The following is a 41,667-nucleotide window of genomic DNA, read 5'->3' as shown; positions in this document are numbered from 1 at the left end:
AGGCCGGAAACTGGGAGAGTGCCGCATGGCGCATCTCCTTGAGCTTGACGTTGTAATAGGGAGTGAGGCCATCAAAGCCTGTGACGTCATGCCCCTCTTGCAGCAGGCGCCTCGCCAGATGAAAACCGATAAAGCCGGCAGTCCCTGTAATGAAGTAGCGCATTCCCACCTTTTCTCGGCTCCCTGCCGACGGCAAAGAGCCGATTCCGTATCAAGTGACCCCACTTACAAGATAAAAAGAGGCCGAGTCGATAGGCCTTTCAACGAGAAGGCCACAGCCCCGTCTCTACCGTCGGCGGCCTGTCCGCTGCTGCCTTGCCGGATGAGGGCCAGACCATCGATATCGTCTGTCGGTCAGCCGCAACTCCCGGCCGTTATGCTGCATTGCAACATGGTGGCTTGCATGTTATGGCCGGCCGGTCGTCTGCAAGCAGGTCAGGATCGATGAGAGATATAATTTATTGGATTCTCTGCGCGTTTCTGACTGTTGCCATCGCGATCGTGTTGTTACGCTATGTCACGAACTTCTGGCTTCTGTCCTTCGTCTACAGCTTTCAACTTCACCTCGGCGTCGTGTTCGTCGCTGCCAGTCTCGTCGTTCTGGCTATCAACAGGCAGATTTACGGCTTTATCCTTCTGCTTGCCTCGATTCTTCTCATCGCTCACGGCGTCATCATGCTGCGCGAGTTCTCGCAGGGCGACAGAGGCACCGACAGGCCGCCGCTTTTTCGTCTGATGTCGTTCAACATCGCGATCGACAACTGGAAAAACTCGACTGAAATCACCGACATGGTGATCGCGTCGAATGCCGACGTCGTCAATCTGCTCGAAGCCAAGCCGCTGACGTTTCACCTGCAGCAATTGTTCAAGGCCTATCCCTACCATATCGGCTGCGATACCGGGAAGGATACATGCGATACGCTGGTGCTGTCCAAACACCCGTTCGTCAGCCGGCAGGTCGCGAGCATGGGCAGTCTTCGAAAAAACAGGCTGATCGTAGCAAGCGTCGACTTCGGCGGCGAAACTATCAATCTGGTTTCGGCGCACCTGACCAAACCATATTTCGACGATTTCCAGATGGCTGAATTGGAAGATCTCGGCAAAGCGCTTGGCTCGATCGACGGGCCTCTGGTGCTGTCAGGTGATTTCAACTCCTCGGCGATCGCCCCGAGCATCCAAGCTTTCCTGCGCGAGCAGAAGCTGAAAACGATCACGCCAGAACCGGCAACATGGCCGATCGGCGCCGGCGCGCTCGGGATCGCCATCGACCACATATTTGTGCGCGCGCCGCTTCATCTGACATCGCTGAAACGTCTCGACGACAATCTCGGCTCGAACCATTCGGGCTTGATCGCCGACTTCGTTCTCGACAAGGACGGCGAAACTTCAACGGCAAAATGACTTTACCTGTGGGCTACAGATCAGAATCTGGTTCGGCCGCCTTTTTTGTCGATCATTTGAAACCTCTTGCCGTCGGTCTTCACGTTGACGCAATCGGTCTTCTTGCTGGGGAACAGGACGCACACCTGGCCATTGGTTATCTTGTAGCCATTCTTATTGCCGTCGCGATATTCGTAGCCGTTCTTGCTTTCTTTCAGTTCGGACGTACCGGGCAGGTGCTGGCGAATTTCCGACTCGCTTGCGGTTCGCATGCTTGCCGTTTCGGCAAACGCCATTCCCGGCACCATAATTGCAAGAAATCCGGCGAGGACGGGCAAGGTACGCATCAGGGGGATATCTCCGGTCATGTCTGTCGGTACATCCATTCTACGAGAACCCCAAGAGGAAATTCAAGAGCCACGATGGTCGCGCCGGAAAGGCCCGACCATCGCTCCGGCTGCGATTTTACGTTCTTCCAAACTCATCGACGATACGAATGATGTCGTCCTCGCCGAGGTAGGAGCCCGTCTGAACTTCGATGAGCTCGAGAAGAATCTTTCCGGGGTTGGCGAGGCGGTGGACTTCGCCCAGCGGAATGTAGACGCTTTCGTTCTCGCGCAGCATACGCACGTTCTCGCCGACCGTCACCTCAGCCGTTCCCTTGACGACGATCCAGTGTTCGGAGCGATGGTGGTGTTTTTGCAGCGAAAGCTTCTTGCCCGGCGTGACGAAGATGCGCTTCACCTGGAAGCGATCGCCGTTGAAGATGGAGGTATAGCCGCCCCACGGGCGATAGGATGTCGGATGGGTTTCGGCGAATTTCGCAGTAGTGGAGGACGAGGCCAGCATTTTAACCAATTGTCCAACATTCTGGCTGTCTTTAAGCGGCCCGACATAGACGGCGTCCTCGCTGGCGATGACGGCGACATCCTCCATACCCTGGACGGCAAGATGCACGCCATGGGTCATAACGAGCGAGTTGCGGGTATTGACGACGGTGGTGTTTGCAGCGGCGACATTGCCGTTGTTGTCGCGTGCGCCTGATTTCCAGACGGCATCCCAGCTTCCCATGTCTGACCATTTGAACGGCGAGGGGACGACGGCGGCCTTGGAGGTCTTTTCCATGATCGCGTAGTCGATGGAGATATCGGGGCTCTTGGCGAAATGGTCGGCGTCGAGGCGGGTGAAATCAAGGTCGCGGCTTGCCTTCGAAACGGCTTTGCTGGCCGCCTTCAGCACATCGGGTGCATATTCCTGCAGTTCGGCGATGAGTTCCGTCACCGGGAACATGAAGATGCCCGAGTTCCAGCAGAAGCCGCCGTCGGCGAGCATCTGCTCGGCCTTCTCGAGTGCCGGCTTTTCGATAAAGCGCTTGACCTTGTGCGCACCGTTTTTGAGCGCGTCGCCGATCTCGATATAGCCGTAGCCTGTCGCCGGCTCCGTCGGGTTGATGCCGAAAGTGACGAGGCTGCCTTCGGCGGCGGCATCGCGGGCGATGCGGATGCAATCGAAATAGCTCTCATCGGCAAGGATCTCGTGATCCGAGGCGAGCATCTGGATGATGGTGCCCTTGCCGAACAGCTCGCCAGCGAGCGTTGCAGCGGCGGCCACTGCCGCGGCAGTGTTGCGGGCGACCGGTTCGAGCAGCACGGCAGCGAGAGGGACGGCGAGCGCGCGGGCCTGCTCGGCGACCAGGAAGCGGAATTCCTCATTGGTGACGACGATCGGGGCTTCATAGAGCTCCGGATTGGAAACGCGTTCGAGGGTTTCCTGAAACAGCGTCTTGTCGCCGACGAACTGGATGAATTGTTTCGGTGCGGTGGCACGGGAAAGCGGCCAGAGCCGCGTGCCTTTGCCGCCGGCCATGATCACGGGAACGATTTTCTGCGTCATAGGCGGGTTCCTTGAAAAAGCGTGTTCGTCGCATGTTTAGCGGGCTTCTGCCCAGTCTCGTATACGTGTTAGCCCGGCGGTCAGAAGATCCAGGGCTGCTGTCTCGCTCCTGGCTTCCACGTAACAGCGCATTTCCGGCGCATTGCCGGACGGGCGGAAATGGATGATCCTACCGTCTTTCAGTGTCACGCGAAGTCCGTCGATGTCAGACTTCGTCGCCACTTCGCCGATCGGCTGCAGGAAGGCCGAAAGATTTTCATCGGTGGCACGCAGATACTGCATCAGCGCCGCGCTTGTCTCGACCGGAAAATTCTCCAGGCGGTCGGCGGCGGCAAATGGCAGATGATAGGAGGCGGCAACGGCCGAAAGCGGCTGCTTGCGGGTGGCGGCGAGCGATAGGATCGCGAGCATCGGGATAAAACAATCGCGTGTCGGCAAGGCACGCACGTTCCGGCCGTTGATATCAAAGGCGGTTGCAGTCAGCAGCCCGCCATTGGCTTCAAAGCCCATGACATGATCCTTGCCAGCCGCCACGGCCTCTACCATGCCTGAAATGACGAAGGGTGAGCCGACGCGGGTGCGCCGGACGGCGAAAGAGCCCGCGGCCTCGATGCCCGAATTGGAGGTAACCGGTGTCACCACCGTGCCGGCACCGAGGAAATTGGCTGCCACAAGGCCGAGAAGGTCACCGCGCAACGGCGTGCCGGTTTCGTCTGCGACCAGCGGGCGGTCGCCGTCGCCATCGGTAGAGACGATCGCATCGAACTTGTGCTCGGACACCCAGCGCTTCATCAGCGTGATCGTCTCGTCGGAAACGGCTTCGGTGTCGACGGGAATGAAACTCTCGGAACGTCCGAGAGCGGTGATCTCGGCGCCGTAATGGGCGAGAACATCAACCAACAGGTCGCGGGCGACGCTGCTGTGCTGGTAGACACCGATCTTCATGCCGGACAGCGCGCCTTGCGGAAGCAGGGCTGTATTGCGTTCGAAAAAGAGCTGACGGCAGATCGCTTCATGCTCCTCCGTCTCGGCTGGCGCCTGCGTCACCGCTTCACCGGTTCGCTCGATCTCGACCGCCAATGCGGTGACAGCAGCCTCGTCCGATTTGTCGATCTCACCATCCGGGCGATAGAATTTGATGCCGTTGCGGTCCGCCGGAATATGCGAGCCCGTAACCATCAGGCAGGCGGCGTTGCTCTCGAGGCCATAGAGGGCAAGGGCGGGTGTGGGGACGGTGCCGCAGTCGAATGTCCGGAAGCCGAGCGCGGCAAGCGCACCGGCACAATTCCCCGAGATTTCAGGGCTTGAATCGCGAAAATCGCGGCCGATCAGAATGACGTCGCCGGCCCGCGCCTTGCCGGTCTGCAGCAGATATTTGCCGAACGCGGTGGCGTAGAGGGCGGAGGCGCGTCCCTTGAGGTCGACTGAAAGTCCGCGAAGGCCGCTGGTGCCGAATTTCATGGGAAGACATGGCTCCGATTTCACGATCAAAGTTCTACTCAGGCCGCCTGCCGGCGTAAATACCAAAGCCATCATATAGTTAAATACGGACGACGGTGCCTCGGATAGTCTCTTGCAATCTTCTCTCACCGAATTCTGGAGGTGTAGACCCATTGCCGCGCCGGCAGGCATTGCAGCGTAGATCGATTTTGTTAGAACCGTGTGTCCGTTGTTTCGTCATATGCGAAGGATTTTCCTAGATGAGCGATACATCCGTCAGTCTCGAGGAGAGCTGGAAAGCCGCGCTGGAGGGGGAGTTTTCAAGCCCCTACATGCAACAGCTCAAATCCTTCCTCGTCGCGCAGAAGCAGGTCGGCAAGCGGATTTTCCCCAAGGGCAGCGAATATTTCCGCGCCCTCGATCTGACGCCGATCTCCAACGTCAAGGCCGTCATCCTCGGCCAGGACCCGTATCATGGACTCGGGCAAGCCCATGGACTGTGTTTCAGTGTCCGTCCGGGCGTGCGCATACCGCCCTCCCTGGTCAATATCTACAAGGAGATGGAGACGGATCTTGGCATAGCGCCGGCACGTCACGGTTTTCTCGAACATTGGGCAAAGCAGGGCGTACTCCTGCTAAACAGCGTGCTGACCGTTGAGGAAGGGCAGGCGGCTGCTCATCAGGGCAAGGGGTGGGAACGCTTCACCGACGCCGTCATCCGCAAGGTCAACGATGAATGCGAATCCGTGGTCTTCATGCTGTGGGGTTCCTATGCCCAACGCAAGGCCGCCTTTGTCGATACGACGCGGCATCTCGTGCTCCGGGCGCCGCATCCCTCGCCGCTTTCGGCCCATAACGGGTTTTTTGGCTGCGGGCATTTTTCGAAGGCGAATGCCTTCCTGCAGTCGCGCGGACGTGCGCCGATCGACTGGCAATTGCCGGCCGATCCCCATGTGGCGTAGGTGTGAACGGACTTTGGCGTTCGTTCACTAAAAGAAGACAATGCGTTTTGGTCTATGGGTCTGTTCTACGGGAGTTTCAGCGCGCATCTTAGCCTCATCGAAAGCCCGCAACGGCGGGCATGAAAGGGGTTTGACATGCTCGATCAGATCAAGGGTCTGCACCACGTCACGTCGATGGCGCAGGATGCCCGCACCAACAACCAGTTTTTCACCAGTGCGCTCGGCCTGCGACGCGTCAAGAAGACGGTGAATTTCGACGCGCCCGATGTCTATCACCTTTATTATGGTGACGAGACCGGTGCGCCCGGCACAGTCATGACCTATTTTCCGTTCCCAAAGATGGCGCAGGGCCGTCCCGGTACCGGCGAAGTTGGCACGACGGTGTTTTCCGTTCCGCAGGGCTCGCTCGGCTTCTGGAGCGATCGCTTTGCCGCGCTTGGTGTCGGCGGCCTGAAGGCCGAGGAAAGTTTCGGCGAAAAACGGCTGAACTTCTCCGGCCCGGATGGCGATGGCTTCGCGCTCGTCGAGGTAAAGGACGCCCGCCAGGCCTGGACACATGGCGGCATCAGCGAAGACCATGCCATTTACGGCTTCCACTCCGTCGCCATGCGGCTGAGGGACGAAGGCGCCACGGCCGAACTCTTGAAGTTCATGGGTTACGAGGTCGCCGAGGAAAGGGACGGCGTCAAGCGGCTGATCAAGCCCTCCGGCAATGGCGCGCATCTCATCGATCTCGAGACCATGCCGAACATTGCCCGCGCCCTTCCGGGTGCCGGCTCCGTCCACCATGTCGCCTTCGCCGTCGAAAACCGCGAGAAGCAACTCGAAGTGCGCAAGGCGCTGATGGACACCGGTTATCAGGTCACGCCGGTGATCGACCGCGATTATTTCTGGGCGATCTATTTCCGCACGCCGGGCGGCGTGCTGTTCGAGGTCGCGACCAATGAGCCCGGCTTCGACCGCGACGAGGATACGGCCCATCTTGGCGAAGCCCTGAAACTGCCGCAACAGCACGCCCATCTTCGCGCGCTGCTCGAGCAGCATCTGCAGCCGCTCGAAGTGTGAGGAGAGGCGATATGACCGAAACCGGATATGTGCACCGGCTGTATGCCGGTGCACCTGATAAACCCGTCTTGCTGGTGCTGCACGGCACCGGCGGCGACGAGAACCAGTTCTTCGACTTCGGCCGGCGCCTGCTGCCTGAAGCGACGATTCTCTCGCCGCGCGGCGATGTTTCCGAACATGGCGCGGCGCGCTTCTTTCGCCGCACCGGGGAGGGGGTCTACGACATGCCCGATCTCTCACGCGCGACGGAGAAGATGGCCGCCTACGTTAAGGCATTCGCTGACGAGTACCAGGCTTCCCATATTCTCGGCCTGGGTTTTTCGAACGGCGCAAATATTCTTGCCAATGTCCTGATCGAGAAGGGTATCTTCGATGCCGCGGTTCTGATGCACCCGCTCATTCCGTTTCAACCCGAAGCCCAGTCGACACTGGCGGGAAGAAAGGTGCTGATGACGGCCGGGCAACGGGATCCTATCGCGCCCGTCTCCATGACCGAGGCGCTGTCCGAACATCTGAAAAACCGAGGGGCGGAGATCAGGGTGGTCTGGCATCCCGGCGGTCACGAGATTGCGCCGCTCGAGATCAATGCGGTCCGCGATTTTCTCGGCGGTTATTGACGGCGTGCACCATCGGTCGGCGGGAGACTGGTTTGCGGGACCGGCGAATGCCGGTCCCGCATCTTTGCTGAAACAAGGATCCTATCGTCGTGATCGATAGGACATTAGGGGCGAGGAGGATATTTGCCCCTGATTGCCTTCATGTAGAAATTTCCCGGTGATTCCGCCATCGTCAACCCGACGACGACGCCCTTGGGAACGCCTTCATATTCTCGCCTCTGACCGTTGGTCAGATAGACCCGTAGATGCCGGCTGTCTTCGTCGTAGGTGATCGCCTCGATAAGTTTCGAATCAACCGCAGTTTCCACTTTGCACCCCGCAATTTTGGATCTGAGATTCCTGATCAAGAAATGTCATTCACACTCGCAACGCGCCATCATTATGCTGCGCCGCGGGGGCGTCAAGCATCATCTTCTTTAACGTTCATTTTTTCCTGATGGCTATCGTTATGGTTGATTTTTACAGCTTTTTCGAAGGTGTGGCCTGTGGAAATCCGATAGCTGTGGCTCCTCCATTTGGGGAATATTAGCCGATAACGTCGCGAGAAACGCAATAATCGCCGGTTTAACGCCGGATTAACCATCATATCGCAAATTATAGCGCAATATTAACCGCGGCACCCTCCAAAGTATGAATGATTACATCCGCAAGGCGGGGCGTGACCTCGCCGCTGCAACGGCCAATATCGGCGTTGCCGAGTCGCGGGCGCTGCGCGCTGAGGTGAAGACCACGCAGGAGACTCTTGCGCTTTCAATCGGGAGCTACAAGGATGGACAATCCTCCTTGCTTGATGTGCTGGATGCGCAGCGTTCGGTCGCGACCAGTCAGGCGAAACTGGCGCAGGCGGTGCAGCAAATGGCGAAGGACTATGTCGCTCTGAATGCGGCAATTGGTTCGGGTTACAACTTCAATGGAGCCGCGATCAGGCCAAATTCTTATGAACACTGAGCCTCATGCCGTTGCAGCGATGGATAAGAGATGGATTGTTTCGGACAACCCGCCATTCGGTCGGGTCTCATAAATGGGTTCCATGTTTAACTATCTAGCGCCATGGCGACAACAGATAGCGATACTGGCTGGCAACCGTAAAGGACGCGCTCGGCTGACGTTTGCCGAAGGCGAATTCGCTGCGGTCTACGCGATGAGCGATGTTCACGGATGTTATAAAGAACTCGTCGAGGCACATCGCCGCATCGAGGAGGATGCCGCGCGCATTCCGGGGCCGAAGCTCATCGTCATGCTCGGCGATTATGTCGATCGCGGGCCGGATTCGAGCGCGGTGCTGGAATTCCTGAGCAGGACCCCGCCGCCGGGGTTTCAACGTTTCGTCCTGTGCGGCAATCATGACGCGGAGCTGGTGAATCTCTATCGCAAACCGGCGCGCATTCTTGAATGGCTTGGCTTTGCCGGAACGGAGACGCTGCACTCATACGGTATCGATATCGAGCATCTGCTGCAGTCGGCGGCTGGAAGCGAAACAATCGCCCGAGTCATTCGCAACATGATACCCGAGCGGCATATCCAATTTCTGGAATCGCTGCCGGTCATGCTGCGGATGGGAAGGATCCTCTTCGTTCATGCGGGCATCAGGCCGGGCATCGACCTCAAGAGGCAGAAAGACAGCGACCTCATGTGGATCCGTCAGCCCTTCCTGGATGAAGGGCCGCAGCTTCCTGTCCTCGTGATCCACGGCCATACCCCGGCGCGAATCCCGACATTCGGTCCGCAACGCATCGGTATCGACACTGCGGTTTCGGCGACGGGCCGGCTGACTGTGCTGACAATAAAGGGGACACGGGTCGGAATTCTTTAAATCGGTGAGTATGATGTCGTCCGAAACGCTTACACTTTTCGGCGTCATGCTCAAAACCAAACGCCGCGGATTATGCTCCGCGGCGTCAGGACGATCAGATGTTCAGGAGGCTATCTCAGGCGCCGGTCGTTTCCTGATAAAGGTTGGTGCCGATGCCGGTATAGGTAAAGCCGTGTTTGCGGACTTCGTCGCTGCGGTAGATATTGCGCAGATCGACCAGGATCGGAGCGCGCATCGATTGCTTGAGGCGACTGAAATCGAGCGCGCGGAACTGGTTCCATTCGGTGACGATGACAAGCGCATCCGCACCGGCGGCCGCTTCATAGGGGCCGCTCGCATATTCGATGTTGTCGATTACTTTGCGGGCGTTCTCCATGCCCTCGGGATCGTAGCCGACCACTTGCGCGCCGGCGTCCTGCAGGGTCTGGATGACTGCGATCGCCGGGCTGTCGCGCATATCGTCGGTGTTCGGCTTGAAGGTCAGGCCGAGGATCGCGATCTTCTTGCCGCGAATGTCTCCGCCGACGGCCGAAATGACTTTGCGTCCCATCGCCCGCTTGCGGTTGTCGTTGATCGAGATCGTCGTCTCGATGAGACGCATCGGCGCGTCGTAATCCTGCGCCGTCTTGGCAAGTGCAAGCGTATCCTTGGGGAAGCACGAACCGCCGTAACCTGGGCCGGCATGCAGGAACTTGGAGCCGATACGGCCGTCGAGACCGATTCCGCGCGAAACGTCCTGGACGTTTGCGTCGACCCGTTCGCAGAGATCGGCAATCTCGTTGATGAAGGTGATCTTCATCGCGAGGAAGGCATTGGCCGCATATTTGATCAGTTCGGAGGTGCGGCGGGTGGTGAAGACCAAGGGGGCCTGGTTGAGATAGAGCGGGCGGTAGACCTCGGTCATGGTTTCGCGCGCCCGGTCGTCGTTCAGGCCGACGACGATACGGTCGGGACGCTTGAAGTCTTCGATCGCCGCACCTTCACGCAGGAATTCCGGATTGGAAACGACAGCGACATCCGCCGCGGGATTGGTTTCGCGCATGATGCGCTCGACCTCGTCTCCCGTGCCGACCGGCACCGTCGACTTGGTGACGATAACGGTGAAGCCTTCCACATAGGTGGCAATCTCGCGTGCAGCGGCGTAGACATAGGAAAGGTCTGCGTGGCCGTCGCCGCGCCTGGACGGCGTGCCGACTGCGATGAACACAACATCGGCGCTGCGGACGCTTTCGCCGACATCAGTCGAAAACGACAGCCGGCCGGTGCTGGTATTTTCGGCGACCAATTGCTCGAGACCCGGCTCGTAGATCGGAATGCGGCCTTCGCGAAGGGCTTCGATCTTACTCAGATCCTTGTCGACGCAGATGACGTCGTGGCCGAAATCCGCAAAGCAAACGCCTGAAACGAGGCCGACATAGCCTGATCCAATCATCGTGATGCGCATATTTCCCTCAAATCATTAGAGTAGAACGTCATGCTGCGTCGCAGCATGACGTTCGTCATAGTTAATCTGGACGAAAAGACAATACCGAAGATCGCCTGAAACCCACATCGAAAATCGAACTCCGGGCACCGCAGCTTGCCGCGCGCTGCCCCGTCGATAGCCAAAACATAGGTTTGTGTGGGCGATATGACAAGTCGAGCGGCTCGTCAGAGCAGGCTCGACTTCAATCCGGAAACAGGATCAATCAGTCTGTGCCGCTGCCTCGGCTGTTATAGCCGGAACCAGACGTAGGGGTCTGTTCCCGATTGAATCTTGTCCCAGCGCAGATCGGTATCGCGCCAGTTCTTGATGCTGCTTTTCCTATTGTCGAGGACGAGATCGCCCTTGTCGGTTCTGACGACGAGGACCGCATGTCCTTCACCGGAGGGCGTATATGCCGTCGCGATCCGCAAAGCGCGCGACGACCAGCCCATCGCAATCAGCCGGCTGCGTTTGGTCAAAGCGAAATCTTCGCAGTCGCCACTGCGCACATTCACCTTCCAGACGTCGCCATTCAGTTCGTTGCGGGAGTCGTTCCGGCCGATCATCGTACGATTGACGGCGGTGTTGACGTCCTTCAGTTGCAGCATTTGCTTGTCCGTCATCGCAACGACCGCCAAACCATTGTTGTCGCGGCATTCGGTCGGGTTCTGGGCGCAGAACAGCACCTGGGCGAAAGGCGGAATGATCTTGCCTTTTTCAGAGATATAACTGACCGCCGAACTACCGGTCAGGCCGCGGGCAAAACCTGCGGGACCGGCGGCAAATGCCGAGCATGCATTGCCTGCTGTAAAGGCCAGTGCCAGAAGCGTAACGACTGTTTTCTTCATCTCTTAAATCCCCGTTCAGGGCAACCGATTGAGATCAGGCTTGCCTTTTTTCTCGGTCAATGGCATGGCGATCTGATGATCTGCCAAGTATTGGGCGCAGAATATCTGTCCCGTTTCTGCTGCTTGGAAGGAGCATAGCCGGGCCTTGTCTCGATTGGCTTAAACCTTTCGCGACAATTTTAAACGATGTGGAATTCTGTTACACTTTAGCACGCAAGCGCTTGATGTTCAACTTATGTTAGTACGAGTAAATTAATCTCTTCGGTTGCAATCACTTTGGTCGCCGCCTACTCTGGTAAACGAATTCACATGTTCTCCAACCTCATCAATAAGCGGGTCTTGCGAGAGGTTTTGCTTTTTGCCTTCATCGGCCTCGTTATATTGACTCTCATACCGTTCGGGAGCGTCACGCCCTTTCCCTTCGCCTTCGCCGCGATCGGGATGTTTGCCCTCGCCATCATTTCGGGACTCCTGTTCGGAGAGCCGAGACAAAGCAGATGGGTTTTCAGTATCGCTTTGTTTCTACTCGTCGTACTGGCGGGCTGGACGTTCATCCAAACCATCGAGCTGCCCTCCAATTGGTTGGCGAATCCCGCCTGGAATGCCGCGCGTGACCTGGCAGGTGCGCAGTCCGCGGCGATCTCGGTCGGACCGGCCGATACGCTCGCGTCGATCCTCTGGGTCGCCCTGCCTTTCGTCACATTTCTGACCGGGCTGCTCTTATGCGATACCGACCAGCGCGCGCGGAAAGTGCTGACAGGGCTCGGGCTTACGGCGGGCATCATCGCTGTTTTCGGCCTGCTGCAGTTTTTGCTGTTTCCCAACATCCTGATTGTCGTGGAGAAACGCGCCTACCTCGACAGCCTGACTGCGGTCTTCGTCAACCGCAATACCGCCGCGACCTTCCTCGGGCTTGGAACGCTGCTGATGCTGACCCTGGTCAGGGATATTACCCGAGCCTATTCGAACTATCCGCCCGGCGAGCCGGGCAGAAACGCGCTTCTCTTGAGATCGTGGATCTATATCCTACTCTTATGCGCATGCTTCACCGCACTGATGCTGAGCCGCTCGCGTGCCGGGATATTTGCCACCTTTGTTGCCGCTCTCATCTATTTTCCATGGCTTGTCATCAATTGGAACGGCTCGAGGCGTCATCTGAGACCGGCGCCAAGATGGCGTTCGTTGCTGAAGCTCCTCTCGGCGATTGGTTTCGTCGTGCTGCTGCTGACGGTGTTTGCGGGCCAGGCGATTTTGCGCGCTCAAGAGCGGCGACTCGAGGATGACGATCGGTTTTGCATTCTGCCGGGCATATGGCGTGCCATCTCGGATCATTGGTTGACGGGAACGGGGCTCGGAACCTTCCGGACCGTGTTTTCCGCCTACCGCGATCCGGCTTGCGGAATTTTCGGGGTCTTCGACCGTGCGCATAATTTCTATCTCGAAGGATTTCTGGGCCTCGGAATATTGTTCCCGATTGCGACAGTCCTTGCCCTTTCGGTGCTTGCCAGAGTGTTCCGGCACGGGCTCGTCCAACGACGGCGTCTCAGGCACTATGTTCTTCTTGGCTTGGCGGCGACCGTTTTGGTCGCCCTTCATGCGGCGGTCGATTTTTCGCTGCAGATACCGGGTTTTGCGGTGTTTTACTCCGCCTTCCTGAGTGCGGTTGTCGCGATATGCCTCGGACGTAGCAATGGAAACGCGGACATGGCATATGAGCGGCCGTTAACCACGTAAAGTTTAAATGGATGGATTTTAATAAGATTTTCGGAAAAGATCGATTGTGCAGGTGCGAACGGTTGACTCTGAAACCCAAGAAATTTTATAGCGGGTGCAGCCTTCGGATTGTTGCGACGCAAGAAAAGTCGGACCGAAGTCGTTTTTCGCTTCCTAAGGGGCTCGGCGTTGCCAGCCTGCCACAGTTAGGGGAATGTTAATCGGCTTTAAGTGTTATTGATCGGGGATTGTCTTGTATTTTGTCAGATCGCGGGGCAGTAGCTTCAGGGGCGTAAACGCAGGGTATTCTATGGGTTGTTCTCGTATCGGTAGTACACGCGTCGCCATTGTTGTAGCGCTTACGACTATATTGGCAAGCTGCACCTCGTTGCCAAGATCCGGTCCCGATCACAAAGACGTTGATCGAGATGCAGCGGTGAAAGTGACAACGAAGGAACGTCGGGTCGGTATCGACTACGCCCTGGTTGATCTCAGCAAGAACGTCCTGTCGTATTTTACCGCTCCCCAGCCGACCTCGTTCAAAGGTTTTGGTGGTGGTCGAGGCGGGGCGCCCGAAATTCCGCTCGGTTACGGCGATGTCGTTTCGGTTGCCATCTTCGAAGCTCAGTCCGGCGGTCTCTTCATTCCGTCCGATGCAGGTAGCCGACCCGGCAATTACATCTCGCTGCCAGAGCAGACCATCGATAGAAACGGAACGATCACAATTCCCTATGCGGGTCGGGTTCCGGCTGCCGGTCGCCTGAAGGAGACCGTAGAGCAGGACGTTGAGGATCGCCTGGCGAGCCGCGCGATTGAACCGCAGGTGGTTATTACGACAACGACAAGCCGCTCCAGTCAGGTTGCTGTGCTCGGTGATGTCAACAATCCCCAGCGCGTCGAGATCAGCCCGGCCGGTGAGCGTGTTCTCGATATCATTTCCGCCGCGGGCGGTTTGACGACCAACAATATCGAAACGAATGTGACGCTGCAGCGCCGCGGCAAGACGGCAACCGTCGCCTACACTACGCTGTTGAAGAACCCGGCCGAAAATATCTATGTTGCGCCGGATGATACGATCTCGATCGATCATGAGCGCCGCACCTATCTTGCGCTCGGTGCCGCAGGCGTCAGCGGTCGGTTCGATTTCGAAGAGTCCAACCTGACCCTTGGAGAGGCAATCGCCAAGGCGGGCGGCCTACGCGACGACCGCGCCGACCCGGCTCAGGTCCTGCTCTATCGTCTTGTCCCGAAGAAAACGGTTCAAGCGATGCATGTGGACACGACGAGATTTGCTGGTGAAATGGTTCCGGTGATCATTCGTGCGAATATGCGCGACCCGGCAACCCTGTTTGCTGTTCAGCAATTCAAGATGGAAGACAAGGATATTATCTATATTTCCAATTCGGACTCTGTCGAACTGGTCAAGTTCCTTGACATCGTGAACTCGGTATCATCCACTGTTTCCGGAGTGGCCGACGATGCGAACGATACCAGTAACGCGGTACAGGATCTTGGAAATTGATTGAAATAGGCGGGCTGTCATCGATCGCGAATGATCAATGACGGCGGCCTATATAGCGGATTTGATGAAGGGCGTGGTTATGGCAAGGTCTGGTGTTTATCGTAAGCTTGCATATAGCGGAATTGTCGTCGCGATGTTTGCCGGCATGAATTCAAGCGCTTTTGCGGCAGCTTGCTTGGGTCCGGCAAATCTGACTTCCGTCGATGTCAGCGGATTTACGGCTAGCCCGGCCGTTCTGCTCGACATGTCCGATCCGTTGGTTTTGTCATCGCGTGTTCGCGCGCTGGTTGGAAGCAGCAATGATGCGCTGTCGCCAGTGATCGAGCAGGCCAAGAAGGCCAGTGCCGCACAGATGGCGGCTATCGGCTCCGGTCTCGGACGGGCCGCAAACAGCTGCCAGGTGACGGATCCGCAATTCAAACTGGCGATCGAAAAGGCTGTTGCCGAGGCGGCGAGTGCCGATCCGAACCTGGCGCCGCTGCTTGCAGCCTTTGCAAAGGTCCTTGCCGAAGGCGGGACCGCGGCGCTCGGCCCGGGTGCAAGTGCCGCCGCCGCCGCATCCGGCATCGGCAATGACGGGCAAGTTGGACAAACCGGGCCTGGAGCGGACGATGGTACGCCGTTCGACGGCGCTGCGACAACAGCGGGTACGCTGAAGGTTTCGAATGCCGGCGCAGATGATTCATCGTCGACTTCAACGACGACGATCCTCAGCACCGGAGCGGGAGGGCAGTCGTCTACCGATACGACGGAGTCGACGAGTCAGAGTGTCCCGGTCATATAATAGCTGGAATTGCCCTTAGATCTTAGCGCTTGACGCATTTGTTGGAGATCGAAATTGCTATCGCCAGATAAACTTACACCGCGTATTGACCCCTCCCGCGATACCGGAAATGATGCTGATTTCATCGATTTCGACAAGCTCATCGCAATCGCCCGCCGACAGTGGCGGATGGTTGCGGCGTGCGGTTTCGCCTTTGCCATTCTCGGCATTGTGTATGTGTTGACTTCGGTGCCTGTCTACACCGCCGACACCAGCGTGCTGATCGACCGCAGCGATAGTCAGGTGATCAATCAGCTGGCGGCTTTCGGCCAGATGGACGATGACGAAGGTACTGTCCTCAGTCAGGTCGAGCTTTTGAAGTCCGACACCATCGCCTATGCTGTTGTCGATAAACTGAAACTCGTCGACAATCCGGTGTTCACGGCACCGAAAAGCTCGCTTTTTTCTGTTTCAACGTTGAAATCCTTCGTGAATTTTCGGTCATGGTTTGCCGATGTCGCAGCCGTTGCACCCGATCCGGAAAGGAAACGGCGAAGCGCTGCGGAGACCGTCGCGGGCAACATCGACGTCGAACGCGTCGGTCGCTCCTATGTTCTCGATGTCAGCTATACCGCGCAGTCGCCCGATCTGGCGCGTGATATCGCGGCTGCGATCGCCGACGTCTATCTCGTCGACAAGCTCAATTCGAAATACGAGGCGACACGCCGGGCCGGCCAGTGGCTGCAGGAGCGTATCGAAGAGCTCCGGCAGCAGGCGTTGGACACCGACCTTGCGGTTCAGAAATTCCGCGGCGAGCATGGGCTTGTCGAGGCTGGATCCGGTACGCTTATCAGCGAGCAGCAGCTTTCCGAGATCAATACCCAATTGATCAATGCGCAGGCCGAGACAGCGAAGGCCGAGGCAAGATATGCGCGCGTCAAGTCGATCATCGACGCCAAGCAGACCGATGCGATCGTCACGGACGTGCTCGATAGCTCCATTTCCAACGACCTGCGCAAGAAGTATCTGGAGGCTTCCAAGCTCGAGACCGAAATCGAGGCGCGGCTCGGCCCCGATCACGTCCAGGCGGTTCGGCTTCGTGCGGAAATGGAAGAATATAAAAGGCTCATGTTCGATGAGTTGAACCGCATCGCCGAGAGCTACCAAAGCGAGCTGCAGGTCGCGAAATCGCGGGAAAACTCTTTGCGCGACAGTGTGACACAGGCGACGGGCGTTGCCGCAACGGCTGGCGAAACGCAGGTGCAGCTTCGTGAACTCGAGCGCACGCGCGATACCTATAAGAATCTCTATCAGAGCTTCCTGACACGCTACCAGGAAGCAATTCAACAGCAGAGCTTTCCGATTACCGCTGCCCGCATCATCACGACGGCGGAGACGCCGACGAAGCCGAGCGCTCCTAAGAGAGCTCTCGTCGTTGCTTTCGCGATGTTCGTGGGATGTGCATTTGGATGTGGTATTGCTGCATTCCGCGAATTCAGGGATCGGTTCTTCCGCACCGGCGATGATGTCCGGGACGTGCTCGATGTCGAGTCTCTCGGTGTCATGCCGCTGATTGAAAACAACGTCGACGATCCGACGCTTGTTGACCCCAGCAATCCACGAAGCATCGCCAGGGGCGGGAAGACGACGACCTATGTCGAGGAGCATCCGCTCTCGGCATTTGCCGAGACGCTTCGAAGCGCCAAGATTGCCATCGACCTCAGTGCTGCCGATCAGCGCTGCAAGGTCATTGGCGTCGTTTCGAGCTTGCCCGGCGAGGGGAAGTCGACGACATCCATCAATTTTGCCAAGCTCCTGGCAATGCAAGGTGCGCGTTGCCTGCTTATCGATGGCGACATGCGCAATCCCGGTGCCACCCGGGCGATCGGCCGCCATGCTGAGGCCGGCTTGCTCGAGGCAATCGTCGACAGCCGTCCGCTCAAGGATCTGATCCTCCTCGATCCAAAAACTAAGCTCGCATTTTTGCCGACGGTGGCACGCTATCGTGTTCCGCATTCGTCGGAGCTGCTTGCGTCACGCGGCATGGATCAGCTTCTTGAAACGGCGCGTCAAAGCTTTGACTATATTATTATCGACCTGCCACCCTTAGCGCCGGTTGTGGATGCACGCGCTATCAATTCAAAGCTTGATGCGGTGGTTTTCGTTATCGAGTGGGGAAAGACATCGCGCAAGGTCGTGCAGTCGACTCTGCTATCCGAGCCGGAACTCTATGCAAAATGCGTCGGTACTATCTTGACCAAGGTCGACCCGTCGCAGATGAAACTCTACCGGACATTCGGTTCGAGCGAATATTATTATAAGCGTTATTCGCGATACTATACCGAAAGCTGATGTTTCGCAGTCAATCCGTTTCGATTACCAGGATCGCTTTCATTATTGTCACGGTGGTCTTGGTGGTGCTGGCCGGTCGGGAGCTCTACGCTTCGATAAGGACGGCCAGCATCTCGATCGTCGCCGAAAGGATCGAGCGTGGCGAGACCGTTGCCGATGATGTCGTGGCCAAATATGCGTCGCGCAGTGTCGACGTGGTTGACGGACATTATTGCCGATCCGACATCGTGGCTGCTGGCGTAACCCTCGTTCTGGCGCAACTCGATCGGCAGAATGTCAATGTCAATTACGCCGGCTGGGCCGCTGCGGCCTCAAGTGCGCGCCAATATCTGCGGCATGCAATTTCGTGCATGCCGACGAACAGCAATTTTTGGCTTCGTCTTGCGGCCGTGCAGTCGACAATTGCGGAAGAGCCGGCCTCGATCGCGGGAATGATGAAGCGTTCGGTTGCGCTTGCGCCGTACGACCAGGTGATGATCCTGACGCGATTTTATTTCTGGAACGATTTCACCGATGCAACACTTGTCGTGGCGAAGAGCGCGCTCGATAGCGATCTCATGACCATGCTGAAACGGGGCGATCGTTGCAGGGTCAATGCCACGATAAGAGAGATCAGCCCACAGCTCCGCCCGATCTTCGATCGCAGCTGGACAAACGTCGGAGAAGCCGCGACGGCGCGCTTCCGACAGCGCTGCAGCAAGTAATCATCGAGGCTGGTTCTTATAGAAAGTTCCAAACTTTTGGCTGACAGGCTGAGCGGCTACGGCTCTTTCTCTTGGCCGAATTCGACTTGCACAAAACAACGCCCGCAGTCTGCGCGGCGGGCGTTGCTTTTTGATTGGCTATTGATGATCAGACTTCTGCGTCCGCGCCAGTGATGTTGAGTGTCAGAACGCCGGCGTCGGTGTGGCCTTCGCCGTCGGAGATCTTGTAGAACTGGATGGTCTCTGTGACCTGGTCCCCCGGAGCGATATCTGCTGTCAGATCATAGGTGAATGATCCATCCGCTTTTACATGGAACGTACCATACGTACCGGCGACGTCGGTTGTTGCGCTCGGGTCGCCGTTTACGGTCGTGGTGCCGAATAGGCGGAGGAAGAGGTGGCCATTGTCGCCGGCAATGTCGTTGTCCAGGGCGTTGCCGCTGATGGCGTCGCCTTCGGTGAAGCTGTAGTTGTCGTCGACAGCGATCGGCTTTACCTGGCTTACGCCCTGAATATTCAGGGTGAATAGGCCGACATCGGTGTTACCGGCACCATCAGAGATCTTGTACGAGACCTTCTCCTGGAGCAATTCACCATTGGTGAAGCCGACTTTGGCAGCGTCGCTCAGAACATAGGTATAGCTGCCGTCCGGCTTGACGAAGAAGGTGCCGTAATCGCCCTGGATCTCGGTGACCTGGCTGTTGCCTTGCTTGGAGCCAACGCCCTGCTGATCGAAGAAACGAAGGAACAAGTTCCCATCGGATGTATCGTTCGCCAGCAGATTTCCGGAAATAGCGTCGGTTTCCAGGAATGTTGCACTATCATCTGTTGCATGAATAGCCATTACTGTCTCTCCTCGAATTGTTCTTTGCTAGGTCAATTTTGACCTTTAGCGAGCTGGTCGATTAAGGATATCTTAATACAGAGAGTCAAGGGTGCAATTAACAGCAAGTGAACATTTTCGGGTGTATTGTACAATAATGACACACCTGTAGCACGCATAAGGCGATGAAACGCATGGTAATTATTGCGTTAATAATAAGTGAAAATACCAAATGGTAGATTCTGACTTCTGTTTCTTCGGAGGAGAAGAAATGTTTATTCAAGAGCAATTTATAAGAATACGCGGAGGTGCTTATGCGCAGATGAGATGTTGATATAATCACTACGGGCTACAGCTTGAAATCTCAGGCTTGCTTCGGTTCCCGCACCGGCGTCTGCTTTCGACGAAGTAACTGATGTCATGATTTTGTAACATTTGTTTATCAAGTAATGTTTCTCTCGAAGCGCAATTGACGTAAAATAATATGCGATGCGTGGACAATAATCTTCTTTACACTAGAGATATTGGGTAACATCGTAATAACTGTGCGACGCAATTTTTGTTGCACTGCAAAATATTCGATAAACGAAGATGTTTTATGGGAATCCTAAGAATTATCGCGAGATAGAACGCATTTTAGTGTTCCATTTTAGCAGGCAGAGAGGGGTCGGCGGGTAAAAGATTTTCCAGTATCTTTGGGAGATCACGGCGTGACCGTCTACTATGTAAATTCGGCAACAGGATCCAATCAGAACAGTGGAGTGAGCGAGCAGTCGGCTTTCGCGACACTTTCCGCTGTCGAATCCTTGAGGCTAAAGCCGGGAGACAGCGTGCTGCTTGCCGCCGGAAGCGTGTTTAACGAGCAATTCGACCTGAAATACTCCGGCACTGTCAGCTCTCCGATTACAATTGGCAGTTACGGCGTTGGCGATGCGCCGGTTATTCACAGTAGCAATGACGGCATCCACGGCTCGAAGGCTTCAAACATCATCGTGGAGAACATCAAGATTGCTGATACCGGCGGTGCGGCGATATATGCGGGAAATGTCTCCAACTGGACCGTCCGCAACGTCGAGGTCGAAAATACCGGACTTGCCGGCAAGCCCGGTTCCGTCAATTTCCAGAGCAGCCAGAACATTACCATCGAGAACAGCAAGATTTCCGGGGTAAATGGAGACGGCATCTGGATGGATAAAGTCATTGGCGTTACCATCGCTAATAATCTGGTCATCAACAGCCAGGGCGCTGCGGCAGACGCCGTTCAGTTGAACGACAGCAGCAATATCCTGATCAAGGGTAACCACCTAGAGCAGACGGAGACCAACAGCGCAAAAGGCGTCCTGGTGCTTGTTCGGGCTGTAAATGCAGCAGTCGAGGACAACACCGTGATCGGCGGCGGTTTCGGGATAGGTGCCAACGCGGGCACGAATATCGCCATCCACGACAACGACATCTCGGGATACGGCGGCTATAGTTGGTCCTACGGTATCGGCCTTGGCGATCAGGGCAATGCGACAAATTACGATATCAGTGGAAACTATATTCATGACGGCGTCTGGGGCGTGTCGATCAGCGCTGCAGGTTACCCAAGTTATGCACGCACCGATATCGATATTTATGGTAATGTCTTTGACGACCTGTCGTCCTCGGCGCTTAAGGTCGACAGGCCTGCATCAGGATCTTTCCATGAAAATATCATCGACAGCGCGGTGTCGACGTTGACGATGCCCGTCGCAATTGCCCTCCAGAGCACCTTCTTGATCAACGACAATAAGACCCTGGAGCAAGCGCAGGCCGAAGTCGACGCTGCGACTGGCAACACCCCGTCTAATAGTGAGACGCCTACCACGCCGGTTGTGGAGCCGCCTGTCGAACCGTCAACACCGCCGCAGACAAGCACTCCGGCGCCCGCGGACGAAGTGCAGGTTCCGACCGCACCCACCGTCGCCGTTCCCAGGATTGTCGCAGCCCATGACAGCCTGAAAATCTCCACGGATACGGGCAGCGCCTATCATGGCAACCTCCTCGAAAACGATAGCGCAATCAATGGAACCGTGCTGCTTCGTCGCTTCGGTGACAGTGCCGTGGATAAGCATGGCCTGACGCTGACCGGGAAATACGGCGTTATCCATGTGGAGAGCGATGGTGATTACACCTATACGGTCGATGCGGTGAAAATCGCCGGTCTCAGCGGAAAGGTCAGCGAATCCTTCCAATATAAGATTTCTGACGGCGCTTCTCACATCGATACCGACTCGCTCGGCGTGTATATTAATGTGGACGCGTTCCATAGCAGCCAAGCGTCGCACCTGCTGGTTTGAATCACGCCAAATTAGAGAGCGACGGCCCGCTGTTCAACACCTGAAAGCTTGATGATGAAGGGGTGTCGGTGGTCGAACGGGCGGATAAAAAAATAGTCCCGCCGTTCATAGGAAAAATGAACTATAGATTGAATTTATAGTTAACTCCCCAGTAAACGTCGCTAATATGCGCGCGACGCGTTCATTCCTCTGCGCCGTTGTTGGGCAATTTGCGATTTTCACTTGCTTAGGTTGGTATATTTAGCGTAGCGTCAAGTCAGAATCCCTGAAACCGCTCGTTATAAATAAGGATTTTTGGTCACTTTTTGGTTGGATTCATGTAATAGGTCGTGGGCTTGCAAGCGGGTCCGGCGCCGGTGTCGGGGGTCCAAGGCAGTCGTGTCATTGATCGGGCGTGATGGACCCGAAGCTGGAGTGTGGGCCGGCATATTTGCTTTCGTGCGATGCGGTAAGAGAGGGATTACTTCGTGTTTCAGAGTTCAGCAGCTGATGTCAGCGAGCCATCCAAAGCATTAAAGAAATGCAAGGGGGGGCTTGTTTTCATTGGAATAGCAAGCGCGCTTATCAACATCCTATACCTTACAAGTTCATTTTTTATGCTTGAGGTGTATGATCGGGTTATTCCCAGCAAAAGCATACCTTCTCTGGTTGTCCTGGCAATACTTGCGTTGATGCTTTATACGTTTCAAGGAGCGTTCGAGGTTCTGCGAAGCAGGATGCTTGTGCGTGTTGCCGGAGCGCTTGACGAGATGGTGAACGGGCGCGTGTTCCGCGCGCTGATCAAGGCTCCGTTGAAGGTCAAAATCGGCGGCGACGGGCTTCAGCCGTTGCGCGACTTCGACCAGATCAGAACCTTCCTGTCCGGCCAGGGCCCGACAGCGATGTTCGATCTACCATGGTTGCCGTTCTATATCGTGATCTGCTTCCTCTTTCATCCGGCGATCGGATATATCGCGATTGGTGGAGCGCTGGTTCTCGCCATCCTGACGTTCATGACTAATCAGGGAACGCGTACGCTCTCAAAAAAGCAATCTGACTCCGCCAATATGCGAAATGCCTTCGCGCAGACCTCGATCCGCAACTCCGAGGTCATACACGCCATGGGCATGGCAGGCACGATGGCCGAAATCTGGGACCGCAAGAACAGTGAATACCGGACGATCACCCGGCAGGCATCGGATATCGGCAATGGATATGCGACCTTGTCGAAGATTTTCCGTATTGCTTTGCAATCGGGAACGCTCGCGACCGGCGCAATCCTGGTCATTCAGGGGCAGGCCTCTTCGGGAATTATCATCGCCGGCTCGATATTGACCTCTCGCGCCTTGGCGCCTGTCGAAGCGGCGATCGGGAATTGGCGTGGTTTCGTTTCTGCTCAGCAGAGCTGGGCGCGGCTTTCGAGCCTGCTGAAAACCATTCCTGAGATTCCAGCCCCTCTTGCGCTCGCGGCTCCTACCAAGCAAGTCACTGTCGAAGGACTGGCGAGCGGGCCGCCGGCAGGTCAGCGCCTGGTCATTTCCGATGTCAGCTTCGGCTTACGGGCAGGGAGCGCGCTTGGGGTCATTGGTTACAGTGCCTCGGGTAAGTCGTCGTTGGCACGGGCGATGATGGGTATCTGGCCGACCGTCAGAGGATCTATTCGTCTGGATGGCGCAGCACTCGACCAGTGGGACGGCGACGCACTTGGCCGGCATATCGGTTATCTCCCGCAGGATGTAGAGCTTTTCTCGGGAACCGTTGCGCAGAATATCTGCCGTTTTGCGAAGGAAATGTCGCCTGAGAGGGTGGTTGCCGCGGCGAGGGCGGCGCGTGTTCACGATCTCATCCTTCGTCTGCCGAATGGTTACGAAACCGAAATCGGCGAAGGCGGTGCTGCGCTTTCGGCTGGCCAGAGACAGCGTATTGCGCTTGCAAGAGCGCTTTACGGCGAGCCATTCCTCGTCGTGCTCGACGAGCCAAACTCCAATCTCGATGAAGAAGGCGAGCGGGCGCTGAGTGCCGCGATCATGAGCGTGCGGGCGCGGGGCGGCATTGTGGTCGTCATCGCACATCGATCCGGCGTTCTGGCGGTCTGCGACTTCGTGCTGATGATGCAGGACGGCCGCATGATCGCGTTCGGTCCCAAAGAAGAAGTTCTGGCGAGAGTCAGCCGGCCGGAAGCGGCGCGCACGCCGATTGCCGAGCGCGTGGCTCAGCTTAAAGTCGTGGTCGACGGCATGAATGCGGCCGAATAGGCCAGAGGGAAGATTGTGAGTAAAGATATCAGTGAATCGAAACGCTCCCTCAATCGGCATGTTGCCGTTGTCGGTGTGCTGTCGATAGCCCTCGTTTGCGGCATTGGCGGTTGGGCGGCGACGACAGAGCTTTCGAGCGCCGTCATCGGCGAGGGCGTGATCGTCGTCGACGGCGATGTCAAGAAGGTCCAGCACCTGACAGGTGGTATCGTGTCGGAATTGATGGTTTCCGAAAACGACCATGTGACGGCAGGGCAGGTGCTGATACGGCTCGATGGGACGACGACGAGAGCGAATCTCTCGATTGTCGAAAGCACGCTCGCTCAGCTTTATGCGCGCCGCGCCCGTCTGAAGGCGGAACGAATCGGCGCAGATTCGTTCGAGGTCGAGGAAAACATCAGGGATCTGACATCCAGCACCTCCGCAGAGAAGCTTCTCGATGGCGAGCAGAAGTTGTTTGACAGTCGCAGGACGGCGCTTATCGGAATGAAGAGCCAGTTGGCATCGCGCAAGGACCAACTGGGCGAGCAGGTAAAGGGATTGGTCGTTCAGATCAATGCCACCAACGATGCCTTGGCTTTGATCGAACAGGAGCTTGAGGGCATTGATACGCTCTACAAGAAGGGGCTTGTCACGCTTCAGCGTCTGAATACGCTCAAGCGCGCCCGCGCCGATCTCCAGGGCAACAGCGGCCAGGAAATCGCAGCTAAGGCGGAGGCCGAGGGTAAGGCAATCGAGATCGATCGCCAGTCGATCCAGCTGGATGAGGATCGCCGTTCGGAGATTGCAAAAGACCTGACCGACGTCGAGGCGCAGATCGCCGAATATGAAGAACGCCGCGGAACCGCAGTCGATCAGCTGCACCGTCTCGACATTACCGCACCGTTGACTGGGCGAGTTCACGAACTTTCGGTTCACACCGTCAATGGTGTTATCGATCCCGGTCAGACGTTGATGCTCGTCGTTCCCGAAAATAACGAGCTTACGGTCCAGGCGAAAGTCGCCACCCGCGATATTGATCAGGTTCATGTCGGCCAGTCAGTCGATGTGCGTTTCAGCGCTTTCGATCAACGCACGACGCCTGATGTGGCCGGTGAGATTACCTCGATCGCGCCCGATATCGTCAAGGATGAGCGCACGGGCATCAGCTACTATCCCCTGCGCGTCAAGCCGAAAGCTGAAAGCATTGCCAAATTGAAGACGATAAAACTCTATCCCGGCATGCCGGCGGAGGTCTTCATCAAGATCGGCGATCGGACCGTGATATCCTATCTGACGAAGCCGCTGACCGATCAGATGCAGCACGTATTTCGCCAGGAGTGATTGGCGGCTGTTTCACGCCGTTAAGAGCTCCGACGTTTCAAAGCTGCCGTTGTCATCTACCAGGATGGGGATTGGACGGTTTCGCATTGCTCGAACAAGCATGCGCGGCCATTTCACGAAATTGTCTCAAGCCTGCTGCAAGGTCTCCTCATGATATGTTTGCAGTTTTGGCGAGCGGTGCCGATTGAGAGGCGACCGGTCTATGGACTGGTTCTGTTTCTGGCGTGTCTGTTGATGCTTTCGGCGGTCAGGAACGGTTATGCCGATCGTCCTGTGCCGCTGAAAATAGTGGCCATCGGAACATCCTTGACGGCGCGAGGGGGATGGCAGCCTGCCCTTGAGACGGAGCTTGCAGCCTGCTTGCAGAAGCCGGTGAAGGTCGAGAGCGTTGCAAAAAGCGGTGAAACGTCACTGTGGGCTCTGACCCAGATCGATCGCGTCGTTGCCGAGCAGCCGGATATCATCCTGATTGAGCTCTACGCCAATGATGCGACATTGCATCGGTTCGTGTCGCTTGCGCAAAGCCGAGAGAATATTGGCGACATCCTCGACCAACTCCGGCAGCGCCTTCCGCAAGCGCGGATCATCGTCATGGCCATGAATCCGTTTTCAGGATTGCGTGGGCTGATCCGTCCCTTTGTCGACAGTTATGTCTCCGCACATGAGGCGGAGGCGCAAAAACGTGGTCTGGAGTTTGTCGACCACCGGCCCAATTGGGAGCGCCTGACGCCGGATGATCTGGCCACCGCAATTCCTGATGGCGTGCATCCTCTGCCCGACATAGCCTCCAAAATCATTGCGCCTGAGCTTGTCAAACGTATCGCCGGCAACAATTGCGGAGAATGAAAATTCGCTCGTAAGCGTCAGAGGCTATGACGGCTCTCGGGGTCAGACTGCCGTAATATAGTTTTTCAGGTAGGTGACCAGTGAAGCCCGACCGGCTTCCGACGAATCTTCGTGAGATGGGCTATCCAGCTCTTCGAGCAGATAGTTCCGGAGATCGTCATCGGTGTGTGCGACATAGATGCCCGGCCGGCCCACGAGCTGGCTCACCGTGGCGAGCTGATGATCGTTTCGGTGCTCGCCGAGAGCCGCCTGTCGGGGAACGAGAATGATCGGCTTTCCAAAACGCTTGGCCGTAAGCACGGTGCCAATTCCCGCATGAGAGACGATGACACTTGCATCGCGAAAGACGTTATCAAAGTCTTTGGGCTCGATATTCTTGATCCATTTCATATTCTGTGGCGTGTAGGTGCCCTTGCCGATCTGCGCCAGAACCGGTTTCGACAGTTCGTTTGCGAAGGTGTCGACAGCCTTGACGAGGCGATCAAACGGCAGTTGCGTTCCGACGGTGACAAGGATCAAAGGACAGCTCCTGCGTAATGGGGGCCATCCGGCCTCGACAGATGTTGCCATTGCGTGAGCCAGAGCGTCGCAATATGGCCGGCCAGTTTACCCGATAGGGACAGCTTCTCGACATTGGCGACGCTATCGATCCAGATCGTCCGCTTGCCCGTCAATTTGCCGGCCAGCAGGCAAAAAAGCCCGGGTGCGGCACCGGTCGAGATGATGACGTCGGGCCTGTGCTTGATGACGATGGAGAAGGCGGTGAAAAAGCACCGGATCGACATGGTAATCGAGTCGCGGCTGCAATCGGGAAGGACTAGTCCGCCGCGAATGTCGTATTTTGCAAGCAGTCCCGGGATGGTCGTTGCAAAGACGATATCGCAGCCCTCAAATGCGCCGCGCATGGCCATCAGCTGTTCCCAGTGGCCGCCTCCTGACGAGGCAGCGAGAACCTTCAATTTTTTCTCAGTCATAAACAGGCATCTCCTATATTTGACCGATGGATAGGGGCGAAAACCGTTCTGTTCGAACAGCGATTGCGTCACGATAGTTCAGTGGAAGTGTACCATTTCTGGCCCGGTTGGTTGAAGCCATGAAGTTGATAAACCGGCAATTACGCATGATGTTTTCGTCTGAAACAGCATAACGGCCAAATCTCATCCGAGCGCGCCCGCGCAAATGATCAGTGAGCGGCATTGGGTTTGTACTCCTGATATGCATGTCCGAGAATCCCGTTAACCATGCCCGCGCCGCGCAGAACATGGGTGAGGGCACGCATGCCCCAATAGGGTGAAATCAGGATCGCCGGCAGCATGGCCAGCCCAAGCATGACTCTCGTGGCGCCATAGGCCGCTCGGTAGATCCGGGCCTTCAGGTTGCCGTGCAGGACCTCGCTGACTGCGAAGGTATTGCCGAGCCGGTATTGTCTTTGCAATACCCATTTCCAGGTCATCCGGCTGGCCGGAACGATATCATGGACAAGCGCCTTGTCAGCCCAGAAGACCTGCATGCCACGGCGGATGGCTTGGTTGAAGAAAAGGTAATCCGTGCCCCCGGTGAAGCGCATCTTCTCTTCAAAACGCAGATTCCATGAACGAATCAGGGGATAGTCGAACATGACGTTGTTCGATGCCGCATAAGAAATGCGTTGACCGTCCTTGTTCTTTTTGCGCTCGAACACCCTTGCCTTGATGAAATATTCCGGCGGGTTTTCCGGATAGACCGGTTGGACGGGGCCATAGACGCAATTGGCGCGGTTTTTCTCCCGTGTCTCCAGCATCGCATCCAGCCAGCCGTCGACGGGCCATTCGTCATCGTCGAGAAAGCAGAAGAGGTCAGTGCCTGGAGGTGCCGAGTCCAGTGCGCGATTGCGTGCAAAGGGTATGCCTTGGTTTTGTTCAATGACGTAGATCAGGTCGTAGGCACCTGTTTGGCCAAAGCTCTCTACCGTGGTCCTCGCGCTGCCGGCCGCGTCATTATCCACGATCACCATGGTGAGATGATAGGGGCGAGCCGGGTGCCTGACCTGGCGCGTCATGACGTCAAGCAGCTTGGCGATCCCGTCGAGGCGCCGATAGGTCAGCACACCGACGGCAATCTTCAGCGGTGCGGCGCCTCCTTCTGTGCCGACGGATGAATGTGGAAAAGTCTCTTGCTGATTCATGACTGTCCTCTCCGCAGCATATTTCCCAAACGCTTGCGCGCCGCCATCAAGGCCACTTCGGTCGCGGCAGCATCGCCGAACGGACCGCCGGCCACCGTGTTGCGAGCTTCGCTCGGGAGCTTCAGAAGCGATGTCGTTTCGGCAATTCCGCCGGCCACGAGGCTCTTGCCGAGTGCCTGGAGGCCGTCATAGCGGCGTGCCAGTTCCAATCCTGTCGCGATCATGATCCGCGGGCGCAGTGTTTTTGCCCTGCTTGTGCCCGTATAGCGGTTCGAGGCATGAATGCGTTGAAAGGTCAGCGGTGTTTCGACGATGGCGCCGCGACCCAGATAGGCGGCTGCAAACTTGATGTAATTGTCGCTGAGGACGACGTCTGTCGCGACGGACATTGGCAGTATCTGGGACAGCAGATTGCGGCGGAAGCTCAAGCCCGATGTCGGAACCGGAAGCGAGGGAAAGCCGCCCCTGCGAAGCGTATCCCGCTTGTCGAACAGCGTCACCTGCAGCTCCGCGGGAGGCTGGTCGTCTTCATTGGTCGTCACGCGGTCGAAGCACCAGTCGATCTCGTTGCGATCGTAGATCTCGGCGATGCGCGCGAGTTTGCCGGGCAAAAACGCATCATCGGCATCGAGGAGAAAGAGGATATCGCCGCTTGCGGCCGCAAAACCCGCATTGAAGCTCGATGCCTGGCCACCATTTTCCTTCAATACGGTCAGGATCCGCTCGCCATAGGAAGCAAGAATCTCTTGGGAACCATCGGTGGAGCCATCGTCGACCACGATCACTTCGAAGTCGGGATAGACCTGCGACAGAACACTGTCGATGCATGGGCGCAAATACTGGCCGTAATTGAAATTGTTGATAAGCACCGATATTTTCAATGCACGACCTCCTGCGCTAGTCGACCAGAATGATTTACCGCCGGTGCGTATCGGCGAAGTCCGGCGCGGTAGCCACGCATGTAATAGTACTTCCAGATGGCCCAGAACCGCTTCTTTGATCGCGGCAACGGATAAAGGAGGGCTGCCCGAACCGCCCAGTTGGCGCTCTCGATCCAGGTTCTTAAGGGGATTCCCCCGATCCTGACACCTTTTGGAATGTCCTCGGCGAAGAGCGCTGGCATTCCATAGCCAAGACGTTCCCCACGCTTCTGTACCCAAGCCTCGGTCACGCTAGAGGCTGGAATCCAATGATGAACAATGGCCTCGGCGCACCGATAGGTTTTCACGCCGCTTCGGGATAGGCGGCTGACGATTTCCGTATCCTCTCCCATTGCGAAAAGACCTCCTGGAAGCGGCCCGATATCTTCGCGGAATCGAATATTGCTGCCAAGCAATTCGCGACGCACGGTCGTGTTCGGACCCCAAATTTTTGTTGGGTCGCATGGGCCACTGGATTCCTGGTCGGCTATGGCGAAGGTTGATCCCATGGGAATCCAGTCCAACAGCGGATCCCCATGGGGATAATGCTCCCAATTTGGAAGAATTCGGCCGCCGATAACGCCGAAATTCGGGTTTGCCTCCGCGCATGCAGCGATCGAACTCAACCAGTTCGCATCTGCCTCGACGTCGTCGTCCGTAAAAACGATCAGCGCTCCTCGAGCGATCGCCAGAGCTGCGTTCATAGCGCCTGATTTGCCTGGGCGGGTATGATTAACAACAACAATTGGAAGCTTCTTTGCATATTGATCGAGAAGCTCCTGTGTTTCGTCTTTACTGGCGTTGTTGACGGTAATCAGTTCCCATTGTTCGACTGGAAGGTTTTGCCCCAACATCGAATCCAGCATCTGTCGAAGCCGTCTGCTGGCGCCGTTGAAGGACGAAAAGATGACACTAATTCTCGGATCCGTCATCAAACCCACTCGCCTCCTGACGTGCGAAAATCCTGCCCGCTGCCTCCGCAGTTGGAGCACTTCCTGTCGATGCCGCGGTTTAGTACTTTCGTCATTTGGCACCGACCTGAGAGTAGATCGTTTTATTCATCGTAGATCGCTGCTTGAGAAATTGCCGCAGGATCCCCTGTCTCACCGACTGCGCCCAGAGCAATTTGAAGCGAACGCCGCTTGGCGGAAATCTCTTGACGACAACGCTGGCCGGCACCATCAGAAGCCATCTCAAGGCGCTAGCGATGGGCAGACCGCCAATTTTCGTTTTGCTGTCGAAGAGGTCCGGCCGAACGATAACCAAGCCCATGCCATAACGCTCGCCGCGCCGCAAAACCCAGCCTTCGTTCACATAGCCCTTCCTGACAATGTGCCGAACCCCGGGACGTCGCGAGTGAAAAGCCTTGGCTCCATTCTTCTCCAACCTGAGAGCGAAAGCAGTATCCTCGCCCATGGGGAACTGAGCGACAGTGGCATCCGGGCCGAGGCCGTCGTGAACGATATAACCGGATCCTAAAATGGAACGACGGAAGGCCGAATTCGGCCCAGATATCAATGCCGCTGAAATCGGCCCCTCGCGTAAACCGTCATTTAGCGCATAAAGAATCCCCAGATGCCCGTATTTGATGAGCCACGATGCCGGCCTTTCCTCCCATTCGGGCGTTATTAGGCCGCCGAATATGGCAAACCGTGGCTGCTGATCCGCCAAGGTGAGAAACTGCTCGATCCAATCCGGCGCGGGAATGACGTCGTCATCGGTTAAAATGACGAGTTCGCCCTCCAGATGGCGGAAGCCCGAAGTCAATGCGTGTTGTTTGCCTTGTTTTAGCTCAAAATAAACTTCCAGTGGAAGCCGCGCCTTAAAGGAATTCAAGACTGATGCAGTGTTGTCGCTGCTGTTGTTGTCGACTGCGACGATTTTCCATTCTTCCTTCGGTAGGGTCGAAGCGCATAGTGCGTCAAGCATCGTTGGCAGGGTTTTCTCGCCGTTATAAGTTGAGAACAGTATTGTGACCTTGACTTTGCTCATTTGATGCTCCGGACCTCATTTTGGTCTGATCGCTCCCCAGTGCGGATTGGGTCACGCCTTACCGATGACTTGGCCTGCCATAGAACGCTGTCGCTGCGTGGCCGCATACTGCCATAAATTGCTGATGGGCACCGTAGATTTTAAATTACTGCCTCCTCGGCAATGAATTACTGTGTCATCGTCTGAGAAACGTATCGGCGAATTCCGGCGCGATAGCCGCGCATGTAGTAATATTTCCAGATCGCCCAGAAACGTTTCTTCGATCGCGGCAAGAGATAAAGCATTGCTGCCCGGAAGGCCCATTGTGCGCTTTCGATCCAGGTCGGAAGCGGAACTCCGCTTAACCTCACCCCTCCAGGCACCTCGTCGGGAAAGAGCGCCGGCATGCCGTAGCCAAGCCGCTCGCCTCTTTTCTGTACCCAATCCTCCGTCACGCTCGATGCCGGAATCCAATGATGGACCACGGCCTCGGCGCATCGATAGGACTTGGCGCCATTGGCGGCCAGGCGAATGATGATTTCCGCATCTTCACCCATAGCAAAAATCTTTCCGGGAAGAGGACCGATATCTTCGCGGTAGCGCACGCTTGTTCCGAGCAGCTCTCGCCGGACGATCGTATTCGGGCCCCAGACTTTCGTCGGGTCACACGGTCCGCTTTGGGTGTCATCGACTATCGCAAAGGTGGATCCCATCGGAATCCATTCGATAAACCTGTCTTTTGGTTCTTTCTCCCATTCAGGGACGATTCTGCCGCCGAAGACGCCATAACTCGGATGGGCTGCGGCGCAGTCGACGATCGCTTTCAGCCAGTTCGGTTCGGCACGAACATCGTCGTCCGTAAAGACGACGAGATCCCCCTTCACCCGATCCAGGGCCATATTCAGCGCGCCGGACTTTCCCGGCTTGCGCTGCTGCAGGATGGTGATGGGAAGCTTGTCGCTATAGGTTTCCAAAAGATCAAACGTGCCGTCATTGCTATTGTTGTCGACGGCTATCAGTTCCCACCGATCATGGGGAAGCTCCTGGCGCACCAAGGAATCCAAAGTATGGCGCAGCCGGCGGCTGGCGCCATTGTAGGATGAAAAGAGCACGCTGACCAATAGATCCGACATCAGTTAACAACCCTCTTGGTGAAGTCGAAAGAGAAGAGCTTCATATTTTGACCGCCTGTGCGATGTTCGAGTGGGATCGACGCTTACGCGGGGTTCGATCGCGTCTTACCGAAAAACTCGCGCCTGTGACCCTCGCCGAGTATCCTCAGCCTACGAAGATTGCGCAACCACCGCCGCGGTTTGGTGAGTACGCCGCGGTTCAGGAAATACTGTCGCAGCAGGCTCGGTGCCTGACTATGCGATCCGCCGTGGGCGACCCGATAGACCGCCCCGCGAAAGGGAAGCTTCGTGAGCGGCGCTCCCCGTTGCGCAAGAATATCCGCTATGCGGACATGGCTGCCCAGCATCGACTTGATCCAATCGAGCGAAGCATCCTCAAAGCGTTCCGGCAGTTCGTAGAGATCGGCACGAATGATCAATGAGGTACCGCAGAGATGGCTGAAGTCGTCATGGCCAAACAGGAAGTTGCCGCCATCGTCCCAGATATAACCATGGTCGATTGTCCATCCGTTGGCGTCCCGATTTTCGGACACGTGTTGAACGATTCGCGAACTGACGAAATCGTCGTCATCGACAATCATGAAGAAGCGACTGTCGGTGGCGTTCAACATGCCGCTCAGAACGCGACGGCCTTTGTCTGCCCGGAAGGCATCAAGGAAGTCTTCCTTGCTGCCCTTTCCAAGCTCATGCAGGTCGTTCGGCGGAAAGGTGACACGCACGGCGGAGAATTTTTCCGGCAGGTCAGGCAGATCGGCGCCTTCGTTTGCCACGATGATGCCGCGCCAGTCCCCATTGGTCTGGTTGGAAATGGAAGCCACGGTCTGTGTCAGATTTGCCTTCAGCCTGCTCCAGTCGCGGGCATTGTCCTGATGTCGGACCGGGATAATGAAGGTGACAAGTGTCATCGGATTACCTCCTGATCCTGCAAGCGCGCAGCGTCTCTGTCATCCGCGCGCTCCTTGCCCGGCCTGGTGACGCGCCCACTCGATTCCATCTTCAAGCGATGTTGCCTTGTATGAAAGGTCGGTCCCGCCGGAGAAGGCATTCATGAAGCGGCGGATCTTTCCGTAGCTGTTGTCCAATACGGCATGCGGCCGGCCAAGCAGCAGTGAGCAGATATGGACATGCAGGCGATCGGTAACGATGGCGCGAGCGCGTGAAATCTGGCTGATGCCGCGCTCGAAGCGGTTGTGCGCTGCGGCGTCCAGCTTGCGCAATGCCACTTCGCTCGGCTTCAGTGCCAGGAAAGCCGAAGCTGCCCCCAACTTCTTGGCGATATCAACCTTGCGTTTCGACTCGGTGATCCAATCTTCCACGGGAATATCGGAAGGGATCTTGCGATCGGTGCCGCCAACCCGTTCCGCATCCTCTCGCAGCATGGCGAGGACGGAAATTTGCGTTGCCCTGTCCGGCAGCGGCCCGATGGCGAAGGCCATGTCGGGGCATAGCCGGACCGTGCAGTCGAAGTGCTTCTCGGAAAATTCCTTCGATTCTTCATCGCGCACGAGCAGGACGAAATTCTTATGACGCGCGATTGCGCGTGCGGATTGCTCGATGCGCTCAGGTGAACTGTAGTGGATAGACTGCGGGAACTGGACGATCTGCCGATCCGGGAAACGCTCCATGATGGCTTCGCGGAAATCCTGATGGGAAACCCAGATGTCGCCGAAATTGCCGCCGCCATGAATGAAAATCGGACCGGTCGGCACGCGCTTTTTCAGCTCATCTGCGGAGAAGTCCGCCGTTCTCGAAACATAGTCCGGGCGTTTGCCGAAGCGATCCTTCAGATAGGCCATTTCGCCCAGCCAGATTGCGGAGTCGCCGCAATTGCGGATGTCGGGGAAATCAAGGATTGCAAGCGGTTCATCGCGTGAGACATAGTCTTTCAGGCAATCATGGATCATACCATTAAGTTTTGCGATCAGCTCCGTTCTGGATTGGCTGGTCATTCTGCCTCTCTTGTTGATGTTCGTTTTAGCTTTTAGGCCGACTTGGGTATGGCCATACGTTTGGCTTTTGACAGGAACTTGACAAAGATACGCTGAACTTCGGTTTCCGGGCCATTTGGCTTCTTCATAGCGAGCCAAAGGACAAAGCTGGAACCGACATAGAGAATACCGCCGGTGATGACCAGTATGGCCAGATGGAGAGCCAAGCCCAGCTTATCGGTCGGCATGTTCAGGACATGCGACAGTCCCCAGACGCCGGCGGCCATCAATGCGACGCTGGCAAGTGCGCGGAAGTTGGCCCCGAGTTGCTGGAAGAACGGCAGGCCGATCAATCGCTTGACGAGAAGCATATTGACCGCGGTAGAAATCAAACCCGTCAACACACGCGCATAGACGACGCCTGGAAGTCCGGCAATTATCAGGCCGACGATGATGATGGGAACGCGGACCACCAGCATCTGGGCGTCGCGGATGAACAGCAACTTGGTATGACCCTTTGCCATGCCCAACGGCTGGACGAGTGAACCGAGCGTCTGCAGAGCAAAGACCGATGCGAGCGCCTGGACGATAAAGATGGCGGGAATCCATTTCTCTCCCAAGGCGAGCCGCATCATCGGATCAGCCACGACCGCCATGCCGATTCCAGCCGGAAGCGCTACTGCAGCCAAAAGCGCCTGCGCACGCTGATAGGCTGCGATTAGCCGGACCGGGTCGTTGCGTACTCTGGAAAAGCCCGGATAAATCGTCTGGTTCAACGGTGCCGTGGCCTCACGGGTCGGCAGCGTCGAAAGGGTGTTGCCAACGGTATAGTGGCCTAGCTGCGTGGCGCCCAACATCTTGCCGATCAGCAGATACTCGATCCGCCAGTTCAGCGTGTTGACGATCTGTCCTGCCGTCAGCCAAAGCGAGAACGAAAACAATTCCCGCGCATGCCGGAAGGTTATGCGCGGCCAGAACGGCAAGACGGTATAGGAAACGATGATATTGGTAATCTGATAGGCGAGGGTGCCGAGAACAAGAGCCCAATAGCTCTGGTAGATCGCAGCGATTGCCACCGTCACGACGAAGCCGACCAGCTTTTGCGATACGTTGAGAACGAATTCCTGCCAGAAGATCAGATCACGCTGGAGCATGACGCGACGTGGATTGGCCAGGCCGCTCAGGAGCAAGCTGAAACTCAAAGCCAGCATGACGCTTGTCAGCCGGGGCTCGTTATAAAATTCGGCAATTGGAAAGGCACTGGCGGCAAACAGCAAAGCCAGGATCGCGCTTCTTGTCACGCTCAGCGTCCAAACCGCGCTGAAATGAACCTCGCTCGGGTCCTCGTGGCGGATGAGCGCCTGATTGAGCGAGAGTTCGGTGACGGAACTCAGAATGATCTGGATCGTCGTTGCAATGGCAACGAGACCGAAATCGGACGGTGCGAGGTACCAGGCGAGAACGAAGGTGCTGAGCGCCGAAAGCCCGTTGACGATGGCGCGGGACAGGCTCAACCACATGCTGCCCTGGATCAGCCGGTCGGTAACACTGCTCATGGTCGAACGGCTCCGCACGTCATGGACATTGACCGTTGAAGCGGGCTGAGCGCCCATCCAAAGTATTTCTCTCCATTGCGGGAAGAGAGGGTGTTGATGAAGTTAGAAGGGATCATGCCTTATCGCCTCGTCACGAATCGGGTTTGCCTGGTCACAGGACGCTTGCCGTTTTCTTGGAAAAATCCTGCTTCAGCCGATCCAGTTCCAGCAGCATTCTGTTGTGCGCATTTACCATGGACTCGTCGGAACTCAGTTGTCCCGGCTTCTCTGCTACCCGCTGCAGCGTCTTGACCGTCGACCCGAAGACATAATTGCCGGTGAGCTGCCGGATGCGGCGGTGGCGGAACGTTATGTTCTTCAAAAGATAGGTGTTGTTCCGTACCAGTGATGCGCCTGCTTCGACGACGTTTGACGGGCCAATCGGGTCGAAGTCGATCTCCAGATCAAGTGCACTTGCCCAATCGTACCACTTGGCTCGGTTCCCCGGCGCGATCGGTCGAATCGCCCGCCAGGGAACGCGCAGCGCGTCTGAGATAATGCAGCCATGCATCGCCTCGGAGACCACTTTATGCGATGCGCTGATTTCAGTCAGAACCTTTTCCACCGGCCAGCGCGGATCGATATAGTGAATGCCTGCGAGTTCGCAAACCTTATCCCAACTGCCGTACATGGCGCTTTCGTAGTGCGGCATGAAGGAGACCGGGTAACGCTTTTCGATGCTTTTCGCATCCCAGCAGCTGCGCGTGAGGATGCCCGAATCGCCGATGGCGTAGCTCGGATCGATGCCGAGGACCTCGGCGGTCTTCTTTCCGCGCACGAAATAGAACGTCCAGTTGCCGTCGACTTTCGGCGGGTTGGTGTAGCCGCCGTAACCCGAGCCGAAGACGATCTTCTGCATGTTCGGGTCGAAATTGTCGTAGAGGATCGAGCCGATGCCGAGAAAGAGCTGGCTTTCGTCCTCATCGAAGAAGCCGGGCAGCAGACGCTCCCAGAGCCAATGGTTCAGTTCGTCGCCAAAATTCTCGTGTTTCCCCCGGTAGGCAAACATCTTCATCGTGCTTCTCCAGTCGGCAAGTGCGTCACGATCTGCGAGACCGTCTCGTCTTCGCGTGCCATGCGTCCGTAACGCGAAATGATCTTGATGTCGCTGCGGATTATCTTTGCCGGATTTCCCGCCACGAGCGAGCGCGGCGGCACGTTCTTGGTCACCACCGAGCCCGAGCCGATGACACATTCGTCGCCGATCTCGACGCCGGGCAGAATGATGCTGCGGGCGCCGATGAAGCAGCGCTTGCCGATCCTCGTGTGGAGGTAGAGCCCGCGTGTGAGATCGTGGGTGAGAATCGCAGCCTCAAAGGCGACGTAAGTTTCCGCGCCGATATGCAATCCCTTCGGGTTGGTCTTGTCGAAACGAACGCTCAAGGAAAAGCTTGCCGTCGGATCGATGTCCATTCCCCAGAATTTCGTATAGTAGAGCCATTTGGCCGTCACAATGCTGTTCCGCAGCGGCCGAAATACATTCAGTCCCCACTTCGGCTTTTTTCCTGTCTGCACCATCAAGTCCGACCCCGGCTGGAAAATTCGTCTAGCACGGAACTGTAATAGTCCTCGAGCATCCCCGTTTGGCGACGTAAGTCGAAACGCTCGGCCACCAGAAGCGGTGCCCGTGCGCTAAAGGCTGTCCACAGAGCCTGGTCGTTGAGCAGCCTTCCGACCGCCTCCGCCATTCCCGCGACATCCCGCTCCTCCACGAGATAACCAGTTTTCCCCTCTTCGATCGCTTCGCCCACGCCTCCCGAGCGAAATGCGACGACCGGAGTACCGACGGCTTCCGCCTCTAGATTGGCGAGGCCGAAAGCTTCGGCGTGACCATTGTCGAGGGTCACGCTTCCATGAAGATAAAGCTCCGCACTGGCGAGCAGGTCTCTTATCTCAGTCTGCGACAGATTTTCATGGATCGTGACGCTTGGCAAGGAACGACGCGCCAGTGCTTCGATTTCCTCCTTCAACGGGCCCTGGCCAACCATGACGAATTCGACCGGGGTGCCGGCGGCGGCCACCCGTGAAAGCGCATCGATCATGAAACGATGGCCCTTGTAGTCGACGAAGCGGGCAATTGAAACCACGAGCCCTTTTTTTCGCGGACGAGGCTCCATTTTGAAGAGATCGAGATCGATGCCGATATGATGGCGATAGACGCGTTCGGCACGAAAGCCGAGCGCCAGCAGCCGGTCGCGGATGAAATCGGAAACGGCGATGTTCCAGCTGTTCCAGCCGGCCATCTCGCTCCGGCCCTTGGCGAAGAAACGCACCTGATTGAAGCCGCCCGGCTTTTTCGGATCACCGCGATAGGTGGCATCGAAGCCGTGGAACGTCGTGACCAGCGGCTTGCCGGCGGCGCGCGCCAATGGGCCGATGACATACCCGTTCTTGCCAAAATGGGCATGAACGAGATCGGCTTTTCCGATCGCGGGAAAGAGGAAGGGGAGACCGATCTGCGGGATTTTCAGAAGCAGTTCACCGGCCCGTGCAACGGGCGACCGACGGATGTCATGAACCGGAACAGTGGATTTTTTTGTATGGGCCGAAGAAATTCGCGAGCCAGCAAGAATTTCAGCTTCGAAAGAACGAAACGCTACCGCCTGGTTGAGAACAAATGCCTGGCTGGCAGGCAAAAATTTTTCCACATAAATAACGGCTTTTTTCATGAATCTGTTTGCGTCTCCGTTGTCTTGCGCATCACATCGCCTCTATTGCCCGCCGGATCCCATCAACCGCACTTCTCGGCGCATTGTTTTCGTCGTAAAGATTAACGCGCTTCGTGCAAGCCGCAGCGGGATCGGTCGCTTTCTCATCGGGCTCGCCGTATTTTTCCGACATGCCCCATACCGTCACGCCTTTCAAGTCACCATGTTCGGCGGCGACAGTGATCACCTCGCTGAAAATATCGGCGTAGGATGCCGGCGTGAAGGCTTTGTCGCGGTTCAGGAAGTGACAGGACGCATCCAATTCGGTGATGAAAACGCCGACACCCATGTCCTTCAGCGCCGCGCAGAAGCGCCCCATTCCTTCCGGATCGATCCGGTCGAGGCCGGGGCGGAAATGCGCCTGCAGGCCCACTGCACTGATCGGCGTTTTTTTGGCGACGAGATCCTCGACGATTTTCAGGATGCGCGCGCGCTTCTGTTCGAACACGTCGGATTTTTTCTCCAGATGCGTTTCGTTGAGCACCAGCGTCGCGCCGGGATTGGCCTGGTGCGCCATGTCGAAACTCATACGGATATAATCGTCGCCAAGAAGGCGTCGGAAAACACAATCCCGCAGATCCGGTGCATCATACTCCAACGGTTCGTTTACCACATCCCATGCATCGATCGAGTTCTTATAGCGAGTGACAATCTGTTTTATATGACGGTTCATCGTCGCCTGAATGGTCTTTGCGTCGGTGATATCAGACACCCAGCCCGGGACGCGATACCAGATCAGCGTATGGCCATAAACCCTCATGTTGTTTTTGCGCGCAAATGCAACCATACGGTCGGCGCTGCCGAAGCTGAAAACACCCGGTCTCTTTTCCGTCGCACTCCACTTCAGTTCGTTTCGCGGCGTTATTGAATTGACGTTGTCGATGTAGATCTCGGCAGCGATTGGATCTTTGATGTTTTGCAAATCGATTGCCGATCCGAATCGGAACGACCTCCTGTCGGCAAGGACGCGCAGGCCTGCAGCGGCAGGCACCTGTGCCAGGGCCTGGCCCGTACGGACATACAACAAAGCGAGCGGAACCGAGGCGAGGAAACGTCTTCTATTCATTCTATCTCTCACTGTTAGCTTTTTTCATGTCCGTGGTGGAATTTGAAAGGCCGGGCCCGTCGGCACCGACCCATCACGAGATTCGCGTTCAATTCAGCAGAGTAATACAACCTCAAATATACTTTCCCGGCAGGGGATATTATTGGTGTCTGCTAGACTTTTCAGAATAACCCAAGATATAAACCGCTCGGGGAGGGCGCGCGCGATGGAAGATTGGTCCAGCTATCTGATGAGCTATTTTCATATGGCATTTCAAAATGCCGTTTTTTTTATGGCGACCATTCGAAACGGTCTCTCTGCTCTCGATGACTGGCAGTTCGCGGTCCTTATTCTCGGCATCATCGGCATCATTTCCCTCCCGTTCGCAGCGCTGGTCAGAATGTCGTGGCGGTTGCGCCGATCGGAAATCGTCATTCGCTCGCTGAACGAAGAGCTTGCGCAAGTCACGCAGGACCTCAATGTCGAGCGTGTCTGGCGTCTGGCGGGTGGGGACAGCACCGAACGGCCGAGTGCGGACAGTTTGAAAGAGCTCTACAAGATAATGGCCAGACATCACGACGATGCGCGTCACATGGCGTGATCAGTCCGTGCATGGGATGAAGCCGAGGACCTAATGCCGATGTTCCTGACTTTCAGCCGGCGCTTCGGTATGGGGAGTCTCGGAGACTGATTCCGGTTGCGCGCTGTCGATCTCGACTGCGGGGTCCGGCAACGGCAGCCATCTTCTGCCGGAAAAATAATTTCTTGTACTTTTCTGAGGTCCTGAAGTTGCATCCAGCGAGAGCGTGAAGTTGTAATTCCCGGGATTGAGCACCTCGCGGGTGAAGCCGATACTGGCTCCGAAGCCGTCTTCCTTGATGTCCTTCAGATTCTTGATCGCGTTCAGGGTCTCGTGAAAATCGAGCCATTGCGGTTGCCGCAGCATGATTTCGAAAATTCGCAGAATGGCGGGATCGAGCTGGCCATTTTCATCGGTCTCGGGATTGATGATTTTCACGCGCATATTGTTGATCGTGCCGGCGGCGTCGCCGCGAACGATGACGAAGATGGAGCTCGGGAGCTGATCCTTCTCCCGCTTGCCGCTCTGCTCGAAAAAGCATTCAAATGTATCGGCGTTGAAACTCGCCGCCGCCCAATCGCTGGTTTCGATGCCGGCATTGCGCAGCGCCGCACACATTGCGGCGCCGGATATCCGCCATGTTCGCAGGAAAGTCGAGGCGGTCTGTACCACCGGCGGTTCGATGACATGCAATGGAAGCATGAAGGTGGCCGGTGGTGTGGGGCGGGGAAGGGCTTTGGGGGGAGGCGGACTGACCTCCTGGGGAAAGAAATCGAAGCCAAAATAGTGGCTAACCGTCTTTAAGTGTTTCATGTTGTTGGAAAGCAGGACCGTTCCCATGACCAGCGAGAGGGAAATCGTCAGCAGCAACCAGAAGATCACGGGAACCCGCGGTTTCCCCACCGGCTGTTTTGCATATGCGGACGACGAATTATCGGGCAAGCTTGTCTTCTCCGGCGCGCGAGAAGGGGTTTCGATCGGGCTGTCTAAATCCAGCAGTATACATTTATCCGTTAAATATCTTTGGCTTCTTGTCGGCAATTGGGCACCTTTGTGCCTCGTCATTGGGCATATCAAGTTCTGGTCGAAAAACACGCCGAGCACGCTGCTGCTGGATGCCGGCTTCGACAATGTTCGTTTTGAGTATGTCGGAAGAATTCCCGTTTTCGCCAAGTCGATGATCGCCGTTGCGCAAAAACCTCTCAGAGAGGTGTTGGAGCGGCCGTGATTTCGGATAGCATTCGTCGGCTGCGAAGTGCGCGATAGAGAGCGCGGGTGCACCCGCGCCAAATGGTGCTGCTGCGATAATCCACAGGTTGTTTTTACTGTGTGCGCTGCTGAAAAAAATCCTCACGAAATATTTACTTTTAGTTGCATTCTTGCTTAAACTCTCCATTATACAGTCGGGCGTGCTGATCAAGCGGGAGACTTATTCACATGAAGGCTAAATCGCCGAATTCGATTGACGTCTATGTTGGCAACCGCGTGCGCGTTCGGCGAAAGACGCTCGGGATGACCCAGAACGGCTTGGCCGAACTT

Annotated in this window: 38 protein-coding genes and 3 pseudogenes; 18 read left to right on the top strand and 23 right to left on the bottom strand. The window is 56.5% G+C overall.

Going from position 1 to position 41,667, the window contains the following annotated elements; genetic code table 11:
- Positions 1-163, bottom strand: a 163-nt coding sequence (locus tag FY112_RS19095; RefSeq protein ID WP_151519049.1) for an NAD-dependent epimerase/dehydratase family protein, incomplete at its 3' end; no start/stop codon positions are given.
- Between the two features lie 281 nt (positions 164-444).
- Here FY112_RS19095 and FY112_RS19090 point away from each other — a divergent pair.
- Positions 445-1,401: an endonuclease/exonuclease/phosphatase family protein gene (locus FY112_RS19090; protein ID WP_131644889.1), complete on the top strand. Its 957-nt coding sequence runs from the start codon at positions 445-447 to the stop codon at positions 1,399-1,401.
- Between the two features lie 20 nt (positions 1,402-1,421).
- On the opposite strand, the gene FY112_RS19085 is transcribed toward FY112_RS19090, so the two are convergent.
- The 3 genes from FY112_RS19085 to FY112_RS19075 form a co-directional block, all read right to left on the bottom strand.
- On the bottom strand, positions 1,422-1,727 hold the full coding sequence (locus FY112_RS19085; RefSeq protein WP_026158824.1) for a hypothetical protein: 306 nt from the start codon (positions 1,725-1,727) through the stop codon (positions 1,422-1,424).
- A gap of 118 nt (positions 1,728-1,845) precedes the next feature.
- Positions 1,846-3,273, bottom strand: coding sequence for a mannose-1-phosphate guanylyltransferase/mannose-6-phosphate isomerase (locus tag FY112_RS19080; RefSeq protein ID WP_131629777.1), 1,428 nt, complete (start codon positions 3,271-3,273; stop codon positions 1,846-1,848).
- Between the two features lie 36 nt (positions 3,274-3,309).
- Positions 3,310-4,734, bottom strand: a complete 1,425-nt coding sequence (locus FY112_RS19075; protein ID WP_151519048.1) for a phosphomannomutase — start codon at positions 4,732-4,734, stop codon at positions 3,310-3,312.
- Positions 4,735-4,973: 239 nt separating this feature from the next.
- On the opposite strand from FY112_RS19075, the gene ung reads away from it, so the two are divergent.
- From ung to FY112_RS19060, 3 genes are all read left to right on the top strand, one after another.
- Entirely contained in the window at positions 4,974-5,675 is a 702-nt protein-coding gene (ung, locus tag FY112_RS19070) for a uracil-DNA glycosylase (RefSeq protein ID WP_017961679.1), read from the top strand.
- A gap of 135 nt (positions 5,676-5,810) precedes the next feature.
- On the top strand, positions 5,811-6,740 hold the full coding sequence (locus tag FY112_RS19065; protein ID WP_151519047.1) for a VOC family protein: 930 nt from the start codon (positions 5,811-5,813) through the stop codon (positions 6,738-6,740).
- A gap of 11 nt (positions 6,741-6,751) precedes the next feature.
- Positions 6,752-7,357, top strand: coding sequence for an alpha/beta hydrolase (locus FY112_RS19060; RefSeq protein WP_131639701.1), 606 nt, complete (start codon positions 6,752-6,754; stop codon positions 7,355-7,357).
- Positions 7,358-7,461: 104 nt separating this feature from the next.
- On the opposite strand, the gene FY112_RS19055 is transcribed toward FY112_RS19060, so the two are convergent.
- Positions 7,462-7,704, bottom strand: a complete 243-nt coding sequence (locus FY112_RS19055; protein ID WP_003542164.1) for a KTSC domain-containing protein — start codon at positions 7,702-7,704, stop codon at positions 7,462-7,464.
- Between the two features lie 358 nt (positions 7,705-8,062).
- Here FY112_RS19055 and FY112_RS37920 point away from each other — a divergent pair.
- Together FY112_RS37920 and FY112_RS19045 are read left to right on the top strand one after the other, a co-directional pair.
- Positions 8,063-8,305: pseudogene (locus FY112_RS37920) on the top strand (TolC family protein); the annotation flags it as partial.
- Between the two features lie 73 nt (positions 8,306-8,378).
- Positions 8,379-9,170, top strand: coding sequence for a metallophosphoesterase family protein (locus FY112_RS19045; RefSeq protein WP_131639700.1), 792 nt, complete (start codon positions 8,379-8,381; stop codon positions 9,168-9,170).
- A 115-nt stretch (positions 9,171-9,285) separates the two neighbouring features.
- On the opposite strand, the gene FY112_RS19040 is transcribed toward FY112_RS19045, so the two are convergent.
- Positions 9,286-10,614 (bottom strand): UDP-glucose/GDP-mannose dehydrogenase family protein, encoded by a 1,329-nt coding sequence (locus FY112_RS19040; RefSeq protein ID WP_138330261.1) that lies wholly within the window; start codon positions 10,612-10,614, stop codon positions 9,286-9,288.
- A 269-nt stretch (positions 10,615-10,883) separates the two neighbouring features.
- Positions 10,884-11,483, bottom strand: a complete 600-nt coding sequence (locus FY112_RS19035) for a transglutaminase-like cysteine peptidase (protein WP_131629772.1) — start codon at positions 11,481-11,483, stop codon at positions 10,884-10,886.
- Positions 11,484-11,792: 309 nt separating this feature from the next.
- Between FY112_RS19035 and FY112_RS19030 the strand changes: the two genes are divergently transcribed.
- The 5 genes from FY112_RS19030 to FY112_RS19010 all read left to right on the top strand — a co-directional run bounded on the left by FY112_RS19030 (position 11,793) and on the right by FY112_RS19010 (position 18,537).
- Positions 11,793-13,217, top strand: a complete 1,425-nt coding sequence (locus FY112_RS19030; RefSeq protein WP_151519050.1) for an O-antigen ligase family protein — start codon at positions 11,793-11,795, stop codon at positions 13,215-13,217.
- Positions 13,218-13,506: 289 nt separating this feature from the next.
- Positions 13,507-14,718, top strand: coding sequence for a polysaccharide biosynthesis/export family protein (locus FY112_RS19025; protein WP_051077396.1), 1,212 nt, complete (start codon positions 13,507-13,509; stop codon positions 14,716-14,718).
- Between the two features lie 79 nt (positions 14,719-14,797).
- Entirely contained in the window at positions 14,798-15,502 is a 705-nt protein-coding gene (locus FY112_RS19020; protein WP_043294748.1) for a hypothetical protein, read from the top strand.
- Positions 15,503-15,556: 54 nt separating this feature from the next.
- A complete protein-coding gene (locus FY112_RS19015; RefSeq protein WP_151519046.1) occupies positions 15,557-17,833 on the top strand; it encodes a polysaccharide biosynthesis tyrosine autokinase in 2,277 nt (758 codons plus the stop codon).
- Entirely contained in the window at positions 17,833-18,537 is a 705-nt protein-coding gene (locus FY112_RS19010; protein WP_017961668.1) for a hypothetical protein, read from the top strand. Before FY112_RS19015 ends, FY112_RS19010 begins: the two co-directional genes overlap by 1 nt.
- Positions 18,538-18,685: 148 nt before the next feature.
- On the opposite strand, the gene FY112_RS19005 is transcribed toward FY112_RS19010, so the two are convergent.
- Positions 18,686-19,381 (bottom strand): Ig-like domain-containing protein, encoded by a 696-nt coding sequence (locus FY112_RS19005; RefSeq protein ID WP_017961667.1) that lies wholly within the window; start codon positions 19,379-19,381, stop codon positions 18,686-18,688.
- A gap of 689 nt (positions 19,382-20,070) precedes the next feature.
- Here FY112_RS19005 and FY112_RS19000 point away from each other — a divergent pair.
- From FY112_RS19000 to FY112_RS18985, 4 genes are all read left to right on the top strand, one after another.
- A complete protein-coding gene (locus FY112_RS19000; protein WP_246700709.1) occupies positions 20,071-21,681 on the top strand; it encodes a right-handed parallel beta-helix repeat-containing protein in 1,611 nt (536 codons plus the stop codon).
- 467 nt (positions 21,682-22,148) lie between these two features.
- Positions 22,149-23,915, top strand: coding sequence for a type I secretion system permease/ATPase (locus tag FY112_RS18995; protein ID WP_017961665.1), 1,767 nt, complete (start codon positions 22,149-22,151; stop codon positions 23,913-23,915).
- Between the two features lie 15 nt (positions 23,916-23,930).
- Positions 23,931-25,238 (top strand): HlyD family type I secretion periplasmic adaptor subunit, encoded by a 1,308-nt coding sequence (locus tag FY112_RS18990; protein ID WP_017961664.1) that lies wholly within the window; start codon positions 23,931-23,933, stop codon positions 25,236-25,238.
- A gap of 150 nt (positions 25,239-25,388) precedes the next feature.
- Positions 25,389-26,084 carry an SGNH/GDSL hydrolase family protein gene (locus FY112_RS18985; RefSeq protein WP_017961663.1) on the top strand — a complete coding sequence of 232 codons (696 nt, stop codon included), beginning with the start codon at positions 25,389-25,391 and terminating at the stop codon, positions 26,082-26,084.
- 42 nt (positions 26,085-26,126) lie between these two features.
- Here the strand turns inward: FY112_RS18985 and FY112_RS18980 are convergent, their stop codons facing one another.
- The 14 genes from FY112_RS18980 to FY112_RS18915 all read right to left on the bottom strand — a co-directional run bounded on the left by FY112_RS18980 (position 26,127) and on the right by FY112_RS18915 (position 39,569).
- Complete coding sequence (locus FY112_RS18980) at positions 26,127-26,603, bottom strand: glycosyltransferase (protein ID WP_017961662.1); 477 nt, start codon at positions 26,601-26,603, stop codon at positions 26,127-26,129.
- Positions 26,600-27,058 (bottom strand): glucuronosyltransferase, encoded by a 459-nt coding sequence (locus tag FY112_RS18975; RefSeq protein ID WP_011653119.1) that lies wholly within the window; start codon positions 27,056-27,058, stop codon positions 26,600-26,602. Before FY112_RS18975 ends, FY112_RS18980 begins: the two co-directional genes overlap by 4 nt.
- Positions 27,059-27,267: 209 nt before the next feature.
- Positions 27,268-28,248 (bottom strand): glycosyltransferase family A protein, encoded by a 981-nt coding sequence (locus tag FY112_RS18970; protein WP_151519044.1) that lies wholly within the window; start codon positions 28,246-28,248, stop codon positions 27,268-27,270.
- Complete coding sequence (locus FY112_RS18965; RefSeq protein ID WP_017961660.1) at positions 28,245-29,129, bottom strand: glycosyltransferase family 2 protein; 885 nt, start codon at positions 29,127-29,129, stop codon at positions 28,245-28,247. Before FY112_RS18965 ends, FY112_RS18970 begins: the two co-directional genes overlap by 4 nt.
- Complete coding sequence (locus FY112_RS18960) at positions 29,126-30,100, bottom strand: glycosyltransferase family 2 protein (protein ID WP_094087592.1); 975 nt, start codon at positions 30,098-30,100, stop codon at positions 29,126-29,128. Before FY112_RS18960 ends, FY112_RS18965 begins: the two co-directional genes overlap by 4 nt.
- A 91-nt stretch (positions 30,101-30,191) precedes the next feature.
- On the bottom strand, positions 30,192-31,160 hold the full coding sequence (locus FY112_RS18955; RefSeq protein ID WP_151519043.1) for a glycosyltransferase: 969 nt from the start codon (positions 31,158-31,160) through the stop codon (positions 30,192-30,194).
- Positions 31,161-31,327: 167 nt separating this feature from the next.
- Positions 31,328-32,272: a glycosyltransferase gene (locus FY112_RS18950; protein ID WP_017961657.1), complete on the bottom strand. Its 945-nt coding sequence runs from the start codon at positions 32,270-32,272 to the stop codon at positions 31,328-31,330.
- A gap of 83 nt (positions 32,273-32,355) precedes the next feature.
- Positions 32,356-33,177, bottom strand: a complete 822-nt coding sequence (locus tag FY112_RS18945; protein WP_017961656.1) for a hypothetical protein — start codon at positions 33,175-33,177, stop codon at positions 32,356-32,358.
- Between the two features lie 39 nt (positions 33,178-33,216).
- Positions 33,217-34,221 (bottom strand): polysaccharide pyruvyl transferase family protein, encoded by a 1,005-nt coding sequence (locus FY112_RS18940; RefSeq protein WP_003561855.1) that lies wholly within the window; start codon positions 34,219-34,221, stop codon positions 33,217-33,219.
- A 32-nt stretch (positions 34,222-34,253) separates the two neighbouring features.
- Positions 34,254-35,756: a lipopolysaccharide biosynthesis protein gene (locus FY112_RS18935; protein WP_026158820.1), complete on the bottom strand. Its 1,503-nt coding sequence runs from the start codon at positions 35,754-35,756 to the stop codon at positions 34,254-34,256.
- A 151-nt stretch (positions 35,757-35,907) separates the two neighbouring features.
- A complete protein-coding gene (pssM, locus tag FY112_RS18930) occupies positions 35,908-36,810 on the bottom strand; it encodes an exopolysaccharide glucosyl ketal-pyruvate-transferase (protein WP_011653111.1) in 903 nt (300 codons plus the stop codon).
- The gene (locus FY112_RS18925; RefSeq protein ID WP_003542119.1) at positions 36,807-37,313 is read right to left on the bottom strand and encodes an acyltransferase; all 507 of its coding nucleotides are present in this window, start codon (positions 37,311-37,313) and stop codon (positions 36,807-36,809) included. The genes pssM and FY112_RS18925 overlap by 4 nt, the downstream gene beginning before the upstream one ends.
- On the bottom strand, positions 37,313-38,464 hold the full coding sequence (locus tag FY112_RS18920) for a glycosyltransferase (RefSeq protein ID WP_003542111.1): 1,152 nt from the start codon (positions 38,462-38,464) through the stop codon (positions 37,313-37,315). Before FY112_RS18920 ends, FY112_RS18925 begins: the two co-directional genes overlap by 1 nt.
- Positions 38,465-38,495: 31 nt before the next feature.
- A complete protein-coding gene (locus tag FY112_RS18915; RefSeq protein WP_151519042.1) occupies positions 38,496-39,569 on the bottom strand; it encodes an endo-1,4-beta-xylanase in 1,074 nt (357 codons plus the stop codon).
- 205 nt (positions 39,570-39,774) lie between these two features.
- On the opposite strand from FY112_RS18915, the gene FY112_RS18910 reads away from it, so the two are divergent.
- Positions 39,775-40,149, top strand: coding sequence for a hypothetical protein (locus tag FY112_RS18910; protein ID WP_043294569.1), 375 nt, complete (start codon positions 39,775-39,777; stop codon positions 40,147-40,149).
- A gap of 30 nt (positions 40,150-40,179) precedes the next feature.
- On the opposite strand, the gene FY112_RS18905 is transcribed toward FY112_RS18910, so the two are convergent.
- Positions 40,180-41,070, bottom strand: a complete 891-nt coding sequence (locus tag FY112_RS18905; RefSeq protein ID WP_151519041.1) for a DUF6030 family protein — start codon at positions 41,068-41,070, stop codon at positions 40,180-40,182.
- Between the two features lie 124 nt (positions 41,071-41,194).
- Between FY112_RS18905 and FY112_RS37915 the strand changes: the two are divergent.
- Positions 41,195-41,394, top strand: a pseudogene (locus tag FY112_RS37915) (hypothetical protein); the annotation flags it as partial.
- 171 nt (positions 41,395-41,565) lie between these two features.
- Positions 41,566-41,667, top strand: a pseudogene (locus FY112_RS18900) (transcriptional regulator); the annotation flags it as partial.

The organism is Rhizobium sp. PEPV16, assembly GCF_008919455.1.
Taxonomy (GTDB): Bacteria; Pseudomonadota; Alphaproteobacteria; order Rhizobiales; family Rhizobiaceae; genus Rhizobium; species Rhizobium leguminosarum_Q.
The sequence above is the reverse complement of the archived record's forward strand: the minus strand, read 5'-3'. Positions and strand labels throughout refer to the sequence as shown.

Excerpts from the sequence above, each read along its gene's own strand:
- FY112_RS18920 (WP_003542111.1), bottom strand. The coding sequence starts at position 38,464 with ATGAAAAAAGCCGTTATTTATGTGGAAAAATTTTTGCCTGCCAGCCAG.
- FY112_RS18935 (WP_026158820.1), bottom strand. The coding sequence starts at position 35,756 with ATGAGCAGTGTTACCGACCGGCTGATCCAGGGCAGCATGTGGTTGAGC.
- FY112_RS18975 (WP_011653119.1), bottom strand. The coding sequence starts at position 27,058 with ATGACTGAGAAAAAATTGAAGGTTCTCGCTGCCTCGTCAGGAGGCGGC.
- ung (WP_017961679.1), top strand. The coding sequence starts at position 4,974 with ATGAGCGATACATCCGTCAGTCTCGAGGAGAGCTGGAAAGCCGCGCTG.
- pssM (WP_011653111.1), bottom strand. The coding sequence starts at position 36,810 with ATGAAGATGTTTGCCTACCGGGGGAAACACGAGAATTTTGGCGACGAA.
- FY112_RS19005 (WP_017961667.1), bottom strand. The coding sequence starts at position 19,381 with ATGGCTATTCATGCAACAGATGATAGTGCAACATTCCTGGAAACCGAC.
- FY112_RS18960 (WP_094087592.1), bottom strand. The coding sequence starts at position 30,100 with ATGACGGATCCGAGAATTAGTGTCATCTTTTCGTCCTTCAACGGCGCC.
- FY112_RS19020 (WP_043294748.1), top strand. The coding sequence starts at position 14,798 with ATGGCAAGGTCTGGTGTTTATCGTAAGCTTGCATATAGCGGAATTGTC.
- FY112_RS18925 (WP_003542119.1), bottom strand. The coding sequence starts at position 37,313 with ATGGTGCAGACAGGAAAAAAGCCGAAGTGGGGACTGAATGTATTTCGG.
- FY112_RS19030 (WP_151519050.1), top strand. The coding sequence starts at position 11,793 with ATGTTCTCCAACCTCATCAATAAGCGGGTCTTGCGAGAGGTTTTGCTT.
- FY112_RS18940 (WP_003561855.1), bottom strand. The coding sequence starts at position 34,221 with ATGACCAGCCAATCCAGAACGGAGCTGATCGCAAAACTTAATGGTATG.
- FY112_RS19010 (WP_017961668.1), top strand. The coding sequence starts at position 17,833 with ATGTTTCGCAGTCAATCCGTTTCGATTACCAGGATCGCTTTCATTATT.
- FY112_RS19075 (WP_151519048.1), bottom strand. The coding sequence starts at position 4,734 with ATGAAATTCGGCACCAGCGGCCTTCGCGGACTTTCAGTCGACCTCAAG.
- FY112_RS19060 (WP_131639701.1), top strand. The coding sequence starts at position 6,752 with ATGACCGAAACCGGATATGTGCACCGGCTGTATGCCGGTGCACCTGAT.
- FY112_RS19035 (WP_131629772.1), bottom strand. The coding sequence starts at position 11,483 with ATGAAGAAAACAGTCGTTACGCTTCTGGCACTGGCCTTTACAGCAGGC.
- FY112_RS19065 (WP_151519047.1), top strand. The coding sequence starts at position 5,811 with ATGCTCGATCAGATCAAGGGTCTGCACCACGTCACGTCGATGGCGCAG.
- FY112_RS18945 (WP_017961656.1), bottom strand. The coding sequence starts at position 33,177 with ATGACACTTGTCACCTTCATTATCCCGGTCCGACATCAGGACAATGCC.
- FY112_RS18950 (WP_017961657.1), bottom strand. The coding sequence starts at position 32,272 with ATGTCGGATCTATTGGTCAGCGTGCTCTTTTCATCCTACAATGGCGCC.
- FY112_RS18910 (WP_043294569.1), top strand. The coding sequence starts at position 39,775 with ATGGAAGATTGGTCCAGCTATCTGATGAGCTATTTTCATATGGCATTT.
- FY112_RS19085 (WP_026158824.1), bottom strand. The coding sequence starts at position 1,727 with ATGCGTACCTTGCCCGTCCTCGCCGGATTTCTTGCAATTATGGTGCCG.
- FY112_RS19080 (WP_131629777.1), bottom strand. The coding sequence starts at position 3,273 with ATGACGCAGAAAATCGTTCCCGTGATCATGGCCGGCGGCAAAGGCACG.
- FY112_RS19025 (WP_051077396.1), top strand. The coding sequence starts at position 13,507 with ATGGGTTGTTCTCGTATCGGTAGTACACGCGTCGCCATTGTTGTAGCG.
- FY112_RS18970 (WP_151519044.1), bottom strand. The coding sequence starts at position 28,248 with ATGAATCAGCAAGAGACTTTTCCACATTCATCCGTCGGCACAGAAGGA.
- FY112_RS19045 (WP_131639700.1), top strand. The coding sequence starts at position 8,379 with ATGGGTTCCATGTTTAACTATCTAGCGCCATGGCGACAACAGATAGCG.
- FY112_RS18915 (WP_151519042.1), bottom strand. The coding sequence starts at position 39,569 with ATGAATAGAAGACGTTTCCTCGCCTCGGTTCCGCTCGCTTTGTTGTAT.
- FY112_RS19040 (WP_138330261.1), bottom strand. The coding sequence starts at position 10,614 with ATGCGCATCACGATGATTGGATCAGGCTATGTCGGCCTCGTTTCAGGC.
- FY112_RS18985 (WP_017961663.1), top strand. The coding sequence starts at position 25,389 with ATGATATGTTTGCAGTTTTGGCGAGCGGTGCCGATTGAGAGGCGACCG.
- FY112_RS19090 (WP_131644889.1), top strand. The coding sequence starts at position 445 with ATGAGAGATATAATTTATTGGATTCTCTGCGCGTTTCTGACTGTTGCC.
- FY112_RS18955 (WP_151519043.1), bottom strand. The coding sequence starts at position 31,160 with ATGAGCAAAGTCAAGGTCACAATACTGTTCTCAACTTATAACGGCGAG.